This window comes from Nannocystis sp. (genome assembly GCF_016714285.1).
GTDB lineage: Bacteria > Myxococcota_A > Polyangia > Nannocystales > Nannocystaceae > Nannocystis.
The window spans coordinates 1-57496 of record NZ_JADJNN010000012.1; the positions used below are offsets into that span (position 1 = coordinate 1).

46 protein-coding genes (1 of these 46 cut by a window edge) are annotated in these 57496 nt (G+C 72.5%); 28 read left to right on the forward strand and 18 right to left on the reverse strand.

Going from position 1 to position 57496, the window contains the following annotated elements:
* From IPJ59_RS20945 to IPJ59_RS20960, 4 genes are all read left to right on the forward strand, one after another.
* Nucleotides 1-283: iron-sulfur cluster co-chaperone HscB C-terminal domain-containing protein (locus tag IPJ59_RS20945; protein WP_293273041.1), on the forward strand; the 283-nt coding region annotated here is incomplete at its 5' end.
* Nucleotides 280-2256: a Fe-S protein assembly chaperone HscA gene (hscA, locus tag IPJ59_RS20950; protein WP_293273042.1), complete on the forward strand. Its 1977-nt coding sequence runs from the start codon at nt 280-282 to the stop codon at nt 2254-2256. The genes IPJ59_RS20945 and hscA, both read left to right, overlap by 4 nt.
* A 2-nt stretch (nt 2257-2258) precedes the next feature.
* Complete coding sequence (locus IPJ59_RS20955) at nt 2259-2597, forward strand: 2Fe-2S iron-sulfur cluster-binding family protein (RefSeq protein ID WP_293250984.1); 339 nt, start codon at nt 2259-2261, stop codon at nt 2595-2597.
* 83 nt (nt 2598-2680) lie between these two features.
* Complete coding sequence (locus IPJ59_RS20960; protein WP_293250987.1) at nt 2681-3877, forward strand: M24 family metallopeptidase; 1197 nt, start codon at nt 2681-2683, stop codon at nt 3875-3877.
* Between the two features lie 4 nt (nt 3878-3881).
* Here IPJ59_RS20960 and IPJ59_RS20965 read toward each other — a convergent pair whose 3' ends face one another.
* Together IPJ59_RS20965 and IPJ59_RS20970 are read right to left on the reverse strand one after the other, a co-directional pair.
* A complete protein-coding gene (locus tag IPJ59_RS20965) occupies nt 3882-4661 on the reverse strand; it encodes a Uma2 family endonuclease (protein ID WP_293250990.1) in 780 nt (259 codons plus the stop codon).
* Between the two features lie 53 nt (nt 4662-4714).
* Complete coding sequence (locus IPJ59_RS20970; RefSeq protein WP_293250993.1) at nt 4715-5506, reverse strand: enoyl-CoA hydratase/isomerase family protein; 792 nt, start codon at nt 5504-5506, stop codon at nt 4715-4717.
* A gap of 29 nt (nt 5507-5535) precedes the next feature.
* On the opposite strand from IPJ59_RS20970, the gene IPJ59_RS20975 reads away from it, so the two are divergent.
* Entirely contained in the window at nt 5536-5994 is a 459-nt protein-coding gene (locus IPJ59_RS20975) for an acyl-CoA thioesterase (RefSeq protein ID WP_293273043.1), read from the forward strand.
* Between the two features lie 53 nt (nt 5995-6047).
* On the opposite strand, the gene IPJ59_RS20980 is transcribed toward IPJ59_RS20975, so the two are convergent.
* Complete coding sequence (locus IPJ59_RS20980; RefSeq protein WP_293250999.1) at nt 6048-6356, reverse strand: hypothetical protein; 309 nt, start codon at nt 6354-6356, stop codon at nt 6048-6050.
* Nucleotides 6357-6725: 369 nt separating this feature from the next.
* Between IPJ59_RS20980 and IPJ59_RS20985 the strand changes: the two genes are divergently transcribed.
* Together IPJ59_RS20985 and IPJ59_RS20990 are read left to right on the forward strand one after the other, a co-directional pair.
* The gene (locus tag IPJ59_RS20985; RefSeq protein WP_293273044.1) at nt 6726-10661 is read left to right on the forward strand and encodes a serine/threonine-protein kinase; all 3936 of its coding nucleotides are present in this window, start codon (nt 6726-6728) and stop codon (nt 10659-10661) included.
* A 37-nt stretch (nt 10662-10698) separates the two neighbouring features.
* On the forward strand, nt 10699-11928 hold the full coding sequence (locus IPJ59_RS20990) for an SGNH/GDSL hydrolase family protein (RefSeq protein ID WP_293251006.1): 1230 nt from the start codon (nt 10699-10701) through the stop codon (nt 11926-11928).
* A 97-nt stretch (nt 11929-12025) separates the two neighbouring features.
* On the opposite strand, the gene IPJ59_RS20995 is transcribed toward IPJ59_RS20990, so the two are convergent.
* On the reverse strand, nt 12026-12688 hold the full coding sequence (locus IPJ59_RS20995; protein WP_293251009.1) for a hypothetical protein: 663 nt from the start codon (nt 12686-12688) through the stop codon (nt 12026-12028).
* 100 nt (nt 12689-12788) lie between these two features.
* Nucleotides 12789-14300 (reverse strand): serine/threonine-protein kinase, encoded by a 1512-nt coding sequence (locus IPJ59_RS21000; protein WP_293251012.1) that lies wholly within the window; start codon nt 14298-14300, stop codon nt 12789-12791.
* Between the two features lie 270 nt (nt 14301-14570).
* Between IPJ59_RS21000 and IPJ59_RS21005 the strand changes: the two genes are divergently transcribed.
* From IPJ59_RS21005 to IPJ59_RS21025, 5 genes are all read left to right on the forward strand, one after another.
* Nucleotides 14571-15974, forward strand: coding sequence for a CHAT domain-containing protein (locus IPJ59_RS21005; RefSeq protein ID WP_293273045.1), 1404 nt, complete (start codon nt 14571-14573; stop codon nt 15972-15974).
* A gap of 174 nt (nt 15975-16148) precedes the next feature.
* Complete coding sequence (locus IPJ59_RS21010) at nt 16149-17669, forward strand: YfaP family protein (RefSeq protein WP_293273046.1); 1521 nt, start codon at nt 16149-16151, stop codon at nt 17667-17669.
* Complete coding sequence (locus IPJ59_RS21015; protein ID WP_293251021.1) at nt 17666-19057, forward strand: adenylosuccinate synthetase; 1392 nt, start codon at nt 17666-17668, stop codon at nt 19055-19057. The genes IPJ59_RS21010 and IPJ59_RS21015 overlap by 4 nt, the downstream gene beginning before the upstream one ends.
* 105 nt (nt 19058-19162) lie before the next feature.
* Complete coding sequence (locus IPJ59_RS21020) at nt 19163-20641, forward strand: hypothetical protein (protein ID WP_293273047.1); 1479 nt, start codon at nt 19163-19165, stop codon at nt 20639-20641.
* Nucleotides 20642-20721: 80 nt separating this feature from the next.
* The gene (locus IPJ59_RS21025) at nt 20722-21525 is read left to right on the forward strand and encodes a PPK2 family polyphosphate kinase (RefSeq protein ID WP_293273048.1); all 804 of its coding nucleotides are present in this window, start codon (nt 20722-20724) and stop codon (nt 21523-21525) included.
* Nucleotides 21526-21531: 6 nt separating this feature from the next.
* Here the strand turns inward: IPJ59_RS21025 and IPJ59_RS21030 are convergent, their stop codons facing one another.
* A complete protein-coding gene (locus IPJ59_RS21030; protein WP_293251029.1) occupies nt 21532-22905 on the reverse strand; it encodes a CapA family protein in 1374 nt (457 codons plus the stop codon).
* Between the two features lie 121 nt (nt 22906-23026).
* On the opposite strand from IPJ59_RS21030, the gene IPJ59_RS21035 reads away from it, so the two are divergent.
* The 4 genes from IPJ59_RS21035 to IPJ59_RS21050 all read left to right on the forward strand — a co-directional run bounded on the left by IPJ59_RS21035 (nt 23027) and on the right by IPJ59_RS21050 (nt 27104).
* Nucleotides 23027-24565, forward strand: coding sequence for an NlpC/P60 family protein (locus IPJ59_RS21035; RefSeq protein WP_293273049.1), 1539 nt, complete (start codon nt 23027-23029; stop codon nt 24563-24565).
* 25 nt (nt 24566-24590) lie between these two features.
* Nucleotides 24591-25313, forward strand: coding sequence for a metallopeptidase family protein (locus IPJ59_RS21040; protein WP_293273050.1), 723 nt, complete (start codon nt 24591-24593; stop codon nt 25311-25313).
* Between the two features lie 81 nt (nt 25314-25394).
* The gene (locus tag IPJ59_RS21045; RefSeq protein ID WP_293251038.1) at nt 25395-26033 is read left to right on the forward strand and encodes a hypothetical protein; all 639 of its coding nucleotides are present in this window, start codon (nt 25395-25397) and stop codon (nt 26031-26033) included.
* A gap of 180 nt (nt 26034-26213) precedes the next feature.
* Nucleotides 26214-27104, forward strand: coding sequence for a hypothetical protein (locus IPJ59_RS21050; protein ID WP_293251041.1), 891 nt, complete (start codon nt 26214-26216; stop codon nt 27102-27104).
* Between the two features lie 83 nt (nt 27105-27187).
* Here IPJ59_RS21050 and IPJ59_RS21055 read toward each other — a convergent pair whose 3' ends face one another.
* Nucleotides 27188-29452, reverse strand: a complete 2265-nt coding sequence (locus IPJ59_RS21055) for a vWA domain-containing protein (RefSeq protein WP_293273051.1) — start codon at nt 29450-29452, stop codon at nt 27188-27190.
* A 503-nt stretch (nt 29453-29955) separates the two neighbouring features.
* Between IPJ59_RS21055 and IPJ59_RS21060 the strand changes: the two genes are divergently transcribed.
* From IPJ59_RS21060 to IPJ59_RS21100, 9 genes are all read left to right on the forward strand, one after another.
* On the forward strand, nt 29956-31146 hold the full coding sequence (locus IPJ59_RS21060; RefSeq protein WP_293251047.1) for an AsmA family protein: 1191 nt from the start codon (nt 29956-29958) through the stop codon (nt 31144-31146).
* A 32-nt stretch (nt 31147-31178) separates the two neighbouring features.
* Nucleotides 31179-31982, forward strand: a complete 804-nt coding sequence (locus IPJ59_RS21065) for a hypothetical protein (protein ID WP_293273052.1) — start codon at nt 31179-31181, stop codon at nt 31980-31982.
* A gap of 94 nt (nt 31983-32076) precedes the next feature.
* Nucleotides 32077-33843 (forward strand): serine/threonine-protein kinase, encoded by a 1767-nt coding sequence (locus tag IPJ59_RS21070; protein ID WP_293251053.1) that lies wholly within the window; start codon nt 32077-32079, stop codon nt 33841-33843.
* A 246-nt stretch (nt 33844-34089) separates the two neighbouring features.
* Nucleotides 34090-36210, forward strand: a complete 2121-nt coding sequence (locus tag IPJ59_RS21075) for a TolB family protein (protein WP_293273053.1) — start codon at nt 34090-34092, stop codon at nt 36208-36210.
* Between the two features lie 187 nt (nt 36211-36397).
* Nucleotides 36398-37462: a potassium channel family protein gene (locus tag IPJ59_RS21080; protein WP_293273054.1), complete on the forward strand. Its 1065-nt coding sequence runs from the start codon at nt 36398-36400 to the stop codon at nt 37460-37462.
* A 17-nt stretch (nt 37463-37479) separates the two neighbouring features.
* Nucleotides 37480-38130, forward strand: a complete 651-nt coding sequence (locus IPJ59_RS21085) for an NAD(P)-dependent oxidoreductase (RefSeq protein WP_293273055.1) — start codon at nt 37480-37482, stop codon at nt 38128-38130.
* A 244-nt stretch (nt 38131-38374) separates the two neighbouring features.
* Entirely contained in the window at nt 38375-40060 is a 1686-nt protein-coding gene (locus IPJ59_RS21090; protein ID WP_293273056.1) for a DUF1592 domain-containing protein, read from the forward strand.
* Nucleotides 40057-41430, forward strand: a complete 1374-nt coding sequence (locus IPJ59_RS21095; protein ID WP_293273057.1) for a DUF1552 domain-containing protein — start codon at nt 40057-40059, stop codon at nt 41428-41430. Before IPJ59_RS21090 ends, IPJ59_RS21095 begins: the two co-directional genes overlap by 4 nt.
* A 9-nt stretch (nt 41431-41439) precedes the next feature.
* Nucleotides 41440-42357, forward strand: coding sequence for a hypothetical protein (locus IPJ59_RS21100; RefSeq protein WP_293273058.1), 918 nt, complete (start codon nt 41440-41442; stop codon nt 42355-42357).
* A 27-nt stretch (nt 42358-42384) separates the two neighbouring features.
* Here the strand turns inward: IPJ59_RS21100 and IPJ59_RS21105 are convergent, their stop codons facing one another.
* From IPJ59_RS21105 to IPJ59_RS21150, 10 genes are all read right to left on the reverse strand, one after another.
* The gene (locus IPJ59_RS21105) at nt 42385-42666 is read right to left on the reverse strand and encodes a hypothetical protein (RefSeq protein ID WP_293273059.1); all 282 of its coding nucleotides are present in this window, start codon (nt 42664-42666) and stop codon (nt 42385-42387) included.
* Between the two features lie 5 nt (nt 42667-42671).
* A complete protein-coding gene (locus tag IPJ59_RS21110; protein ID WP_293273060.1) occupies nt 42672-43313 on the reverse strand; it encodes an HNH endonuclease in 642 nt (213 codons plus the stop codon).
* Nucleotides 43310-44416: an AAA family ATPase gene (locus IPJ59_RS21115; protein ID WP_293273061.1), complete on the reverse strand. Its 1107-nt coding sequence runs from the start codon at nt 44414-44416 to the stop codon at nt 43310-43312. Before IPJ59_RS21115 ends, IPJ59_RS21110 begins: the two co-directional genes overlap by 4 nt.
* Nucleotides 44417-44461: 45 nt before the next feature.
* Nucleotides 44462-45340 carry a TonB family protein gene (locus IPJ59_RS21120; RefSeq protein ID WP_293273062.1) on the reverse strand — a complete coding sequence of 293 codons (879 nt, stop codon included), beginning with the start codon at nt 45338-45340 and terminating at the stop codon, nt 44462-44464.
* Nucleotides 45337-45795 carry an ExbD/TolR family protein gene (locus IPJ59_RS21125; RefSeq protein WP_293251087.1) on the reverse strand — a complete coding sequence of 153 codons (459 nt, stop codon included), beginning with the start codon at nt 45793-45795 and terminating at the stop codon, nt 45337-45339. The genes IPJ59_RS21120 and IPJ59_RS21125 overlap by 4 nt, the downstream gene beginning before the upstream one ends.
* Nucleotides 45788-46483, reverse strand: a complete 696-nt coding sequence (locus tag IPJ59_RS21130; protein ID WP_293251090.1) for a MotA/TolQ/ExbB proton channel family protein — start codon at nt 46481-46483, stop codon at nt 45788-45790. The genes IPJ59_RS21125 and IPJ59_RS21130 overlap by 8 nt, the downstream gene beginning before the upstream one ends.
* A 77-nt stretch (nt 46484-46560) precedes the next feature.
* Complete coding sequence (locus IPJ59_RS21135; RefSeq protein ID WP_293251093.1) at nt 46561-47463, reverse strand: hypothetical protein; 903 nt, start codon at nt 47461-47463, stop codon at nt 46561-46563.
* A gap of 14 nt (nt 47464-47477) precedes the next feature.
* On the reverse strand, nt 47478-48140 hold the full coding sequence (locus tag IPJ59_RS21140) for a hypothetical protein (RefSeq protein WP_293273063.1): 663 nt from the start codon (nt 48138-48140) through the stop codon (nt 47478-47480).
* A gap of 125 nt (nt 48141-48265) precedes the next feature.
* On the reverse strand, nt 48266-51007 hold the full coding sequence (locus IPJ59_RS21145) for a TonB-dependent receptor domain-containing protein (RefSeq protein WP_293273064.1): 2742 nt from the start codon (nt 51005-51007) through the stop codon (nt 48266-48268).
* Between the two features lie 248 nt (nt 51008-51255).
* Nucleotides 51256-52809 (reverse strand): gamma-glutamyltransferase family protein, encoded by a 1554-nt coding sequence (locus IPJ59_RS21150; protein ID WP_293273065.1) that lies wholly within the window; start codon nt 52807-52809, stop codon nt 51256-51258.
* Nucleotides 52810-52974: 165 nt separating this feature from the next.
* Here IPJ59_RS21150 and mtnP point away from each other — a divergent pair, with 165 nt between their 5' ends.
* Both mtnP and IPJ59_RS21160 read left to right on the forward strand, forming a co-directional pair.
* The gene (mtnP, locus tag IPJ59_RS21155; RefSeq protein WP_293273066.1) at nt 52975-53892 is read left to right on the forward strand and encodes an S-methyl-5'-thioadenosine phosphorylase; all 918 of its coding nucleotides are present in this window, start codon (nt 52975-52977) and stop codon (nt 53890-53892) included.
* A 27-nt stretch (nt 53893-53919) separates the two neighbouring features.
* Entirely contained in the window at nt 53920-54864 is a 945-nt protein-coding gene (locus tag IPJ59_RS21160) for a PfkB family carbohydrate kinase (RefSeq protein ID WP_293273067.1), read from the forward strand.
* A 15-nt stretch (nt 54865-54879) separates the two neighbouring features.
* Here IPJ59_RS21160 and IPJ59_RS21165 read toward each other — a convergent pair whose 3' ends face one another.
* Nucleotides 54880-55821, reverse strand: a complete 942-nt coding sequence (locus IPJ59_RS21165) for a hypothetical protein (protein ID WP_293273068.1) — start codon at nt 55819-55821, stop codon at nt 54880-54882.
* A 100-nt stretch (nt 55822-55921) separates the two neighbouring features.
* On the opposite strand from IPJ59_RS21165, the gene IPJ59_RS21170 reads away from it, so the two are divergent.
* Nucleotides 55922-57496 carry the 5' portion of a sulfatase family protein gene (locus IPJ59_RS21170; protein WP_293273069.1) on the forward strand. 240 nt of this gene lie beyond the right edge of the window, so 1575 of the gene's 1815 nt are visible here — the first part of the coding sequence; it begins with the start codon at nt 55922-55924; the stop codon falls past the right edge of the window.

Genomic DNA, 57496 nt, shown 5'->3' on the forward strand with positions numbered 1-57496 from the left:
TGGTCACCTCGGCGGCATCGACCTCGACAGCAACGACCCCCAGCTCGCACCGCCGACCCCGAGCCAGACCTTCCTGATCCAGATGATCGAGCTGCGCGAGCGCCTCTCGGAGGAGGGCAGCGCTGAGGTCCGCGACGAGATCGAGGCCCGTGCCGACCAGGCCTTCGACGAGGCCGTCGCCGCGATCGCCCGCAACGACATGGCCACCGCCGCCCGCGAGCTGGTCGCCCGTCGCTACTACCAGCGCTTCCTTGACGAGGTCGACGCCGCCGAGGCCCGATGAGCAAGACCAGCATCGAGGGCGCCGACGCCCTGTTCCAGATCGCCGAGCCCACCGCCCCGCAAGCCAGCCAGCGCGCCCCAGGCCGCGGGATCGGCATCGACCTCGGCACCACCCACAGCCTGGTGGCGATCGCCCCGCACGGCGCCGCCCCGCGGGTCCTCCGCGACGCCGAGGGGCGCGGCCTGCTGCCCTCGATCGTCAGCTACATCGACGAGCGCCCGCAGGTCGGCGACCCCGCCGCGGCGCGCCAGCACGAGCGACCCGATCGCGTCATCAGCTCGGTCAAGCGCTTCATGGGCCGCGGCCTCGCCGAGGTCCAATTCCCGCACCCCTACCAGCTCGGCGACGCCACCGGGGTCCTGCGCGTCGCCGTCGGCGACGGTCGCGAGGTCTCCCCCGTCGAGGTCTCCGCGGAGATCTTGCGGGTGCTCAAGCTCCGCGCCGAGGCCGAGCTCGGCGGCCCCGTCGACGGCGCCGTCATCACCGTCCCCGCCTACTTCGACGACGCCCAGCGCCAGGCCACCCGCGACGCCGGCCGCATCGCCGGCCTCAAGGTCTACCGCCTGCTCGCCGAGCCCACCGCCGCCGCCCTCGCGTACGGCCTCGACCGCAACGAGCGCGGCCTGTTCGCCATCTACGACCTCGGCGGCGGCACCTTCGACATCAGCGTGCTGCACCTGCACAGCGGCGTGTTCCAGGTGCTCGCAACCGGAGGCGACAGCGCCCTCGGCGGCGACGACTTCGACCGCGCCCTCGCGGCCGTGCTGCTCGCCCGCGCCGCCGTCTCCACCCCGACCCCGGCCCAGCACGACGCCGCCCGCCTGGCCGCCCGCGCGCTCAAGGAGCGCCTCAGTAGCGTCGAGGAGGACCGCGTGTCGGTCCCCACGATCGGCCTGCACGACGTCAGCATCACCCGCCGCGAGTTCGAGGCCGTGATCGAGCCGCTCGCCCAGCGGACCATCCGCGCCTGCCGTCAGGCGCTCAAGGAGGCTGGCGTGGCCGTGGCTGAGCTCAGCGGCGTGGTCCTGGTCGGCGGCTCGACCCGCGTGCCGCGGATCCGCCAGATGGTCGAGCAGGCGTTCGGCCGCGCCCCGCTCAGCGACATCGACCCCGACGAGGTCGTCGCCCACGGCGCCGCGATCCAGGCCGACATCCTCTCGGGCAGCGAGCGCCCCGGGGTGACCCTGCTCGACGTCGTCCCGCTCAGCCTCGGCCTCGAGACGATGGGCGGCATCGTCGAGAAGATCATCCCGCGCAACGCCACCATCCCGATCTCCGCCCGCCAGGTGTTCACCAACTACTCCGAGCAGCAGACCGGCATGGTCATCCACGTGCTGCAGGGCGAGCGCGAGCTGGCCCGCGACAACCGCAGCCTCGCCCGCTTCGAGCTGCGCGGCATCCCCCGCCTCCCGCCCTCGATGGCCCGCGTCGAGGTCACCTTCCAGCTCGACGCCGACGCCCTCCTCACCGTCACCGCCCGCGAGCTCATGACCGGCGTCAAGCAGTCGGTCGAGGTCAAGCCCACCCACGGCCTGTCCGTCGAGGAGGTCGACCGCCTCGTCCTCGAGAGCTTCGACCACGCCGGCGACGACTACAGCGCCCGCAGCGTCGCCGAGGCCCGCGTCGAGCTCGGCCGGGTCATCCTCGCCGTCCGCGGCCCGCTCGCCGAGGTCGGCCACATCGAGGCCCTGCTGCCCCCGGACGACCGCATGGCGATCGAGGCGGCGCTGCGCGAGGCCGACGACGCCATGGCCGACAGCGACAGCGACGCCGACGCCCTCAGCCGCGCCCGCGTCCGCTTGGAGCACACCAGCGAGCCCTTCGCCGCGCGCCGCATGCAGCGGGCCCTGAGCGCTGGCATGGCCGGCAAGAGCCTCGCCGAGATCGAGGCGGCCCTCGCCGCCGACGACCTCGACGTCCGCCGCGGCGGCCACGGGCCCGCCCTCGTCCCGCCTGCAGCCGACGGAGCCTAAAGATGCCGAAGATCACCTTCATCGGGCCCGACGGGACCCAGATCGTCGACGCCGCCCCCGGCGTGACCCTGCTCGAGCTCGCCGAGGAGCACCACGTCAAGATGGGCTCGGCCTGCGGAGGCGTGTGCGCCTGCTCGTCGTGCCACTGCTGGATCCGCAAGGGCCTGGAGACCCTCCCCGAGATGAGCGACGCCGAGAGCGACCGCCTCGACATGGGCTTCGACGTCCGCGCCTACAGCCGCCTCGGCTGCCAGGTCGAGGTCGCCGACGCCGACCTCACGGTCGAGCTCACGCAGGAGTCGATCACGACGTGGCACAACGAGCACCCGGGCAAGGCCTGAGCCGCCGCGCCGCCCTGGCCGGCCTCGCGGGCGCCGCCAGCGGTGCCAGCGTTGGGGGGCTCGCCTGCCGTGTCCCGAGGGACATGTCCAAACAGACCGGTACCTCGGGACAGGCGCCGGACTTCGCGGGCCTCGCCGGCTTCTGCGACGGCGTCCCCGCGATCACCGACGCCGAGCGCGGCCAGCGGTGCGCCCGGGCCCAGGACGCCCTGCGCGCGGCCGGCCAGCACGCCCTCGTCGCCGAGGCCGGCGCCACCCTCGAGTACTTCACGGGCGTGCCCTGGCACCGCAGCGAGCGCCCGCTGCTGCTGGTCCTCCCCGCCGCCGGCCCGCCCGCGCTGGTCGGCCCGTCGTTCGAGGCCCACACCCTGCGCGAACGCAGCGGCGAGCTGCGCCTGGTCCTGTGGGCCGAGCACGCGAGCCCCTACACCCGCGTCGCCGAGCTGCTCGCCGAGGCCGGCCCTGCGCCGAGCCTCGCGCTCGAGCCGACCACGCGGATGTTCATACTCGAGGGCCTGCGCCGCGACGTCCCCGGGGCCACCCTGGTCGACGGCGGCCCGATCGTCCGCGCCTGTCGCAGCGTCAAGAGCCCCGCCGAGCTCGCCCTCCTGCGCCGCGCCAACGAGGCCACCAAGGCCGCCCTGCGCCAGGTCGCGGCGCTCGTGCGCGCCGACATGCTCGAGGCCGAACTGACCGAGCTGGTCCTCGCGGCGCAGCTCGCCGCCGGCCTCGAGCAGCCGTGGGCCCTGGTGCTGTTCGGCAGCAACGCCGCCTTCCCGCACGGCACCCGCGGGGCCCGTCGCCTCGCCCGCGGCGAGCTCGTGCTCGTCGACTGCGGGGCCGCGCTCCACGGCTATCACTCCGATGTCACCCGCACCTGGCCCTTCGGACAGGTCTCACCCGAGGCCCGGCACGCCTGGCAGGCGGTGCTGCGGGCCCAGACGGCGGGCATCGCCGAGCTGCGCCCGGGCCAGCCCTGCGGGGTCGCCGACGCGGCCGCGCGCGCCGTCATCACCGCCGCCGGCTTCGGCCCCGACGACCGCTTCTTCACCCACCGCCTTGGCCACGGCATCGGCCTCGAGACCCACGAGGACCCCTATCTCGTGCGCGACAGCCAGGTGCTGCTCGTCCCCGGCATGACCATGTCGAGCGAGCCCGGCATCTACGTCCCGGGCAAGTTCGGCGTGCGCATCGAGGACATCGTCGCCGTCACCGCGACTGGCGCGGCCGAGGTGTTCGGCCCGCGCTCGGTCAGCCTCGACGATCCCTTCGGCGCCTGAAGCCTCAGTCGAGCGCAGCCTCGGCGCTGCCGGCCGTGACCGCCTGCACCAGCCAGCGCTGCAGCCGGGCCGGCTCGCGGCAGTCCGCGATCCGCGTCCGCAGCAACGGGCTGAGCGTCAGACCGCGGGCCTGCAGCACCCCGAGCAGCGCGACGATCTGGCCCTTGAGCTGGCCCGCGAACTCGCCCTCGGCGCGGACCTCGTCGAGGCTCTCGTAGCCGTGCGTGTTCAGCAGGTTGCGCAGCGTGGCGGCGTCGGCCGCCCGGGCGTCGACCAGCGCGCGCACCGGCACCGGATTCTTGAGGATGCCCGGCGCCGTGAGCACGCCCTCGAGCTCGACCACACGGACCAACTCGCCCGGCGCGTGAACCTCGACGCGCACCCGCCCGGTCAGGCGCACGACCCAGAACAGGCGCGTGCCCGCGGCCAGCATCTCGGCGATCTTGCGCTGCAGCTCGCCCTCGTCCTGGCCGGTGTCCGCGTACTCGACCGCGAGCGGCGGGGCCTCGCGCATCCAGCCCGGCGTGGTGCCGACGCCGACCGAGATGTCTGGCGCGCGCAGGTTGCGGTCGCCGTTGAAGCTGAAGCCCGCGTCGACCCCCGCGGCCCCGGCGACCGCCGGGTCGGTGGCCAGCACGCGCCCGCCCTCGAGGTTGGCCCGCGCGTGCCGTTCACCGGCGGTCATGCAGTGGATCGCGTGCCCGTCGCTGAGCTCGTAGGGGTCGCCGTCCCGGATCTGGTCGGCACGGAAGGGTCCGGGCGCCGTGAAGGGGTGGCCGCTCATGCCGCCCAGGCTACCACGGACCCCAGGACCCCGGCACCCGCCCCGGCACGCCCTCAGCGCCCGGTGAAGCTCGGCGGGCGCCGCTCGACGTAGGCCGCGATGCCCTCCTTCGCATCGTCGCCGGTGAACAGTCGCTGCTGCAGCTCGCGCTCGAGGGCCAGGCCGTCCTGCAGGCTGAGGTCGGCGCCGGTCTGGCACGCGCGCTTGATCAGTCCGACCGCGCGACTCGCCGTCCGCGGCGGCACGAACTGCGCCGCGTACTCGCGGGCGCGGGCGAGGAAGGCCGCGCCGCTGTCCGCGTCCCACACCTGGTTCACGAGGCCCAGCGCGAGCGCGCGGTCGAAGTCGAAGGTCTCGCCGGTCGCCATCAGCTCGATCGCGCGGGCCTTGCCGAGCACTCGCACCAGTCGTTGCGTGCCGCCGGTGCCGGGCAGCACCCCGAGCTTCACCTCCGGCAGCCCGCACTTGCCCGCGCCGCGGCGGGCGACCCGGAGGTCCGCGGCCAGGGCGATCTCGAGGCCGCCGCCGACGCAGTGACCATTGAGCGCCGCGATCACCAGCTTGGGCGTCTGCTCGAGGCGGCTGATCGTCTCGTTGGCGTGGAGACAGAAGTTGTACTTGAACTCCGGATCGGCGCCTTGCAGCATCGCGATGTCAGCGCCCGCGCAGAAGAATTTCTCGCCGGCGCCGGTCAGCAGCAGCACGTGCACCGCCGGGTCGAAGCGGGCCCGCAGGATCGCCGTGTCGAGCGCCTGCATCAGCTCGTAGGAGTAGCAGTTGGCGGGCGGCACGTTCAGCGTGAGCTGCGCGACGCCGGCCTCGGCGTGGTAGTCGACGTGAGACATGGCGGCAGCATACACTCGCGCCTCCACGCATGCGCGGCGTCCACATCCACCGAGTCGATGTCCGCTTCGGCGACTGTGATCCCGCCGGTATCGTGTACTTCCCTCGCTTCTTTCATCTGTTCCACGAGGCGATGGAGACCTGGTTCTCGGCCGGCCTCGGGCTGTCCTACGCGCAGCTGATCCTCGGCCGCAAGCTCGGCTTCCCGGCGGTGCACACCGAGGCCGACTTCAACGCGCCCTGCGCCCTCGGCGAGGCGATCGCCGTCGAGCTGCGGGTGGCCCGGCTCGGCCGCAGCTCGATCGGCCTCGAGTATGTGGTCCGCGGCGTCGACGGCGTCCTGCGCCTCACCGGCGCCAGCACCTGCGTCGTGATGGACCTCGACCCCGCCTCGCCCAGCTTCCGCCGCGCCGTCGCCATGCCCGACGAGCTGCGCGCCCGCATCGAGCACTTCATGGCCGGCGAGTCAGCTGTCCCCGAGGACAGCTGAGCCGCGGCGCGGCGCGAGACCCCTCGGCCACGGCGAGCGCTGGCCCGCCCCGCTCACGACACGTCGCCGATCGGCGCGTCCTTCGGCGGTCCGATCGTGGTCGGGCCGCCGGTGTCGCTGGTGCTGCCGGTGCTGTCGGTGCTCGAATCGTCGCCTTCATCGTCGCCAGCCGGCGGCGCGAGGGTGCTGGCGACGCTCGCCGTCCCCGGCTGCGATGTCGCCTCGGTGTCGTCGCCGGTGTCCTCCGTGCCGCCGCTCGACTCGGTGGCGCCCGCGCTGGTGCCCGGGCCCTCCTCCTCGCAGGCGAGGGTGGTGGTGCAGGCGATGGCGGTGAGGAGGAGGCGGGCGAGCAGGTGTGGCATGGTGGGTCTCCGGTGGGCGAGGGGACGCGCCGCGGACGCGGCCGGACTGGCCAGCGCCGCGAGGCGCGGGTTGCTGCGGCGCGGCGCTCCGCCGCGATCGCAAGCTGACCTCTCGGACAGGCGGGCAGCGCTGGCAGCCACGCGCCGAGGATCGACGCCCAGTCAGACCCGTGGTCTCGATGCCACAGTTTCAGGTCCGCGGCGCCCGGCGCCCGACGAGCAGCGAACGGGCGGCATGGCGCTCGCTCGCCCGGCGAACGAGGGGTCGGCGCGGCGAGCCCGTGTACAAGCAAGGGCGCTTGCGCGCGATCGGGCTCGCCGCGGCTGCTGCGTGGGTGTGCAGGCGATCGGGTATGGTTGACGCTGCCCATGACGGACACGCACGCTGATCGCAGCCCCAAGAGCCGGGTCGACACCACCTTCGCCGGCGAGTTCAAGCTGCTCAAGTACCTCGGCCGTGGCGACGTCGCCGACCGCTACGAGGCCGAGCTCATCGACCCGCCAGCGCTGGTGACGGTGAAGATCGTCTACCCCGAGCTGGCCGCCGACCGCAGCCAGGTCGAGGCGCTGCTGCGCGAGGCCCGGGCCGCCGCCGCGGTCGTGCACGACAACGTCGCCCAGGTCCTCGACGCCGACATCAGCCCCGACGGCGAGCCCTACATCGTCGGCGAGCACGTCCTCGGCGAGGACCTCGGCGTCATCCTGCGCCGCACCGGTCGCCTGCCGTGGCCCCGCGTCCGCCGCCTCGCCCAGCAGCTGGTCGCCGGCCTGCGCGCGGCCCACGAGGCCGGCGTGCTGCACCGCGTCATCAAGCCGAGCAACGTGATCGTGCTGTCCGACGACACCGTGAAGATCGTCGACTTCGGGCTCATGCGCGTCGAGGACGTGACCGCCGACCGCGAGCCCGGCACCGTCGTCCTCGGCGACGCCGTCCACTTCATCGCCCCCGAGCAGGCGCTCGGCGAGCAGGTCGACGCGCGCACCGACGTCTACTCGGTCGGCGTGCTCATGTACACGCTGCTCACCGGTCGCGTGCCCTTCTTCGGCCGCCCGACCCAGGTGGCGATGCAGCACAAGTTCGCCACCGCCGCCGCGCCCGGCAGCGTCGCCCCCGAGGCCGGCATCCCCGCGGTCGTCGAGGCGCTGGTCCTGAAGGCGATGGCCAAGCGCCGCGAGCACCGCTTCGCCGACATGGCCAGCCTCGAGCGGGCGCTCGCCGAGGTCGGCGAGGACGGCCAGCGCGGCGCAGGGGCCAGCGACAACTCGCGCGTGCAGCCGACCACCGACAGCGCGATGTTCTACTCGCTGGAGTCGCTGCAGGCGATGCTGGCCGCCACCCAGGACCCGCGCGAGCAGCTCGGCATCTACGAGAAGATGAGCCGCGCCCTCGTCACCCTCGCCGGCGGCCAGGCCAGCGCCGAGGCCGAGGCCTGGCGCGCGTGGATCGCCCAGGGCCGCGACTACGCCTACTACCAGCTCGCCGAGGCCCACCTCGCCGGCGAGCGCTGGACCGACCTCGTCCACGTCTACCGCGAGCACGCCGACAGCACCGCCGATCGCAACCTCAAGATCGGCCTGCTCAACGCCATGGGCTATGTCTACGACAAGTCGCTCGCCGACATCCGCAACGCGATCGCCGCCTACCGCGAGATGATCGAGCTCGAGCCGAACGTCCCCGACGCCGTGCTCGCGCTGGCCCGCCTCTACGAGCGCGCGAGCGCCTGGGAGCCGGCCGCGACCACGCTCGACCACTTCCTCTCGCTGTCGCACGACCCGGTCGCCCGCTGCGACGCCCTCACCCGCGCGGCCCAGCTGCTCCACCAGCGCCTCGGCGTGTCCGAGCGCGCCGAGGTCTACCTCCACAGCGCGCTCGCGCTGCAGCCCGGGCACGCGCCTGCGCTGGTGCTGCTCGCCGAGATCTACCGCGGCCGCAAGGACCACGCCCGCCTGGCCCAGACCCTCGAGGCGCTGCTCGTCAGCGGCGCCAGCCACTACGAGCGCATCGAGTTCGGCAGCGAGGCCGGGTTCATCTACTACCGCCAGACCGGCGAGGTCGACAAGGCCACCGAGGTGTTCGCCCGGGTGATGGAGCTCGACCCGGAGAACGTGCGCGTCGGCACCGTGCTCTCCAAGGTCTACTACGACGCCGGCAACTACGTCGCCGCCGCGCCGATCTTCGAGATGCTGGTGCGCAAGGCCGTCGGCGCCCCGATCTCGGTGAAGGCCCACGTCGAGCTGTGCCTGCGGGCCGCCCGCGTCGAGCGCCTGCTCGGCCAGGGCCCGCGCGCGCTCAAGCTGTTTCGCCGCGCCCTCGAGCTGGATCCCGGCAACTGGACCGCGCTGCTCGGCCAGGCCGACCTGCTCTTCGAGGCCGAGAAGTGGCCCGAGGCCCTCTCCGCCTACCAGAACCTGCTCGGCATCAGCGCCAAGGAGCGCACCGACAAGGTCGCCTCGATCATCAACTTCCGCCTCGCCGAGATCAAGAAGCGGCAGAACCAGGCGCCGCAGGCCGCCCCCTTCCTGCGCCGCGCGCTCGAGCTCGACCCCGGCAACTGGCCCGCGCTGCAGGCCACCCTCGACGGCCAGATGAGCGAGGGCGACTACCAGGGCGCGCTCAACACTCGCAAGGCGATGATCAACGCCGCGACCAGCGACGACGTCAAGTTCGACCTCTTCGTCGAGAGCGGCAAGCTGTTCCGCGAGCGCCTGCGCGACCCGCAGAAGGCCGTCATCGCCTACCAGCGGGCGCTCGAGCTGCGCCCCCGCGAGCCCGCCGTGCTGCACCGCCTGCTCGACCTCTACACCGAGCGCAAGCAGTGGCGCGAGGCGGTCAACATCGTCGACCAGGTCGTCGAGGTGGAGATCGACCCGACCCGCCGCGCCCGTTATCACTACACCGCCGCGGTGCTGCTGCGCGACGAGCTCGGCGCCGTCGACACCGCGCTCGAGCGCTTCGATCGCGTGCTGGCCGACGACCCCAGCGTGCTCAAGGCCTTCCAGGCGATCGACACGATCATGACCCAGCGCAAGGACTGGAAGGCGCTCGAGCGGGCCTACCGCAAGATGATCAACCGCCTCCCGGCCGACGCCGAGCCGGCGCTGCGCATGATGCTGTGGACCAACCTGGCCGAGATCTACCGCTCGCGCCTCAACGACTTCCGCGCCGCCGCCAAGGCCTACGAGGTCGCCGCCACCGCCGACCCCGGCAACATGGACCGCCACCTCCTGCTCGCCGAGCTCTACGAGATGCTGGCCCGCAACGACCCGCGCGAGTTCACCGAGAACCTCATCGGCACCCACTTCACGCTGCTGCGCCTCGAGCCCTCGCGCTACGCCAGCTACCACCGCCTCTTCGACATCTACCTGGCGCGCCGCGAGCTCGACAAGGCGTTCTGCGTCGCCCGCAGCCTGGTCTTCCTCAAGCAGGCCAACCAGCAGGAGACCGCGCTCTACAGCCGCTACCCGCAGCCCGAGTTCCGCAAGATCAAGCAGCGCCTGTCCGAGGACGTCCTGCGCAAGCACGTGTTCCATCCCGACGAGGACCCCAACATCAGCGCCCTCATCGGCCTGGTCGCGCCGGTGCTGTCGGCCTGGCGCGTCAAGCAGCTGCCGTACCCGCTGCGCCCGAACGACCGCGTCGACCCCGACGACGACCCCTCGCTGGTCGGCCAGATGCTGCTCTACGTCGTCGGCGTGCTCGGCCTCGGCCAGCCCGACCTCTACTTCCGCCCCGACGAGCCCGGCGACCTCAACGTGCTCAATGTGCAACGCGAGGGCCGGGTGCGCCCGACCCTCATCGCCCTCGCCAACTCGATCCGCGAGAAGACCGAGAACAACCTCGTCTTCAACGTCGGTCGCCACGCCCTCGACCTCTACCCGCCGCACTACGGCTTCATGGTGATCGACCGCTCGCCGGAGAACCTCAAGGACGTCATCTACGCCTGCATGCTGGTGTCGGGCACCAAGCCGCTCGAGCCATCGCCCGGGGTGGCCGCCTGCGCCCGCGAGCTGCGCCAGCACCTCACGCCGCAGATCACCGAGCAGATCGCCGGCATCCTGCGCCGCCTCGTCCAGGCCGAGGCCGTCGACGTCAAGGGCTGGGCCCGCGCCGCCGAGCTCGCCGGCTACCGCGTCGGCTTCATCCTCTGCAACGACCTCGCCACCGCCGCCCACGCCATCTCGCAGGAGCAGCGCGTGCTCGGCTCCTTCCTCTCGCCCAAGGACGCCCTGCGTGAGCTCGTGGTCTACAGCGTCAGCGAGGACTACTTCGCGGCCCGCCGCGCCCTCGGTCTGAACGTCGCCTGAACCTGGTCCGCGGTCGCCTGGCCCGGTAGAGTGCGGCATGCGTCGCGCACTCATCCTTGTCTGTACATTGTCGTGCTTCCACGGCACGGGGGAGGGCGCGCCGTCGACGGGCGAGGGCACGAGCGAGACAGGCGGCGGCTCGACGACGACCGGCACATCCGCGGGGAGCAGTGGCGGTGTGTCCGATGCGAGCGGCGTCGCCACGGCGACGCCGACCACCAGCGGCGGTGAGAGCAGCGGCGACACCACGGTGGGCGTCGGGGAGAGCAGCGGCAGCACCACCGGGGGCGAAGATCCGCCGCCCGAACCCCCGGCGATCCACTACGTCGGCCGCCACGACGCCAGCGATCCGGGGCACGTGCGCATGGGCTGGTCCGGCGTCGGCGCGGTGTTCCGCTTCAACGGCACCGGCGCCAGCGTGCGCCTCGACGACAAGGGCCGCTACTTCACCGTGGTCGTCGACGGCGCGGTCCAGGCGACGCTGGCGACCTCACCCGGCGAACAGAGCTATCCGCTGGCCCAGGGCCTGCCGGCGGGCGAGCACACGATCGAGCTGTACCGCCGCACCGAGGGCTCCTTCGGCCCGACGGTGCTGCTCGGCGTCGACCTCGAGGGCGAGCTGCTGGCGCCGCCGCCGGTGCAGCGCCGCATCGAGATCATCGGCGACTCGATCACCTGCGGCTACGGCGACGAGGGCGTGTCACCGTGCAACTTCAGCGCCGAGACCGAGAACCACTACCTCACCTACGGGGCCGTGGCTGCGCGCGCTCTCGGGGCCGAGCTCAGCACGGTCGCGTGGTCGGGCAAGGGCGTGGTCAACAATTTCGGCGACGACGTGTTCGAACCGCTGCCCACGATCTACGATCGCCTGCTCGCGAGCGACGCGGCCCCCTGGGACTTCTCCTGGCAACCCGACGCGGTGGTGATCAACCTCGGCACCAACGACTTCAGCACCGGCAACGACCCGCCCGAGGCCGTGTTCGTGCCGGCGTACGTCGGCTTCCTCGAGCACCTGCGCTCGGTCTACCCGGACGCGTTCATCCTGGCGATCGCGCCGACTCTCTTCGGCGCCGAGGCGCAGATGGTCGCGGGTTATCTGCAGAGCGCGGTCGACCAGCGTCACGCGGCCGGCGACGCGGCGGTGGCCTTCGCTGACGTCAACGTCGAGTGGATCGGCTCGGGCTGCGACGGCCACCCGACGGTCGCGACCCACGCAGCGATGGGCGCCAAGCTGGCCGCGACGCTGCAGGCCCAACTGGGCTGGTAACTGGGCTGGTAACTGGGCTGGTAACTGGGCTGGTAGCTGGGCTGGTAGCTGGGCTGGTAGCTGGGCTGGTAGCTGGGCTGGTCGGCTGGCTGGTGACTCAGGGCGCGGCGGCGAGGCCAGGCGCGGCGCCGCTGCCCGCGGGCACGGCCTGCACACCACCGGCGGACGCGGGGGCGGGCGTCTGTCCGGCGACAGTGGTCGGCACGGCCGGCACGGCGGTCTCGGGCGTCGGCACGGCCGGTGCGGCCGGGGCGATCGCCGCGATCGGCGGCGCGCCGGGCAAGGGCAGGGCCGCCAGCGGGCGCGCGAAGGTCGAGGCGCCGCCGTCGAGGGCGCCGTTGTAGAAGCCGAGGAAGCTCCACTCGGGGTCGAAGATCATGGTCGCGACCACGAACTCGCCGCTGTTCGGGCGGGCGCGGATCTCGAACGCGTGGCCCTGCGTGGTCTCGCGGGCGGCGACCGTCAGCGGGTCGGGGTTGCTGTCGTGGTCGATGTCGAGGTGGCTGAACTGGCCGGGCTTCTTGTTGAGCGCGTCCTGCAGCGCCTCGGGGGTCTTGAGGCGGTTGAACATCACCAGCATCGACACCGGCTCGACCGCGAGGTCACTCGCCAGCGGACGGTCGGGCCCGGTCGGCGCCGGCTCACCGACCATCGAGGCGTGCACGAAGTTCTCCTCCTTGCCCGAGGGATCCATCGGCTTGCCGCACGCGGCGAGGATGACGAGGGACAGGGCGGCTGCGGGGAGGATGCGGTTGGACATGACGATCACCTGTCTGCTGCGGGGGCCCCGAGGATAGCGGAGACGCGGGGTCTCGTGAGACCGAAGCACGGGTCGGGATTTCAGGCCGGGCCCCGCTGTCTCAGGGTCCGGCGCGGGCCTCGAAGCGGGCGGTGATGCGCGCCAGGTCCTCGCGCATGCAGCCGAAGCAGTCCTCGCGGAAGCCGAGGAAGCCGCCCCGGCAGGCGTCACGCGGGGACTCGGCGAGGATCCGCAGGGCATACAGGGCCCGCAGGTCGTCGGCGGCCTCGATGCGCAGCAGGATCGATCGCCGGGTCTCGCAGCTCGTCACCTTCTCGATCCAGGCGAGGTTGCGCAGGTACTCCGGGATCGCCGGCTTGTCGGCCTCGGGCGCGTCGGCGATCTCCGTGCCGGCCCGCTGCCGCTCGCGGCGCTCGCCGCTGAGCAGCAGCACCTGCGCGGCCTCGACGTAGGCCGGCGGGACCTCGGCGAGCAGCTGCTGACGCGCTGGCAGACCGGCGCTGGCGGCAGGTCGCGTGGCGCTCGTCGTCGGCGTCGGCGGCGGGAGTTCGGGGTCCGGAGCAGCGTCGCCGCCGAGGGCCAGCGCGAGGACCAGCACGAGCCCGAGCCCGGCGCCCGCGAGGGCGAGCAGGCGCCGATGGTCGCGGGCTGGACGCGGCGGCGGCGGCAACGGGAGGATCGTCGGCGCCGACGCGGACTCGCGGACGAGGCGGCGCAGGGTGTCGCGCACGCCGGCAGCGGAGCCCGGTCGATCGCCCGGGCTGCGCGCGAGCAGCTGGTCGACGAGCGCGACGAAGTCATCCCCCAGGCCCGCGACCGCGTCGCGCAGGCTCGGCGCCGGGCGGCCGATCTGGGCCATGAACAGCTCGGTGAGGGTCTCGGCTTGCCACAGCCGCCGGCCGCTGCTCGCCTCCCACAGGATCACACCGAGGGCGTAGAGATCGACGCGGTGATCGACTACGCCGCCGACCGCCTGCTCGGGCGCCATGTAACCCGGCGTGCCGATCACGGCCCCGGCGCGGGTGATCGGCTGGTTGGCGTCGACCACCGCGCCCGACTCGTCGGACACCCGGGCGATGCCGAAGTCGAGGACACGCGCGTGCAAGGGGCCATCATCGCGGCGCTCGAGCAGCACGTTGTCAGGCTTGAGGTCGCGGTGGACGATGCCGGCCGCGTGCGCCGCGGCGAGGGCGTCGGCGATCTGGGCCCCGAGCTCGAGCAGCTCCGGCGCGGCGAAGGGCCCGCGCTGCAAGCGTTTGCCGAGGCTCTCGCCGCGGACCAGCTGGATGACGAGGTAGGCGCCGCCCTCGGGCAGGTGGCCGAAGTCGATCGCGCTGGCGACGTGCGGGTGGTCGATCTGCGCCGTCGCCGTGGCCTCGCGGGCGAAGCGGGCCTCGGCCTCGCTGTTGGCCGCGAACTCGGCGCGGATCGTCTTGAACGCGACCTGTTTGCGCAGCTTGAGGTGCTCCGCGACAAACACCGCCCCCATGCCGCCCTCGCCGAGCACCTCGACGATGCGGTAGCGGTCGTCGATCACCCGGCCGATCCACGGCGAAAGATCGACGGGCGGGCGGGGCAGCTCCGTCGCGGTGCTCCGCAGCGTCGTCTTCACGGGTCGCGGAGTATATCTCGAGGCGCATTCTACGTCTCGCTCGGGCTGCTGGCGGCCGCCTTGGCCTGCTCGCGGCGATGGACCTGGTGCGGACGACCACCTCTTGCAGGGCCACGCGATATGGCACCTGTGCTCAGCGCTCCGCCTGCTCGCGGCCTTCGTGCACCACCGACAATTCGACGCCGCGCTCTCCGGGCGTAGCCGTCGGACCTGGGGCGTGCGATGCTCCTCGCGGCGCCATGGCGTCACCTGTCCCGGAGGACATCTCCCATGCACGAGCCCGAGCGCGCGGCCGCGGCCTACGAGGCCGGCGACCGCCTGTGGAAGCAAGGTCAGCCCGAGGCCGCGCTGGCCAGCCTGCTGCAGGCGGTCGCGCTGAATCCGGCGCACCCGAACGCCAAGAACTTCGCCGGCTGGCTGCTGACCACCCGCCACCGCAACGAGCCGAGCGCGATGGCCCAGGGCATCGTCCTGCTCGCCGAGGCCCACACGCTCGCGCCCGCGGAAGATCGTCCGCTCTACAACCTCGTCGAGGCGCTGGTCGTCGCGGGTCAGCGCGCCCAGGCGCTCGCGGTGGTCGACGCCGCGATCGCGGCCCGTCCGCACGCGGCCGAGCCCCACAACCTCCGCGGCTGGCTGCTCGGCCTCGCCGACGGCGCCGACGACCCGAAGGGCGCCCGCGACGAGTTCGCGGCGGCGATCGGCCTCCAGACCTGGTACGGCGACGCCCACTTCAACCTCGGTCGGCTGTCCCTTCAGACAGGTGACTTCGCCCGCGCTGAGATCGCGTTCGCGGCCGCGATCACCTCGCGCCGCTGCTGGCGCGCGGCCGAGGCCCACCTCCGCCTCGGCGAGCTGCTGGCGCGGCGCGGCCAGCTCCGCCGCGCCCTCGGCCACCTGCGCCGCAGCGCCGAGCTCGACACCGCCGGCGCGCTCTCGGTTGTGCTGGCCCCGACCGTGCAGGCCGTCGGCCAGGCGCTGCTGGCCTCCGGCCGCTACTTCCTGCACGCGCTCGACGAGGCCCGCCGCAGCGCCGCGATCGAGGCCGGCACGCCGACGCCGCGGCCCTCGTCGCGGCGATCGCTGACCAAGCGGGCCCGCGAGCTGCTGCCGAGCTTCGGAGATCCCGCGTTCACATCGGTGCACGCGGCGATCGAGCAGGTACTCGCCTGCGCCGAGGCGGGCGAGCTCTTGCCGCGCCACGCCGACCAGTCGCCGACCCTCACCCTCGAGCTCGCGGCCGCGAGCCCGGCCACACCCCAGCCGCTGCAAGGCCCCCTGTACGCGCTGGCCGAGCGCTGGAACTCGCTGCAGCGCAGCCTCTACGACGAGCTGATCGAGCGCGAGGAGTCCGACCCCGAGCCGCCTGGCAGCGTCCGCGCACGCGTCGCCGAGCACGCCGCGGCGCGCCGCTGGGACGCCGCGCTCGCCGAGCTCACGGCGTTCCAGGACACGGACGACCACGAGCTGCTGTGGCGCGCCGATCAGGCCGAGACCCTCGCCGACCGGGCCCGTCGCGACGGCGACGCGCCGGCCGCTCGTTCGCTGTATCGCCTCGCGCTCCGCGACTTCGAGTGCTACGCGTCCGGTGCGACCTCCGGCGGCGAGGGCATGTCGCGCATGCTCGACGTCCACCGCCTGCGCGAGCGCCTCGGCCTCGTCGACGATCGCTGATCCTCAAGAATTGCGCCGCCGCCGGCCGCGCCAAGGCGCTGCGCGAGCGCGTCGTCGACGATCGCTGATCCGCAGGGCGAAGCCGCGCGAAGGCGCGAGGGCGTGCATTGAGCCGGCCGCGAAACCCCGCTACCGTCGCCGCCCTGGCCCCACGTGGGCCGAACGGAGGCAAGCATGGGCGGCGGAAATTACGACGGCGAGGTCGCACGCGAGGAGCGCTCGACCAACAGGGACGTGTTCACCTATCAGGGCTACGTCGGCGCTCCATCGCCGACGGCGCAGCGCAGCGTGCACCCGGAGCTCAACCCCTTCGGCAAGACCCGCGAGTGCATGAACATGACCCCGATCGTCGTGGCGATGGACGTCACCCGCTCGCGCGGCGACGACTCGCGGGTCATCTACGCCAAGCTGCCGATGTTCATCGGCCAGATCGAGCTGCGAAACTATGTCCCGGGCCCCGGGATCAGCTTCGCGGCGATCGGCGACGCGACCTCCGGTGATCGTGCGCCGCTGCAGGTCGGCCAGTTCGAGGCCGACAACCGCCTCGACGCCGTGCTCAGCAAGATCTGGCTCGAGGAGGGCGGCGGCGGCTCGGGCCAGGAGTCCTACGAGCTCGCGGCCTACTACTACGCGCGCCACACCAAGCTCGCGGCCCATGAGCGCGGCGACAAGGGCTTCTTCTTCTTCCTCGGCGACGAGGGCTTCTACCCGCAGGTCGACCTCGCCCAGGTCCAGCGCATCCTCGGCCACGCGGCCCCGGAGGCCCAGCCTGTGTACGAGGACCACGGCCAGCCCTTCCCGGGCGCGACCCACATCGACTCGGCCCGCGTGTTCGCCGAGCTGCAGGAGAAGTTCCACACCTTCCTCATCTTCCCGCAGAAGTCGATGTCCGAGCGCAAGCGGGACATCGACGCCGAGATCAAGCAGCGGGTCGAGGCCGCAGGCGGGCGCTACGAGGGCGTCGACATCCGGGCCTCGCTGGTGTGGAACAACCGCAACGATCTCGACCTCCACGTCATCGCCCCCTCGGGCGAGCACATCTACTACGGCCACAAGCGGTCGGCCTGCGCCGGCTGGCTCGACGTCGACATGAACGTGCGCGGCGAGACCACCAAGCCCGTTGAGAACGTGCAGTGGATCCGCGGCAGCGCGCCGGCCGGCCGCTACCGCGTGTTCCTCCACAACTACCGCTTCCACGAGACCCCCGGCCCGACCGAGTACCGCGTCGAGGTCGAGATCAACGGCCAGACGCAACACTTCGAGGGCACGATCGCCGCCAAGGGTGAGACCGGTCAGGCCAGCGAGATCACGATCCTCGAGTTCGACTACAACCCGGCCGAGCGCGTCCCCGAGGACCCGCGCGCCCTGGCCACCGGCCCCTACGCCAACTACGCCGACGACGTGATCCTGCGCCAGTGGCAGACCGTCCTGCCGGCCGCGCACATCCTCAAGATCGAGGACCCGAAGGCGATCGTCGACGTCATGCTCGGCGTGCTGGCGATCGTCGGCGGCGGCTCCGACCTCGACACCTTCCTCACCGACATGCAGGGCCGCGAGCAGCTCGACCTGCGCCGCGACCAGGCCCTCCAGACCCTCGGCGCCCTCGCCAGCGCGACCCGCATGGGCCAGGCCCAGGTCCACGGCGATGTGCCCACCGGCGCCGCCAGGCCCCGCTCGCGCCTCACCCGGCTGTGAGCGACCCCTGCGCCCTCGCCTGGTCGCGGCCCCTCCCGTGGGGCCAGCGACCGATCATCGTGACCGGCCTCGGCCACGGTGACGAGGGCAAGGGCGCCACCGTCGACGCCCTGGTCCGCCGCCTCGGCCTCGAGCTCGTCGTCCGCCACAACGGCGGTCCGCAGGCGGCCCACCACGTCGTCCGCGACGACGGCCAGGTCCACTGCTTCGCCCAGTTCGGCGCCGGCACCCTCGTGCCCGGCGTCCGCACCCACCTCAGCCGCTTCATGCTCGTCGAGCCGCTCGCGCTGGCGAGGGAAGCCGCGGCGCTCGAGCGCATCGGCGTCGCCGCCCCGTTGGGGCGCCTCAGCGCCGACCGCGAGTGCGCCGTGGTCACCCCGTTCCACCGCCTGTTCGGCCGCCTGCAGGAGCTGTCCCGCGGGACAGCTCGCCACGGCAGCTGCGGACTCGGGGTCGGCCCGGCCTGGATCGACGCCCACAACCCGCGCCTGCCGACGCTGCGCCTCGGCGAGCTGCACGGCCCCGCGGCGGCGCTGCGCGGCAAGCTGCGCCTGATCCAGCTGATCAAGCTCGACCAGGCGGAGCAGCTCGAGCCGCGGTCCGGCACCGCCGAACTGCTCGCCGAGCTCGCGCGCCCCGATCTCGTCGACGCCTGGATCGCCGCGGCCAAGCCGGTGCTCGCCGGGCTCGCGCAAGACGACGGCGAGTCGCTACGAGCTGTCCTTCGGGACAGGCCACAGCGGGTGATCTTCGAGGGCGCCCAGGGCGTGCTGCTCGACGCGGAGCACGGCTTCTGGCCCCACGTCACGCCGTCCCGCACCGGCCCGGGCCAGGCCGAGCTGCTGCTCGCCGAGGCCGGCGCCCCGCCGCCCCTGCGCCTTGGGGTGCTCCGCGCCTACGCGACCCGCCACGGCCCGGGACCCTTTGTCAGCGAGTCCGCCGAACTGACAGCGCGTCTGCCAGAGCGACACAACCTGGAGGGCCCGTGGCAAGGACCGATGCGCGTCGGCCACTTCGACCTCGTCGCCGCTCGCCACGCGATCGATCTCTGCGCCCCGATCGGCGACGCGATCGAGGCCCTGGTTTTTACATGTCTTGATCGCCTCGCAGGTCTCGGGCCGCTCGCGGTCTGTACCGGCTACCGCGCGCCAGACGGCGCCCTGTGTCAGCGCCTCGCAGCGCCGCCGCCCGGGCGTGCGGCCCAGAGCGAGCGCAGCGGCGAGTTGCAGCGATGCAGCCCGCAGCTGCACGAGCGGCCCGCGCTCGCCGCCTCGGGTCCCTCGCCCCCGGCCGCCTCACACGCGCGCTGGCTCGCCGACGCCCTCGAGCGCCCGATCGCCGGACTCGCCTTCGGCGCGGCCGCGGCGGACCGCGTGTGGGCCCCGTAGCTCGCTCGGTACGATCGTTGATAGAAGTCGCGTGCATCGGTCCGCGTGCGTGCAACAATCGGCGACGTGAACAGCCCGAGTGGGTCGGGCGTCCTGACACCGTCTATGCGCAGCCATCGACCACGTCTCCTGTCCCTCGCGGCCCTCGTCATCGCCGGCCTGCTGAGCAACGCCGGATGCAGCTACTACACGGTCTACTCGCAGCCGCGCGGGACCCTGCACACCGCGGGTGTGGCGACCACCACCGGCAATTGTTGTCAGACCCAGTGCACCACCTGCGGCGTGCTGGCCAACGGCCTGGTCGGCTACGAGACCTATGAGGGCCAGACCCTCGAGCTCGTGCAGTACGTCCACGTCTTCCAGCCCGCGATCGACACCTATCCGATCGTCCTGTGGGGCGGTCGTAGCTACTACAACATCGAGGGCAGCCTCGTGTACTACAGCGTCGACTACGGCTCCTGGGTCTACTACTGGACCCCGCCGGCCGCGCTGATCTACGTGTGGAACGACCGCTACCCCGCGCGCCAGTACGTCTGGGGCGACGGCTGCTACGGCACTAGCTGGTACTGGGGCGGCGTGCGGGACGACGGCTTCCATCGCTACGCCACCAACGGCTATCGCCCCTGGTACCCGCCGGTGCCTCCAGGCGGCCGCCCGCAGATCCCGGGCCACCAGAGCCAGCCCAACCCCGGACGTCCCGGCGGCGACCCCGGCCGCCCGAGCATCCCCGGTGTGCCAGGCCAGCCCGGCGATCCCGGTCGCCCCGGCAACCCCGGGCGGCCCGAGCCGCTGCCGCGCCCCGGCGATCCCCCGCACCGCATCGGCCGCCCGGATGTGCCTCCCGGCCCGGGCCCCGATCGCCCGCTGCCGATGCCGCGTCCGCGGCCCGACCGCCCGGACGGCAGCGACAACCCCGATCGCCCGCCGCCGCGTCCGCGGCCCGACCGCCCGGACGGCAGCGACGACCCCGATCGCCCGCTGCCCCTACCGCGTCCGCGGCCCGATCGCCCGGATGGCAGCGACAACCCCGATCGCCCGCTGCCACTCCCGCGTCCACGGCCCGATCGTCCGGATGGCAGCGACAACCCCGATCGTCCGCGGCCACAGCCGCGGCCGCAGCCCGACCGTCCGGATGGCAGCGACAACCCCGATCGTCCGCGGCCACAGCCGCGGCCGCAGCCCGATCGCCCCGACGGCAGCGACAACCCCGATCGTCCGCGGCCACAGCCGCGGCCGCAGCCCGATCGCCCCGACGGCAGCGAGCGGCCGCAGCCGCGGCCACAGCCCGATCGCCCGGACGGCGGCGATCGGCCGCGGCCGCAGCCGCAGCCGCGGCCACAGCCGCGGCCCGACGGCAGCGATCGCCCAGCGATGCCACAACCGCGCCCCGAACCACGCCCACAGCCGCGGCCCGAGTCGCGACCCGATCGCCCGCAGCCACATCAACCCGAGTCGCGGCCGAGCCGGCCCGAGCCGCGCCCACAGCCCTCGCAGCCGCACTCGCGGCCGAGCCGGCCTGAGCCGCGCCCGCAGCCGTCGAAGCCGAGCAAGCCCGCGACGCCCACCCGTCACGGTCGTCGCTGATCACCGGGCGCAGCGCCGAGGGCCGATCGTCGCCGACGATCGGCCTTCTCTCGTCGCCTGCGATCGGCGATGAAGGTTGCATGGACATCGACGATTACCGGCTCGACGGCGACGACAAGGTGAAGCTCGAGCGCTGGCGCAGCGGCGACGACGGCGGCCTCGTCCGGACCGAGGCCGAGGCCGCGATGCCTGGCCTGCTCGCCCGCATGCTCGACCTGCAGGAGCGTCTCTACGCCGGTCGCACGCGCAGCCTGCTGATCGTGCTGCAGGGCCGCGACGCCGCCGGCAAGGACGGAACGATCAAGCACGTCATGGGCGGCTTCAACCCGCTGGGTACGCGGGTGTACCCGTTCAAGGCGCCCAACGAGGTCGAGCGGGCGCACGACTTCCTGTGGCGGATCCATCAGCGCGTTCCCGAGGCCGGGCATGTCACGATCTTCAACCGCTCGCACTACGAGGACATCCTGGTCCCGGGCGTGCGCGGCTGGCTCGACGAGGGCGCGCTGGCTCGCCGGCACGAGCACATCCGCAACTTCGAGGGGCTGGTGGTCGACGCTGGCGTCGCGCTCATCAAGTGCTTCCTCCACGTCGGCAAGGACGAGCAGCGCGATCGCCTGCAGGCCCGCCTCGACGACCCCGAGAAGCGCTGGAAGTTCGACCCGAACGACCTCACCGCCCGCGCCGAGTGGGAGCTCTACACCGCCGCCTACGAGGGCATCTTTCGCCACACGGCCACCGCACAGGCGCCCTGGTACATCATCCCCGCCGACCGCAAGTGGTTTCGCAACTACCTGGTCGCGCAGATCGTCGTGCAGACCCTCGAGGGCATGAAGCTGCGTTACCCCGACCCACCCCCGGGCCTCGAGCACCACCACATCGAGTAGCTGTCCTCAAGGACAGGCGGGCCGGGTCGCCAGCGGCGCATCGGGGGCCAGCACCGCGGCCTCGCCGAACATCGCCACCGTCAGTGCCCGGCTGTCAGCCGGCCCGCCGACGCGGTCGACCGCCTCGACGAAGAACTGCAGCCCCGTCTGGCGCACGTGCAGCGGCACGTAGCGGACCCCGTGCACCCGCGCCTTCTGTCCGGGCGGTCGCGTGAGACCGAGGTACAGCAGCAGCGACGAGCGCCGCGGCAGCTCGGGCTGGTGGCTGGCGAAGTTGCCGAGCGAGTAGATCACGAGCGTGTCGCGCCCCGCGGCCCCCGGCAGCACCTCCCACGGCTGCAGCACGTGCGGATGGCTGCCGATCACCGCCGTCGCGCCGGCCGCGGCCAGCCGCGCCGCGAGCTCCCGTTGGGCCCGCGCCGGCTCCGGCTTGTACTCCTTCCCCCAGTGCGGCGTCACGATCACCGCGTCGATCGACGGCTCGGCGATCAGCGCCCGCACCTGCTGCTCGAGCGCCCCCTCCGGCTCGTAGCAGCGCAGCACCTGGCCCTCGGGGTCCGGGATCTGGTTGGTGTGCTCGGCGCAGGCCAGCCACGCCACCGTGATCCCGCGCGCCCGCGTGAGCGCGTGCCACGGCCCCTGCGTGCCACGGGCGCGCGTGCCCGTGTGCGCCAGCTTCACGCGATCCAGCGCTGCGATCGTCGCATCGACGCCGGCCGGCTCGCGGTCGAGGGCGTGGTTGTTGGCCGTCGACACGACATCGAAGCCGCTGGCGACGAGGTCGTCGAGCAGCGACGGGTGGTAGTTGAAGCGCGGGTACGACGAGTACACCCGGCGGTCGAACACACGGCCCGGGTCGCGGACCGCTTGACCCTTGCGATCGAGCCCGGCCGCGGTCGTGCCCTCGAGGTTGGCGTAGCTGAGGTCGGCCTGCGCCAGCAGATCGCGGACCCCACCCCACACCGCGAAGAAATTGTCCGGCGCAGCATAGGCCTGGATCTGCAGCTCTTCGTGCAGCAGCAGGTCGCCGACCGCGGCGATCGTGATCGTGTCGCCCGCGACGCAGGCGTCGCGCAGGCGCGGCGTCCGATCGTCCGGTGGCGGCGCCACGGGCAGGGCAGGGGCGGGCAGCTCGGCGACCTGCTCCCGCGTCGCCGCGATCGCCGTCGTCTCCGGCCCAGACACCGGCTCCGCCGCGATCACCGTCGACTCTGACACCGACACCGCCGCGATCACCGTCGCCTCTGGCACCGCGGTGCTGTTCGGCGGCCGCGAATCGACGCTCCCGCTGCACCCCGCCGCGATCGCCAGCGCCAGCCACCCGCGACGCAGCTGCGGGCCCCGTGCTCCGCTCACCCCGCCGCGCGGCCTGGCCTGCATCCGCCCTGGATACCACCGCCGCGGCGCCGCTGTCGAAGGGGGCGTCGCCGCGCCGCCTCGCCGCCTCGCGATGGGCATGGATTTCGCGGTCCAGGCGTTGCCGCCGTACACTGCCTCGAACGTGCCCCGCCGCGACCCCAGCGAACGCCGTCTGCGCCCCATCCTGACCGCCCTGGTCGCGCTCGTCGTCGCCTGCAGCGAGCCGCCGCCCCCCGAGCGCGTGGCTCCTCCCGAGCCCGCCGCCACGCCCGTGCCGACGCCGCCGGTCGCCGACGACTGCCCCGCCACCGGCGTCGCCACCACGCCGCTGCCGAGGACGCTGCCCGAGCACGAGACCCTCGCCTATTGGCTCGCGCGCACGCAGGAGGTCGCCGACCTCGACCGCCCCGTGCTCGACCTCGCCGCCGTGCAGGCGTTGAACGCCGCCACCGAGACCAGCCCCGCCCTCGGCTTCGGCGGCCGCGTCGACCTGCTCGCGCCGATCGACGTCGCCGCCCTCGCCAGCGGCCTCCAGGCCCGCCTCGGCTACCTGCGCGAGCGCTTCGCCACCGGCAAGTACGTCCGCCTCGACGGCGCCCCGCTGCCCGCCGAGCTGCAGGCCCGCTACGGCGGCGAGATCATGCCCGAGGCCCTCGCCAGGGACATGCGCGGGCCCCTGTCCGCAAGCACAGGTACCAAGGAACAGGTCCCAAAGGACAGTCAGGATCTCCCCGAGCTGCGCGTCGCCCTTGACCTGATCCCGATCTACTGCGGCCCGCAGACCGAGCCCTACTACACGCCGAGCCGCGACCCCGAGTTCGACCGCAACCTGTGCAGCATGGCCCGCGCCCAGGAGCTCGTGCAGATCCTCCGCCCGTGGGACGGCGACCTCGTGCTCGCGCGCACCAGCTACGTCGTCGGCTGGATCGACCTCCGCGCCGCCGCCCTCTCGCCGCCGCTCTCGCTCGCCGAGGCCCGCAGCTTCCTGCGCGGCCCCTACCGGCGCGTCGGCGCCGCGATCGATCTCCCGCTGGAGGCCGGCGGGACCCAGCCACTGCCCTTCGCCGCGCTCGTGCCCGTCGCCCCCGGCGCGCCCGGTCGGGTGCTGGTGGCCACCGCCGCCGGGGTCAGCAGCGCCCGCGCCGACGACCTACGCTTCGCCGACAGCCCGCGTCCGCTGACCCGCCGCGCCGTGCTCGAGGAGGCCTTCGCCTACCTCGGCGAGCGCTACGGCTGGGGCGACCGCAACGGCGGTCGCGACTGCTCGCGCTACCTCATGGACCTGTTCGCCGGCCTCGGCGTGCTGCTCCCGCGGCACACCAGCGACCAGGCGATCGCGGGCTCCTACACCGTCGAGGTCGCCCCCGGCCTGCCCGAGGCCGATCGCCTGCATCTGCTCGACACCCACCACCGCCGCGGCGTGCTGCTGCTGCACTTCCCGGGGCACATCATGCTGTACCTCGGTCGCAACGCCGAGGGCACGCCGATGGTGATCCACTCCTTCGCCGAGTATCTGATCCCCTGCGAGGGCCGCCGCGACGGCGCCCCTGCAGGCGAGCGCGAGACCCTGCTCAAGGTCGACGGTGTCCACGTCAGCGACCTCGAACTCGGGCGTGGGACCTCGCGCACGGCCTTCATCCAGCGCATCACGAAAATCACCGTGCTCGGCCCCAACCGCTGAGGCGCCGCGTTAGAGTGCGGCTCCTATGCGCGGCCCCTCCACCAACGCCGACCCGACCCTCGACGCGCTCCTCGACGAAGTCTATGGCGCCGCCGAGGACGACCCCGACGCCGCCCTGACGATGCTCGTCGACGCGGAGGCGAGCTGGCCCGACCACCCCGAGCTGTTGTTCGCGCGCGGCGAGCTCGAGTGGACGCTGCACGGACCCGAGGCCGCCGAGTCGCACTACCGCCGCGCGGTCGAGCTCGCGCCCGAATTCGCCGACGCCCGCTACGCCCTCGGCGAGGTCCTCGGTCTGCTCGGCGAGGAGCAGGCGATGATCGCCGAGAACCTCGCGGTCCGCCGCCTCGACATCCAGGCCGACCTCGGCGACGGCGTCGGCACCCGCGAGGACCAGCGCTTCATCGCCCAGGTCGCCGAGGACGTGCTCGCCGCGATCCCCGAGGAGTTTCGCGTCCGCCTGCAAAATGTTCCGGTCGTGCTCGAGGCCCGCCCCGGCGAGCCGCTGGTGCTCGAGGGCTTCGACCCGCGCGCGCTCGGCCTCTTCGAGGGCCAGGGCGACCTCGGCCAGCACAGCAACGCCACCCACGACGCGCCGACGCGGATCGTCCTCTTCTACGCCAACCTCCTCGCCAGCTTCCCCGACGAGGACGCCCTCCGCGAGGAGATCGAGGTGACGATCCTGCACGAGATCGGCCACTTCTTCGGCCTCGACGAGGACGACATGGAGCGGCTCGGCCTCGAGTGAGTCGCCCCGCGATCAAGCCGCCGCGAACGTCGGGCAGAAAAGATTGACCCGCCGCGCGACATGGTTCTTAGTGGCCCTCGCATGCTCCCACGCCGCCTCACCCTCGTATTCGTCCTCGTGCCCACACTCGCTGGGCTCACTGGGCTCGCTGGGCTCGCTGCGCCAGGCTGTGGTGGCGACGGCGGCTCAAGTGAGAGCGCCGACTCGAGCGGATCGAGCGCCGCGAGCGATCCCACGGGTGGCCCGACCGCGCTCGACTGCAAGAGCTACTGCGCCACCATGACCAACAACTGCACCGCAGGCAACGCCCAGTACGCCAGCATCCAGCAGTGCCAGAGCACCTGCGCCGCCTTCGAGCTCGGCAGCGAGTCCGACCGCGACGGCAACACCCTCGGCTGCCGCGTCTACCACGCCGACGTCGCCGCGGGCGACCCCGACATGCACTGCACCCACGCCGGCCCCGGCGGCGCCGGTCAGTGCGGCAGCAATTGCGAGGGGTTCTGCACGATCGCCGCCCTGGCCTGCCCGGGGAGCTTCGCCGACGACGCCGCGTGCATGACCGCCTGCGCCGGGTTCAACGACAGCGAGCCCTACGACGCCGGCGACAAGGCCGGCGACTCGCTGGCCTGCCGCCTCTATCACCTCACGGTCGCCACCGAGGAGCCGGCCATGCACTGCCCGCACATCCTCCCCGACTCGCTGCCCTGCGGCGGCGCCTGAGCCCCGCTGGCGCGAAAGCATGGCGTCTTGACAAGAAGCGCCGCGGCTTCGATCGTGATCGTCGGGTCAGCGCGTCGATCCTGAAGACGCGCTCCCGCGGTTCGCCCGCGAGCTCATACGGGCCTCCTGGACTGCGCGGTGGCCCGCCGCGCGCGCCACGGTCGGCGCGGTCACCACGCCATGACCCGCCGCCTCGCCACGCTCCTCGTCCTGCCGCTCGCCGGCTGCTTCGTCGATCCCGGTCGCCACGGCAGCGACGGCGCCAGCGCGAGCGGACCCGGGAGCAGCGGCGCTGACGACACCAGCGGGCCGGTCCTCACCAGCACCGGCGAGCTCGAGACCAGCACCGGCATCACCCCCATCTCGACCTCCGGCGTCGATCCCACGAGCTCGGCGAGCGACCCGTCGGCGAGTGACCCATCGGCGAGCGACCCGTCGGCGAGCGACCCGACCATGACCGCGACCACGCTCCCGCCCGCGCACTGCGGTGACGGCGTCGTCGACCCCGGCGAGGGCTGCGACGACGGCAACAACCTCGACGCCGACGCCTGCCTCGCCAATTGCCAGCCAGCCAGCTGCAGCGACGGCGTCCAGAGCCAGAGCGAGAGCGACGTCGACTGCGGCGGCCCCTGCTCGTCGTGCGGCAGCTGCCACCTGTGCGGCGGCGACGGCGACTGCGAGGGCGGCCTCGTCTGCGACGGGGCCCGCTGCGTCGCCGCCGCCAAGCTGAGCGTCGACTGGGTCACGCACTGCGGCGTCGACAGCAGCAATTGGTACGTCGGTCCAGCGCTGCCAGCCGGGCCCTACCGCGTCCTCGCGCTGGGCGGCGGCGGGACCAACTTCGTCCAGGGCTCCAACTACGCGTGGCAGGTCGCCTGCGAGGGCATCGACCTCACCGCCCTGGACTCCGGCTACGGCCACGCCTCGCCCGACGAGGCCTTCAACGCGCTGCCGGTCAAGCAGATCGTCCGCGACTACGCGGGCGGTCCCCTGCGCTGCGGCATCATCGACGACCCCTGCGACGACAACGCCGGGAGCGTCGAATTCACCTTCACCCTCGACTGCCCGTAATTGCGAGAAGGCCAGGTCCCGGGTGGGGCCTGGCCTTTGGAGCCTGGCCTTTGGGGCCTGGCCTTTGGGTCATGTCCTTCGGGTCAGCCGCGGGCGCCCGGCCAGGCCGCGGGCGCGGCGACCGGGTCGCGGCGCACGGGGTTGCGCGGCCGCTCGTAGCGCGAGCAGAACTTGTCCCACAGGCCGAGCACGCGGTTGGCCTCGGGGTCGCTGAGGCCCTGGGCCAGCGCGCTCAGCTCGCCGCGCCCGGTGTCGCAGGCCTGCCAGCCCTCGGGGTCGTCCCACGAGCCCTCGACCATGCCGCGACCGGAGGGCTGCGGGCGCTGGGCGAGCAGCGCCAGGCGGTCGGCCCAGCCGATCAACAGGCGCCCCTTGCGGACGTTGAACGCGTCCTCCTGCAGCACCTCCGCGAGCGTGAAGGCCTGCTCCTCGACCATCTGCGTGCCGGTCTCCGGGTCCTCGTACTCGATCGTCAGCATGATCTGGTCCTGCGGGCGCAGCTTGCCGCCGCGGGCCATCAGGTCGGAGAGGAACAGCTGCGAGGTGTTGGCGAAGTAGTGGATCGCCTGCACGTCCTCCTTCACCACCGAGCTCTCCTCGCCGTAGAACACGTTCATCCGCAGCGAGGGCGGCAGGTGCAGCTGGAAGTGCACGTCCATCGCCGTGGTCTCGAGCAGCGAGATGAAACGCGCGCCGAACACCGCGTCGACCTCCGCCTCCGAGCCGAGGAACACGTAGGCCCCCTTGCCGCGCTCGGTCAGCTTGTCGAGCAGCGCGTCGTTGAACTCGCGGCCGACGCCGACGCCCGACAGGCGGATCTTCCGCGAATCGTAGTACTTCGAGATCATCGACATCGTCCGCGGGTCGGTGTCGCCGGTGTTGGCCAGCGCGTCTGTCACCAGGACCACCCGGTTGTTGTAGGTCGGCTGGTACGACGAGTCGGCCAGCGCGTAGCCCTTGCTGAGCCCGAGGTGCACGTCGGTCGAGCCGCGCGGCTTCATCTTGTCGATCGCCTTCTGCAAGATCTCCGGCTTGTCGCGCCCGACGACGAAGTTCTCGATCGGGGTGCACTCCTCGTGGTCAAACAGCACCACGTTGACCAGGTCCCCGGTCTTGAGCTGCGAGGTCATCTTGGTCATGCCGCGCTTCAGGTAGTCCATGCGACCCTCGTCCGACATCGAGCCCGAGCGGTCGACCACGAAGGTGAGGTTGGCGTTGCGCCGCGCCTGCAGATCGACCGGCCGGCCCTTGATCGCCAGCGCCAGGTTGTAGATGCCCGCCTGGTTCGGATCCGGGGCGATGTCCGCCAGCACCGAGAAGTCGTCCTGCGGGGCCACCGGGGCGGTCTGGAACGAGAAGTAGTTGAGCAGCTCGTGCGGCCGGATGTGCTCGACCGGGAGCGGCAAGAACTTCTCGATAGCGAAGATCACCCGCTGCGCCGACGACAGGCTCATCGTGTCGTCGTTGCTGAGGTAGATCGCTTGACCCCAGTCCTTGTACTGCTCGCGCGGGTCGTCGAGCTGGACCGGCTTCATCTCCTCGTCCGCGGCGATGTCCATCGGCGCCGAGGCCGAGGCCGGCTCCTGCGCCGCCTCGCCGGCGGACGGGCGGTTACTCGCCTCCCTCGCTTCCTTCTTGGCCAGACGATCGGCCTTGCGCTCGGCGCTGCGCTCCGACAGCGAGGTCTTGTCCGCCGGCCGCGGGGGCGCCGGGGACGTGGCAACCGGCGCGCTCATCGGCGAAGACATCCCCGCCGACACCTCGGCGGCGGGCGCTGGCCCCGACGCGCGGCCCTTGCCCGCGCTGTCGCCGTCGCTGGCGTCCTTCCTCGGCGGCGGCGCCGGCTTGTTCGGCGCTGGCGCCCGGGTCGCGGGGTCCGGAGCGCTGGCGCCGTAGCCCTGACTGGACCCGCCGAGCACGCCGCCGCTGCTGCCGGTCGGCTGGATCGCCGTCGACCCGCCGGCCGAGCCGTACTGAACCTTCTTGTACTTCCCCTGGTAGCCCGTCGGCGGCTTCGGCTTCGGCGTCGGCTGGCGCGGCCCGCTGGCGATCGGCTGCGGGTGCTCGCCGCCGTAGCAGCGGTCGATGTGGTTGACGAGCTTGGGCAGCGCGTTCAGGTTCGGCGCGGGCGGATCGACGCGCGTGTGCGCCGGGTGCGGCCGCGGTGAGAACAGGTGCGGCGGCGCCTCGTAGGCGCCCTGGCCCTGGACCAGCAGGGCCCCGTTGCCGCCGCCCTGGCCCGGATCGACGGTGCCGCCGATCGGCGTGACGGTCGAGCCGGTGCGGCAACCGACGAAGCACAGGGGCAGCGACAGCAGGATCCACTTCGCAATAGACGGGGCGTTCATCGTTGTCTCCTCGAGCCTTCTTTGCAGCAGGGACCGAGCATGGCACAGATCGTCGGCCGTCTCGGCCGCGATCGCCGGGGTCCCCGGGCGCCCCTGGAACGACGCCCCGAGCCCCGACCTTTCGCCCACCCGAGAAATTTGTCCACGGCCCGCGGAGACCGCCATAAACGGTGTTCTGATGGCCCCGGCGCTCGCCGGTGCCCGCCGCTCGCGCGCCACCACCTGCGCGCGCCCGCTCGCCTGGCTGTCAGGACATGCTCTCGCGGACACCCACTCGCGCTCGCACGCCCGCAAAGCACTCGCACAGCACCTGTACTGAAGCCGGTGATGGCATGTCCCAAAGGACATGTCCATCGGGACATGCAGCAGCGCATCGGCACGGTGACCGACGAGGTCGATCAGGGCCCAGTACTGCGCGCATGTCAAGCCGTGGGGCCCGGCGGTCCGGCGGACCTGGCCCGCGGACTTGGCCCGCGCCGGGCGTGGGTGCGACAATCACGGCGGTGGACTCGCTGCTCCTCGTCGTCGCCGAACTGGTGGCGGTGCCGCGTCTCGTCGCGGCCGTGCTGTTGCTCGCGATCGGCGGCGGCACGCTGCTCGTGCTCGGGCAGTGGACCTTCGGGCGGCGCCTGCGGGCCCGCCTGCAGCGCTGGTGGCGGCGTCTGCTGTGGGCCACCGTCGGCGGCCTCGGTGCGCTCCTGCTCGGGCTCCTGCTGATCGACCTCCTGCTGTTCGCGCCGGCCCTGCGCATCGCCCTCGACCAGGTCGAGCTGCGATCGGGCGTCGACGTCAGCTTCCAGCGAGCGCGCGGCAGCCTGTTCACCGGACGCCTCGAGCTCGAGGACGTGAGCGTGCGCCGCAGCGGCCGCGGCCTCGACTTCTCGCTCACGGTCCGCGAGCTCGTCGTCGACGTCGACATGCTCGGCCTCCTCCGCGACGAGCTGCCGATCGCCGAGCTGCGGGTGGCCGGGGTGCGCGGCTCGCTGGTACGGCGGGAGGAGGGCGCCCCGGGTCCGGCGCGGCGCTTTGCGATCGCCAGCCTCGACCTCCGCGACGTCCAGCTCGACTTCGAGGACACGATCACCGCGCCGTTCCGCAATCTCCCGCTCGAGTTCGAGGTGCTGCAGATAAGCCCCCTGCGCAGCGACTACGCCATGCTCGACGTGGTGTGCGGCAGCGAGGCCCGCGGCAGCGCCCGCGGCCACCGCTTCAGCGCCGGCGGCCACGCCTGGCAGGCCCGCGGGATCCCGGTCGGCCCCGCCGCGCACAAGCTCGGCGCCGCCGGGCGCTGGATCCGGGGTGGTGACCTCGACGTGACCCTGCGCTGCGCCGGCGACCGCGACGCCGCCGAGCTCTCCCTCGCCGTCGACCTCCGCCTGCACAACTTCAAGATCGCCCCGCCCGGCGACAGCGATCGCAGCCTGCCCGTCAGCCGAATCACCGATGCCCTCACCCGCCTGGGCCCCGAGATCCAGTTTCACTTCAGCTTCTCGCTCCCGCGCGAGCGCTTTCACGGCGCCAGCAACGTCGGCAGCCTCGGCCTGTGGGAGGGCGCGATCCAGGCCTGGAACCTCGAGCTCGGGACTCGCCTCGGCCTCGGCGGCGACGACCTGCGCATGCTCGGCGTCGGCTCGCGCGTGCTGGACCGATTGCGACAGGACGGTCGACCCGCGCCCGATCGGCGGCGTGATTGACCCGTCGTCGCGCATTTGCAAGGATCGGCCGCATGCTTGGCCTACGTATCAGCCGCCTCGTCCACGCCACGCTCGCGGGCGGCGGCCTCGCCCTCACCACCGGCTGTCCCAGCGGCGGGCAGGACACCGACACCGACACGGACACCGATAGCACCGGCACCGACGGCGACAGCGACGATCCCACCACGACCGTCACGCCGACCACCGACCCGCCGCCGCCACCTCCTCCGCCGGTCGACGTCACGCCGCCGCAGCTGATCGCCGTCGAGTTCATCGACCCGCAGATCCTCCGCCTCACCTTCACCGAGGCGATCGCCCCGGTCGACGACGTGAACCCCAAGCGCTTCCGCCTCAGCGTCGGTCGCTACCAGAAGAACGATTACTACGACGACTATCGGCGCACGATCTATAGCGACCCGGAGCAGTACAACCACCAGCAGTACTGCAAGGAGGTCTGCTACGACTACGGTTACTGCTACTACCAGTGTTACTACGGGCCCACGCTCGAGCTCGATCCCCTCGACGTCCTCGCCGACGCCTACAACCCGGCCCAGGTCGTGCTGCTGCTCACCCAGCCGGCCACCACCAATCTGTGCAACTTGATCAACGCGATCAGCGGCGACCCGGAGCGCCCCGCCGGCCTCCTGCTGCACTACGCGGACGGCGGCGCCGCCCAGATCACGGACCTCGTCGGCATCCCGCTCGCCAGCTTCGGCGCCAGCTGGGTGAAGGAGGGCAACAACCCCTTCATGTACGTCGACGACCTCAAGTTCCCCGAGCTCAACCCCTTCCTGCCGATCCCCTGCCCGTTCGAGATGCCCGTGCCTCCGCCCTGAGCTCGGCCGCCCGCGCAGCTTGCGCGAGCGCGCGCCGACAGGCTGACCTTTCGGACAGGTTGTGGCCCGGCCCCGCCGGGTATACTCCGCCGCCATGCCACCGCGCCGCGAGGTCCCATGGGACGCCACGGTCGCCGAACACCTCGGCGTGGCCGAGGTGCGCGCGCCGGGAGCCGGCGGCACCAGCCAGCACCTCGGCGGCATCGGGCAGGTCATCGACGGCCGCTACCGCATCATCGAGCTGCTCGGCGAGGGTGGTATGGGCGCCGTCTACGTCGCCGAGCACCTCAAGCTGCGCAAGCAGGTCGCGATCAAGGTCATCCGCGCCGAGTTCGCGAGCAACGCCCAGGCCAGCGCCCGCTTCGACCGCGAGGCCCTGGCCACCGCCCAGATCGATCACCCCCACGTCGCCAGCGCGATCGACTCCGGCAAGCTCCCCGACGGCAGCGCCTACCTCGTCATCCAGCTGGTCCGCGGCGTCAGCCTGGCCCGCCACCTCGACACCCACGGCAAGCTCGACTGGGCCGCCGCCGCCGAGCTCGGCTCGCAGATCGCCGACGCCCTCGCGGCCGCGCACGCCGTCGGCATCGTCCACCGCGACCTCAAGCCCGACAACATCCTGATCGAGACCCGCGACGACGGCCGCCTCCACGCCCGCGTCGTCGACTTCGGCATCGCCCGCGTCGTCGAGGACGCCGCGCCCACGACGGGCAAGGGCCTGCCGCTCACCCGCATGGGCTCGATCCTCGGCACGCCCGGCTACATGCCGCCCGAGCAGGCCGTCGGCGACACCGTCGACGCCCGCGGCGATCTCTACGCGCTCGGCGTGATCCTGTGGGAGTGCTGCGTCGGTCGCCGGCTGTGGCAGGGCGACAGCGTCACCGAGCTGGTCGCCTGCCAGCTCGGCTCGACCCCGGCGACGCTCCAGCAGGAGCTCGGCAGCCAGGTCCCGGAGGCCTTCAACGGCCTGGTCGCGGAGCTGCTGAGTCCGGCCCCGAGCAAGCGTCCCGGCGTCGCCGGCCAGGTCCGCGACGCCCTGCGTCGCCTCGCCCTGACCCACACGGCGCCGACCCCCCGCGGCACGATCGAGGCCCTGCCGCCCGCGCTGCGCCCGACCGCCTCGCGCTGGACGGACGCGGCCGCGCTGCTGCGGCGACGCGGCGTGCTCGCGGCGATCGCCGTCGCTGTCGCGCTGCTCGTGACCTGTGTCCTCCTCAACGGGTCCCGCGCTCCCACGCAAACCGTGGCGACCCCGACCGGCGCGCCCGCCACGTCGCCCCAGCTCACGCCGTCGGCCACGCCATCGGCCGCGCCACCGGCCGCTTTGGCCACGCCACCCGCCACGCCACCGGCCGCCACGCCACCCGCCACGCCACCCGCCACGCCACCGGCCGCCACGCCACCGGCCGCCACGCCACCCGCAGCGCCGCCCGGCCCGATCGCTTCGCCGCCGCCGACGCTCACGCCGCCACCGCCCGCCGCGTCCGAGCTCAGCGTGCCCGCGGCGCTGACGGCCGACCTCACGGCGCTGCTCACCAGCGACGACAAGCGCGCCCGCAAGCGAGCCGCCGACCACGTCCTCGCCTTCAGCCCGAAGGAGTCCGTGCCGGTCCACCTGCGCAACCTCGCCTGGCTGGAGAAGGCCGGCAGCTGCGCCAACAAGCGCGAGGTGATCGAGCAGATGGAGGCCGCCGGTGACGTGCGGGTGCTGCCGGCCCTGCGCCGACTGTCTGCGACGCGCCGCCGCGGCTGCGGCTTCTTCAGCTCGCAGGACTGCCTCGCCTGCCTGCGCGAGACCCTCGCCCGCGCGATCGGCCGCCTCGACACGGCGACCGCGCCGGCCCTCGAGCCATCGCTCTGAGCTGCACCCAAGGACATGTTCCAAGGGGCATGTCCCAAGGACCATGCCTCGCGCGCAGGCGCGCCCACGGCCGCAGCGGAGCACGCGCCCGCGCGCTGGCACAATCGCCGCACCGCGGGCCATTGCGCGCCGGGCCTACCTCCACGCCTGTGACAGCACACGCTCCCCCCGCAGATCCCTGCTAGCGAGGCGGCCGCGACTCGGTTCTACTGGGGGCCGTTCCTGCGAACGAGTGCGAGGTTGGTCATGACAACGAGAATCTATCTGCTCCTCACGGGTGCGTGTGTGCTCGCCACGGCGTGCAGCGACGACGGTCGCGCCGAATCCAACAGCAACACCGATGGCGGCAGCGGCAGCGTCAGCGCCAGCGGCGCGACCGATGCCGACACCGAACCGGTGCCGACCACCAGTCCGACGACCGACCCGAGCGGCGGCACGCCGGGCACCGCGAGCCAGACCAGCGAGGCGACCGAGGCCACCACCGTCGACCCGAGCGCGGGCACGGTGATGACCAGCGCCGACACGACCACCGGCGACGACCCGATCGTCGAGGTCGTGATCGATCCGCTCGACGCGATCGTCACCGTGATCGACGGCCAGATCCCCGCGCCGCTGCAGTACACCGCCAAGGGCATCACCCAGAACAACGTCGAGATCCCGCTCGACGGCACCTGGACCTACGACCGCCTCGACCTCGCCAGCCTCGGCGGCCAGTCCGGCTCCTTCACCGCGACGGGCTTCGCTGGCGGCAAGGGCACCGTCAGCTTCGACCCCGCCGGCGACCTCCTCCCGGTCCAGACCTCCGCCACCGTCAAGCTGCAGTACACCAGCGAGCCCGACCCCGTCGACCCCGGCATCAAGGACGGCTTCGGCATGGCCGTCGAGCCCGACCCGGCGATGGTCCTGCTCTACCCCTACGACAAGACCGTGTTCCCTCGCGGCCTCACCGGCCCGACCGTGCAGTGGAACGGCGGCGCCGCCGACGACCTCTACTACATCCACGTCTACAGCGACTTCTTCGAGTTCAAGGGCTACACCAAGGTCCCGCCGCCCTCGCGCTACAACTTCCCGAAGCTGCCCGCGGACGTGTGGCTCAAGCTCACCGCCTCGACCGAGGGCCCGGTGACCTTCGACATCCAGCGCTTCGACGGCAACAAGGCCTACCTCGCCAAGACCCAGACCTGGACGATCGCCCCCGCCAACCTCACCGGCGCCGTCTACTACTGGGAGGTCAACAACGGCAACGTCGTCCGCCTCAAGATCGGCGACCCCGCCCCGCAGCAGTTCATCAACAAGCCGCCGGGCGTCGCCTGCGTCGCCTGTCACAGCGTCTCGAAGGACGGCTCGCGCATCGCCGCCGCCTTCCACGGCGGCTACAGCCCGTGGAACGTGATCGAGGCCGCGACCGGCAACGTGCTCTACTTCCCGAACATCGCCTCCGGTTTCCAGGCCATCTCGCCCAACGGCTCGCACGTGCTGTGGGGCCAGTCCGACGAGACCGGCTCGCTCAAGCTGACGACCTTCGACAACGCCGCCGTGCTCACCACCCTGACCACCCCGGGTGGCAAGCCGGTCCACCCGGCCTGGGCCGGCGATCCCAGCCGCGTCGCCTTCGCGCGCAAGACCGACGGCAACTGGCTCGACTTCAACAACAGCGAGCTGTGGACCGCCAACGTCGATCTCATGACCAACAGCTTCTCGAACGTGAAGCAGATCGTCGACAAGGCCCCGCCGCTCGGCACCACCACCTTCCCGACCTTCGCCCCCGACTCCGAGTGGATCGCGTTCAGCCGCCTCAACCAGGCCCGCACCCGCGGCGCCGTCACCGAGGTCTGGCTCACCAACTTCGACGGCAGCGCCCAGATGCGCCTCGACAAGGCCAACGGCCTCGGCATCATCGAGCCCGGCCAGGACCAGACCACCTACGAGCCCACCTTCCTCCCGGTCTCCGTCGGCGGCTACTTCTGGCTCATCATCGGCAGCGAGCGCAAGTACGGCAACACCCTCACCGACACCAACCCCGGCAGCCGTCGCAAGCAGCTGTGGGTCTCGGCGATCGACGCCAACATCCAGCCCGGCCAGGACCCGAGCCACCCGCCGTTCTGGCTGCCCGGTCAGGAGCTCAACAACTCCAACATGCGCGGCGAGTGGGCGCTCGCCCCGTGCAAGCAGATCGGCGAGGGCTGCAACGCCGGCTTCGACTGCTGCGGCGGCTTCTGCTACCCGCCCGCCGAGGGCGAGGAGCCGACCTGCAACGACATGCCCGACAGCTGCTCGCACATGGGCGACGCCTGTGAGGTCGACGCGGCCTGCTGCGAGGGCGAGGGCAGCTGCATCGGCGGCTTCTGCTCGATCATGCCCGGCTGATCGACGCAGCCCACACGCATTGAACGTGACCCTCGGGCCAGCAGCGGCCGGTCCGGGGGTCACGGCGTTCGGGCGCTTGGCAAGCGGCGCCGCGTCCACGCCAGCGTTGGTGGCCGCCACGTTGGCCACGGTCATTGCGTTCGGGCGCTTGGCAAGCGGCGCCGGCCCGCGGTAGCGTGCGCGCACGATGGCCGTCCAGGTGCGCCGGGTGCATACGCCGCTGCGGGCCCGGCTGCGCTTCGGGGCCTACGCCGCGCGCCTCCTGGTCGGCCGCTTGCTGGTGCTGACGACCCTGCTGGTGGTCGGCGGCGCGACCCTGCTGTGGCGCGGCGATCCGGCGGTGGTCGAGCACCTCGACTTCGTCGGCGCCTGCTTCCTGGTCTACACCCAGCTGTTCTTCGAGCACCTCACCGACCTGCCGGGCGACTGGGTGCTGCGGATCATGTACTTCACGGTGCCGGTCGCCGGCGCCTTCATCATCGCCGAGGGCCTGCTGAAGGTCGGCACCTCGCTGATGGACTTCAACAACCACCGGCAGGCCTGGGTGCGCATCATGGCGGAGATCTACCGCGACCACATCGTCCTGATCGGCCTCGGCCACGTCGGCTTCCGCGTCCTCGGCGAGCTGCTCGGCCGCGGCCGCCAGGTCATCGCCGTCGAGGCTCTCGACCACGGCCAATTCGTCGAGGAGGCCCGCGCCCGCGGCGTGCCGCTCGTCATCGGCGACGCCCGCCGCGAGAGCCTGCTGCGCGACCTCGGCATCGAGCACGCCGCCTGCGTGATCGCCTGCACCGACAACGACCTCGTCAACCTCGAGATCGCCCTCGACGTGCGCACCATCAACCCGAAGGTCCGCCTCGTCATGCGCTTCTTCGACCAGAACATGGCCCAGAAGCTCGGCAAGGCGTTCCACGTCGACTCGACCTTCTCCACCTCGGCCCTCGCCGCGCCGCTGTTCGCCGCCGCCGCCCTCGACGAGCAGGTCCTCGGCGCCTACCGCCTCGGCGACACCGTGATGGCCAGCGTGCAGATCGACCTCCACCCCGGCAGCCCGTTGATCGCCAAGCCGCTGCGCGAGGCCGAGGAGCTGCTCGACGCCGCGATCGTCGGCATCCGCCGCGAGAAGCAGGCGGCCACCCACAAGTTCTCGCGCAGCGAGTCCCTGCGCCAGGGCGACGCGCTCATCTGCCACGTCGCCGTCGAGGAGATCGCCGGCGTGAAGCGCCGCGCAGCGCCCACCGCGACCACCTGATCGCTTATCTTCACGCCATGCGACTGATCGTCTTCGGCGCGTCCGGCCAGTGCGGCCGCATCCTCGTCGAGCTCGCCGCGGCCGCGGGCCATGAGGTCAGCGCGCAGGTCCGCGACGGCGCCGACTACACGCCGCCAGCCGGCGTCCGGGTGCTGCGCGGCGACCCGCTCGACGCCGCCTTCGTGGCCGCCGCGATCGTCGGCCACGATCACGTCGCCAGCGGCCTCGGCCTGCGCCGCAGCAACCCGGCGAACCCGTGGTCGCGGCTGGTCTCCCCGCCGGACTTCTGCTCGCGCAGCGCCGCCCACATCGTCGCTGGCATGCGGGCCGCCGGGGTCACGCGGGTCACGGCGATCAGCGCGGCCGGGGTGGGGGACAGCGCCGCCCGCATGAATTGGCTGATGCGCTTCTTCGTGGCGACCAGCAACGTGGGCGTCGGCTACCGCGACCTCGCCGTGATGGAGCGGGTCTACGCCGCGAGCGGCCTCGACTGGCAGACGCCGCGCCCGACTCGCCTGACGGACGGCCCCGCCAGCGGCGCGGTGATCGAGACCGACGCCTTCCCGATCTCCGCCGCCATCGCCCGCGCCGACGTGGCCGCGTACATGCTTGCGCAGCTGCAGGCCCCGACCTTCGCCCGCCGCACGCCGACGATCACCCGCGGGTGAGCTCGGCCCCAAGGCCACGAACTGGCCGACAACCACACGGTGATCGCCGACGATCACCGCGGGTGACCCCGGCCCCATTGCCGCCATCACGTTCATGGGTCGCGTGGACCCCTCGCCCGTCCTTGCCGCTACAAAGTCGCCAGGTCGCCAGGACCCCTCCACCCGGGCGACGTTTCGTGCGATAGCTGCAGGCGTGCGGGTCCCCCACGGTCCACCTTCCACGCTCGGCCCCGTCGCCGTTTGCTTGGCCCTCGTCGCCGCGTGCTACTCGGGCAGCCCGGCGGGCGACAGCGGCGACGAGCTCACCGCCGCGTCCGCGTCCAGCTCGGGCGACCCGCCGACCACCTCGGTCGGCGAATCCTCCGGAGGCTCCGCGGGCGACGACACCGGCGATCCCGTCAAGCCCTTCATGCCCGGGCCCCCGGTGCTCCCGCGCCTGACGCAGCGGCAGTACCTCAACAGCATCGAGGCGCTGCTCGGCCCCGGCCTGCCGGTCCCGCTGCTCGAGCCCGACACCAACCCCTACCTGTTCTTCAACATCGGCGCCGCCAGCACGACCCTCTCCGAGCCCGGCGTGCAGCAGTACGAGGAGGCCGCCGACCTGTTCACCGGCATCGTGTTCGCCGACGCGCCGCGGCGCGAGGCCCTGGTCGGCTGCCTGCCGGCCGCGCCGGGCGACGCCTGCGTGGCTGACTTCATCGCCCGCTTCGGTCGCCGCGCCTATCGTCGCCCGCTGTCCGTCGACGAGCAGGCGCGCTGGCTCGGCATGGCCAGCGAGCTGTCCGACGGCGACGCCTGGCAGGGCCTGCGCCACGCGGTCGCCGGCATGCTGCAGTCGCCGCACTTCCTCTACCGCGTCGAGCTCGGCGAGCCCGACCCGATCGATCCGACCCGCTTGCGCTACACCAGCCACGAGATGGCGAGTCGCCTGTCGTTCCTGCTGTGGAACAGCACCCCGGACGACGCGCTGCTCGACGCCGCCGACGCCGGCGACCTGCTCTCCGAGGTCGGTCTGCTCGCCGAGACCGATCGCCTGCTCGCCGACCCGCGCTCGCGCACCGCGATCCGCGACTTCTTCGCCCAGTTCCTCGACCTCGGCCGCCTCGACGGCATCACCCGCGACCCGACCCGCTACCCGCAGTTCTCGCCGACGATGATCGAGTCGATGCGCACCGAGGTCCGCCTGCTCGTCGAGGACCTCGTCTATCGCCAGCAGGGCGACATCCGCAGCATGTTCAGCACCCGCAACACCTTCGTGAACAGCGAGCTGGCTGCGCTCTACGGCGTCACCGCGGAGGGTGCCACGCCGGTCACCTTCGTCCCGGTCGAGCTGCCCGCGGACGGCCCGCGCGCGGGCCTATTGACGCTCGGCGCCTTCCTGACGATGAACGCCCACGAGACCGAGAACGCGCCGACCTCGCGCGGCAAGTACGTGCGCACGCGCGTGCTGTGTCAGGACGTGCCGCCGCCGCCGCCCGACGTCGACCTCAAGCTCGACCCCGAGGAGGCCGAGGGCAAGACCCTGCGCGAGCGCCTGGAGCAGCACCGCGCCGACCCGAGCTGCGCCGGCTGCCACTCCTTCGTCGACCCGCCCGGCTTCCTGTTCGAGCACTTCAACCCGATCGGCGCCTGGCAGGACCTCGACAACGGCTACCCGATCGACAGCTCCGGCGACCTCGACGGCAAGCCCCTGGCCGACGCGCGCGGCCTCGCCGACCTGCTCGCCGACGACAAGCGCGTCGGCCGTTGCATCGTCACCCAGCTGTACCGCCACGCGATCGGCCGCCGCGACGTCGCCTCCGAGTGGCCCGCCCTCGACGAGGTCGCCGACGACTTCGGCGCGGCCGGCCACCGCTTCACCGAGCTGCTGCAGATCCTCGTGATCAGCGACCTGTTTCGCACCGTCGCCGAGGAGGAGATCGACCCATGACCCCGCGCAAGCCCCTCGCACGACGCACCTTCCTCCGCGGCGCCCTCGCTGGCGGCGCGCTCGTCTCGCTCGGCGTGCCGCTGCTCGACGCGATGCTGCCGACCCGCCCGGCCCGCGCCGACGCGCCCAAGGTCCTGCCGATCTTCGGCATCTTCTACTGGGCCAACGGCATGCCCTGGCACGCCGGCCACGGCGAGACCCAGGGCCAGGGCGGCTACCCTGATCTCTGGACCCCCGCCGCCACCGGCCCCGCGTACGCCCCGAGCCCGCTGCTCACCCCGCTCGCCGCGCATCAGGTCAGCGTCGTCACCGGCCTCGAGCCCAAGACCGTGATCCCCGACGTGCCGGGGGGCCAGGGCGACGGCCACATGCGCGGCTGGCACGTGGCCATGACCGGCGCCCCGATGCGCTCCGAGGGCTTCGACCAGCCCTCGCACACCATGACCGTGCTGCAGCCGACCCTCGATCAGGTGGTCGCCACCAACGAGCAGTTCTACGGCAAGACCCCGCCGCGCTTCCGCTCGCTGCAGGTCGGCGTCAGCGAGGCCCGCTTCCACGACTTCGGCCACTGGAACGCCATCTCGTACACCGGCCCCGACGCGCCGATCGCCCCGGTCATGAGCACCGCGCAGCTCCACGGCCTGCTGTTCAACGTCCCCGGCGACCTCGTGAGCCTGGGTCGGCGCGCTCGCCTGCTCGACGCCGTGCTCGACGACGCCGAGAGCCTGCGCGTGCGCCTCGGCGCGACGGACCGCCAGCGCCTCGAGGCCCACCTCGACTCGCTCAGCGAGATCCAGCGGCGCCTGCAGCTGACCTCGGGCACCTGCGACATGGTCCCGCCGGTGCCCGAGGAGTCGGGCGACCTCCTGGTCAAGACCGAGATCATGGGCCAGATCCTCGCGGTCGCGCTGCAGTGCGACCTGACCCGCGTGTTCTCCTTCATGCTCACCTCGCCGGCGACCACCCATGTGTTCGCCAACCTCGGGGTCGCCAACGACATGCACAAGACCTGTCACGACGGCGCGTGGGAGCAGGTGCGGGCGATCACCGATTATCAGATGCAGGCCTTCGCCCGCCTCCTCGACAAGCTCGCGGTCAAGGACGCGATGGACATGAGCCTGCTGGACCGCGCGCTCGTGTTCGGCACCTCGGAGTACGGCGAGGGCTACCAGCACAGCGACCGCGAGATGGCCGTCATCTTCGCCGGTAAGGCGGGTGGCAAGCTGATCCCCAACGTGCATGTGCGTGAGCCCGAGGGCAACTTCAGCAAGGCTCACGTGACCATGCTGCGGGCGATCGGCATCGACACCCCGAGCTTCGGCTTCAACGGCGGCGAGACCAGCGACCAGTTCTCGGAGCTGCTCGCGTAGGCCCGAACGATGACAGTCGCGCCCTCCCACGGCATCGCGGCGTTCGCCCTGATCGTGTGCGCCTGCTCCGGCGACGGCAACGGCGACGGCGACGATCCCAGCACGAGCGGATCGAGCAGCAGCTCGACCGGCGCAGTGACCACCAGCGACGGTTCCAGCAGCGGCGAGGCGAGCAGCGGCGACGCGAGCAGCAGCAGCGGTATCCCCGAGCTGCCGCCGCCGGAGTGCGGCCCGCTCAGCGTGTGCGGTCAGCTCTGCGTCGACCTCAGCGTCGACCCCGGCAATTGTGGCAAGTGCGGGGTGAGCTGCGTGATCCCCCACGCGAGCCCGGCGTGCAGCGGCAACGCCTGCGCGATCGCCAGCTGCGACCCCGGCTGGACCGACTGCGACGGCGACCCGCAGAACGGCTGCGAGCTGCTCGGCCCCGGCGAGAACTGCACGCCGGTGTGCAAGCAGGGCCAGCCCGAGGCCTGCAACCTGCTCGACGACAACTGCGACGGCCAGTGCGACGAGGGAGCCGTGCCCGGCTGCCGCCAACCGGTCCATCGCGCCAGCAGCCCGACCCTCGGCCACTTCTACACGCTCGACCAGGCCGAGGCCGCATCCGGCGACTTCAAGCCCGAGTTCCTCAACTACTTCTACATGCACGTCGCCGCGGCGCCGGGCCTGGTGCCGCTGTACCGCTGCCTCAAGGGCGACAACCGCCGCTTCTACACCACGAGCGACACCTGCGAGGGTGCAGGCCCGGTCGAGGGCACGCTCGGCTATCTCGGCACCGAGGCCTTCTGCGGGGCAGTGCCGCTGTACCGGCTCTACGGGAAGGCCGACCATTTCTACACGACCAGCGTCGAGGAGCGCGACAACGCGGTGGCGATGTACGGCTATCTGTTCGAGTCGCAGGTCGGCTTCGTGTGGCCAGGACCGTGAGCAGGTCGCGCGGGCCGGATCGAGCGATCAGCGCAGACACTCGTGGCTGATCTGCTCGCTCGAACCGGCCCGCGCGACGCACTCGCGGGCCCCGGCCGGCAAGCGCACGCCCTCGCAGCGCGTCATCTCGGCGGCGTAGCGCTGGGCGAAGGCCTCCTGCTTGCGCCGCGTGAGCGCGGGGTCGCGATAACCCTGCTCGGCGAGCTCGAGCGCGACGATGCGATCGAGGATCTCCCGGCAATCGGCGGCCGTGGCCGGCTCGCCGCGGCACGCGGCGAACAGGAGCAGTGGGGCGAGGAGGCGGCGCATGGCGGTCAATCGAAGAGGTGATCGAGGCCCGCGCCGAGCCGGCCGCGGACCAGCGCAGTGAACGGGGCGCGGCGCGAGAAGTCGAGGCGCAGCGGCTCCTCCCACGCGGCACGGACCGGCCCGCGCGTCGCGCTGCCATGGGCGCGAAACTCGAGCACTCGTTCGAGGATCTCGTCGATCCGCTGGTTGATCGCCGCGCGGAGCTCGGCCGCCTTCACCGACTTACCGTTGTGCAGATAATGGAGCTCCCGGGCGGTGGCCACGGCGAGCGCGTCTGTGGCGTCGATGGCCGCGAACCGTGGGGCTTCGGAGTTGTCGCGAGCGTCGGCCTGGGTGGTCTGAGCGAGCCGCGCCTCGACATCGTCGCAGGTCGGATCGAGGAGGCCTTCTGGCGGAAACGCCGGCCGCCGCTCGTTGCAGTCGCGGCAGCTCGGGAACAGATTGGTCCATGCGTATGTGAGATCGGGGAATCGGGCCTTGGGCCGGCGATGGTCCACCGAATGTTCACGCACCGAGAGCCGAATCTCGCAGAGGTAGCACTTGCCCAGGAAGTCGCGCAGGAGCGTGTCAACGACGTCTGGCGCGTTGTACTTCGTGCCCGCCGCGAGGCTCTGCGGCGCCTCGGTCGAGCGACGCGCGTTGATCATGACGCACCTGCGAGGGCCCGCACCGGGCTGGGGTTTTGGATCTTCCACACCTCGAGCGCCAGGGTCCTGGAGCGCTCGCTGAGCGTGTCGCTCAGGGTTGTCATTTCCTGCTCCTCCGCGGCGCTCCGCGCCCGCCCGGCCAGCTCGCGCAGGCGCTGGAGCTTCGCGGTCGAGTCGAGGTCCATGTCGGCGGTGATACCGAAGTGGTGCGTCATCAGGGTGCCGTAGCGGACCCCCTGGAGGTCGGCACTGTCGGTGGCCTCGCGCTTGCCGAGATCGTACACGACGGCGTCGGGGATGCTGGCGATCACCGCGGGCGAGTGGGTCGCGACGATGAATTGAAAGGTGGGAAAGATATCGGTGAGGAAGGGCAGGATGAGCTCCTGCAGGCGAATGTGCAGGTGGGTCTCGATCTCGTCGATGAGGACAATGCCAGCGAGCTGCTCCCGCTTGAACTCCTCGCGGTGGGCCTGCGACTGAAGGAGCAGCTCGAAGAAGATGCTGAGCGCCGCCGAATGGCCCTGGGCGAGCTGCGCGAAGGAGACCTCGCGACCGTCGCTGTAGCGCAGGCTCACCGTGAAGTTCTTGCGATCGAAGTGCAGGGCCAGCGCCGGATCCTCGAACAAATGCGCCAGGTGTCCCTGCAGCTCCGCGAACCAAGCCTCGATCGCCGCGACCGCGGCCTGATCGCCGTCGTCGCGCGCCAACGACTGTTCGACCTTGCGATTGACGAGATACTGCACCGTCTGCTGAGTGGCAGTGATCCGGCCGCGGAGAATGTTCATCCAGTCGATCTTGGAGGGACCCGAAACCTCCTCGATCCGCAGCAGTCGCTGGGCCTGAAAGAACGCCACGATCTGCCCGCGGCCACCGTCATGCGGCTGCTCGTCGAGGCCGACATGACACGGCGCACTCGGCTGCGCCGGCATGGTGAGCTTGGGGAGGGCAGCATGAATCAGCTCGAGCGCGCTGCTCTTGCCCGAGCCGTTCGGGCCCGTCAGGATCAGGTGGCGAAACTTCGTCCCGTCGCGTGGCGATAGATCGACATCCAGCCGCTCGATGCCGCGGAATTTGGCGATCGTGATCCTGCGAATGTAGCTCATCGCGTGGCCAGGATAGCGCTTCTCGGTGACGGGGTGAACGGCGCCTCAGCGGTAGAAGTGCAGCCGGATCGGCGGTGAGACGGCGCGGATCGGGCGGCCGTCGGGGTCCTTCGCCGGGGTGAAGCGCGTGCGGCGAGCGCAGCGGATCGCGGCGGCGGCGAAGCCGTCGCCCGGGTCCTGCACGACCGTGCTGGACTCGACGCTGCCGTCGGCGCGCACGGTGACGCGGATCGTCGCGGTCTGCTCGTCGATCGGGAGCTCGCTCGCCTCGTCGGGCCAGGGACAGTTCCACTCGTCGGTCGGCAGCGACACCGGGGCGGCTCGGCTCGGCTTGTTCGGCGTCGGTGGCGGTGTCGGTGACTCGGCGGGCGGCGGGGCGCCGACCTGCTTCGTGGGCGTCGTGCCGGTGCCGCCGGGGCTGGTGGCTCCGCCGGCGTAGGCGCTGCCCTGGCCCTCGACGAAGACCTCGCCGGTGAGGTCGAGCGGGGCGCCAGGGGCCGACACGATCTTGCCGGCGCGGGCCGGGGCGGCGCCGACTTTGAGCCGCACGCGCGGCGCGGGCTCGCTGGGCGGCGGCGTCGCGGAGGGCGTGGTGTCGGGCGCCAGGGCCGGTGGAGCGGCGACGGGTGATGGCTCCGGGGGCTTCGGCGGGGCGAGCTCGACGATCTCGACGCGCGTGAGCTCGTCGTGGATCCGCGAGGCCAGGTCGGCGCTCCAGGCCTCGAGGCTCGGCTGCATGCCGACGATCCACACGCCGAGGGCCAGGTGCGCGAGCCCGGCGATCAGCGCGGCCGGCAGGCGTCGACGCGGCGCGGCGCGGCCGGGGCCGAACACCAGGTCGACGATGCGCGGGCTGTCCGCGGGGACAGGTGCACCTGGCGCGGAGGACAGGTCCGCGGGGACAGGTGCCTCGCGCTCGCTCACGGGGAGCCTCCGGCAGGCGGCGACGAGATCGCCGGGCCCAGGCGCGGGGTCGTCGGCTCCTCGGCGCCGAAGGCGACGCGGGTGAGGCCGGCCTGCTTGAGCGCGTCGAGGGTCTGGAGGACGCGGCGGTGGGGCACGCCGCCGTCGGCGTGGATGACGGCGCGCAGCTCGGGGTCGCGGGCGCGGGCCTCGGCGGCGAGGCGGGTGAGCTCGGCGGGGGTGGGCGCGGGCTCGCCGTCGACGAGGGTGACGCCGCGCTCGGGCACCACCACGGAGAACACGACCTGGACCTGCTCGACCTGGCTGGCCTCGGGGAGGTCCATCGGCACCGCGGGGGTGACGATGATCTTGGCGGTGACGATGAAGATGATCAGCAGCACCAGCATGATGTCGACCATCGGCGTGACGTTGATGCCGACGATCAGGCCGTCGCCCTGGGGCTGCTGGCTAGCCACGCGGCCCTCCCGGGGCGTTCTTCGTGGCTGTCTCCGAGGACAGGTAGGCGAGGACCAGGCTGGACAGCACCTCGGAGCTGGCGCACAGGCCGGCGATGCGGCGCTGGAAGTAGTTGTAGGCGGCGACCGCGGGGAGGGCGACCAGCAGGCCGACGGCGGTGGCGACCAGGGCCTCGGCGATGCTCGACATGACCGCCTGCGAGGCGACCTGCGAGGCCGCGCCGGTGCCAGCGCCGTGGCCCGGGCTGGCGTGGCCGAGCTCCTCGAACGCGGCGACCACGCCGATCACGGTGCCGAGCAGGCCGACGAAGGGGGCGTTGTTGCCGACGGTGCCGAGGAAGGCGAGGCCGCGCTCGAGGCGGCCGCGCTCGAGCGCGAGGGCGCTGTGCATCGCGTGCTCGACCGCCGCGGGGCCGCGCGGGGCGAGGCGCAGGCCGGCGGCGGCGACGTCGGCGGCGAGGCTGTCGGCGGCGCGCAGCTCGGTGATCGCGGTGGCGTGGTCGCCGCGGGCGAGGTGGGCGTCGAGGCGGATCGCCAGGGCCTGGAGGTCGCCGCCGCGGCGGCGCAGGACCAGCGCGCGCTCGATCGTCAGGCCGACGCTGACCAGCGAGAGCAGGCCGAGCAGGCCGAGGACCCAGCCGGCGCCGAGGCGGAGGAGCAGCTGTTGCAGGGCGTCGACGACGTGCATGGCGCTACAGGGTCAGCCTTTCTTACGGGTCTCGCTGCGCTCGACGGTGTTGCAGGGCGTCGACGACGTGCATGGCGCTACAGGGGGTCGCGGGTGGGGCACTCGCCCTCGCCCTGGAAGTCGCCCAGCGTGCGCGCCTGGGCCTCAACGTAGTCGTGGGCGGTGACGATCGGGATGATCGCGCCGGAGAGGTTGTAGCCGAGCTCGGCGGGGAAGGCGACGGCGGCGGGGACCTGCTTGAGCTCGGCCAGCGTGGTCTCGCCGTCGCGATCGAGGTCGGCGTCGGCGATCCACTGCGCGCGGCGCTGCGTGATCTCGGCACCCTGCGTGAGGGTGGTGAAGAACCAGTGGTCGCCGTGCACGGTCGGCTTGACCTGGGCCGTGCCGCCCGAGGGCACCGCGAAGCCGAGGCCGCCGCTCGGCGGGGCGCAGTCGGAGAAGCGGGTACCGGCGGCCAGGCCCCAGCGGAAGCGGATCGTCGGCGCGGGCGTGCAGGTGACGGGCTCGCCGTGATCGCAGGATTCGCCGTCCGGCTTGCTGATCTCGCCCTCGAAGTAGACCGAGTAGCCGGCCTTCACCATGAGGTCGTGGTCAGCGGCAGCGGTGCCCTCGGCGGCCTTCGTGTCGGCGTCGGCGTCGGGCAGCGAGTAGGCGACCTCGTCCCAGCGCACCGCCGCGACCTCGCTGAACTCGGCGAGCACGAGGCCGCCTGCCTGCAGGTGGAGGAGGTCGACGACGCGGGCGCCGGGGACCGTGAGGATGTCGTTGCCGTTGTCGCTGCGCTCGGCCGTGAAGTCGCCGACGACCACCAGGAACTTGTCGTAGCGGACGCTCCAGCCGTCGACGACCTGCTCCTCGCCGCTGCCGGCCTGCAGGCCCTCGGGGATGGTGTCCTCGGCCTCGATGAAGACCTGCACGCTGCCGATGCTGGTCTCGCAGGCGGCGAGGAGGATGAGCAGGGTGGCGATGGTGCTGCGCATGGGGCTTGTGGCTTTCAGTCGTGGGTCCAGCGGAAGCTGGGCGGCTGGGTGGTCATGGCGAAGGCGATCGCGGCGTGGGCGGGGTCGCCAGGGTTGATGCTATGCACGAGGCCGGACGCGGCGAGGGCGTCGAAGTCGACGCCAGTCAGCCATGCGCGGGGGTCGAGGCGCAGCTCGAGCCGGCTGCCCTCGTCCTGGAATTCGCTGTGGGCCCGCACACCGACCAGGGCCGGGCTGCCGCGCAGCGGCGGGACGACGTCGACGAGCGCGTCGAAGCTCAGCGACGCTCCGTCGCGCACGGCGGTGCCGGTGAGCCGGGCGGAGTGGCCGAGGGTGGCGAGGGCCTCGGGTCGCGACTGGGTGGTGAACCAGGAGATGCCGTAGTCGAGCATGGCCGAGCGCGGCTCGCCGGGGCGGGCGTGGAGCTCACCGATCTCCGCGACCGGGGCCAGCGCGTCGACGACGGCGACCTCGGTGAATTCGCCGAGGGCCACGTCGCACAGGTCGGGCGAGGCGGCCGCGGTGGCGCACAGGTAGATCGGGCCGATAGCGACCTCGGCGCGGGTCAGCGTGACCTGCCAGTCGCCGACCGGGAAGGGCCCGGCGCCGGCGCCCACGGCCGCGAGCGGGTAGCTGAAGGGCTCGCCGCCGCTGCTGCCGCAGGCGAGCAGCAGCACGGCCGCGAGCAGGCATCTGCGCTTGCTGTCTCTCGGGCCAGGCTGCGATCGTTCGCGCAATTTGAACCTGCCGCGATCGCTGTCTCTCAGGCCAGGTTGGGATCGTTCGCGCATATCGGACCTGCTCAAAAGGACAGGGTGAGGGTACCGAGGACGCTGAGCGGCGGACCGGCGGCGAAGTGGCGCGCGGGCAGGCGCGAGGGCACGGGGGTGGTGCCCCAGTCGGACACGAAGGAGTAGACGCTGGCCGCGTAGCGGCGCGCGAGCAGGTTGTAGGCCTCGACGCCGAGCTCGATCCACGACCAACGCAGCGACGCGGAGGCGTCGAGCAGGTACAGGGGATCGGAGCTTTGGCCGTAGGGGAGCGGGCGCGCGGACAGGTAGTTGAAGCCGCCGCCGAGGCGCATGGCGAGCGGGTGAGCGCCGAGCTGCACGAGGTCCTTGCTGACGCCGAGGTCGAGGCGCACGACCACCGGCGGCACGTAGGGCAGCAGCTGGCCCGCGACGTAGGCGGGGTTCGGGTCCTCGACCGTGGCCGGCGGCGGGGCGGTGAGGATCGCGTGCACGTAGGTGACCGAGGTGGAGACTTGCAGCCACGGCCACGGGCGGGTCTGCAGGGCGGCGACCACGCCGCTGCGACGGGTCGGGCCGATCTTCTCGAGGCGGCCCTCCTCGGGGTCGAAGGCGAGGTCCTGGGCGAGGAAGGTGCCGTAGCCGGCGGCCGTGAGCTCGACGGGTCGGCGCCAGCGCGGGGCCAGGCGCACGCCGCCCTCGACGCTGTGCACCTTGGTGAAGGGGGCCCGCTCGCCCTCCTCGAGCTGACGCGCCTGCGGTGAGCGGTAGCCCTGGCCGTAGGCGACGAAGGTCTTGAGCCACGGCAGCGGCGTGACCTCGAGGGCGACGCGCGGGCCCGCGGCGACGCCGGTGGCGGTGCGGCGGTAGCCGACCAGGTGCGAGGCGACCTGGTAGGGGGCGATGAAGTTGCCGAGGTGATCGTCGATGTCGTAGTGCAGGACGTCGGCGCGGGCGCCCCCGCGCAGCTGCACGTACTTGCCGAATCGCAGCTCGAGGTCGGCGAAGAGGCCGACGTCGGTGGCGAGGATCTCGGCGTCGACGCGGTGGTCCCAGGTCTCGTTGCTGGGCGCCTGCAGCAGGTTCTGGGCCTGGCGGACGCGGTGGATGCGGGCGCTGCTGCCGAGCTCGAGGGTGGCCGCGAACCACCGCGCGGGCCGCCACCAGCCTGTCCGATGGGACAGGCGAAAGCCGCCGCCGAGGTCGCGGTTCTGCTGCTCGATCAGGTCGCCGCGGCCGACCCAGGCGGGCATGACCATGCTGCGCTGCAGGTAGCCGGTGAAGTTCTCGCGGCTGTGGAAATCGACCAGCGCCGCGTGGGCGGCGAACAGGGTGCGGCCGCCGGTCTCGCTGCGGTGCGTGAGCTCGAGCCCGAGTTGGCCGCGCGCGGCCGAGGCCGACTGGGCGCCGGCGCCGGGGTCGGGGTAGCGGTCGTAGAAGCCGACGCGGCCGGCCTCGACGTCGTCGTTGCGCAGCACGCCGGCCATGCCGGCGCGGGCGGCGTGGGCGGCGACCATCAGCTTGCCCGCCAGGCCGCCGGGGCCGGTGAAGGCGAACTGGCCGAGGCCGGTGCCGGACAGGGCGCCGCGGTTCATGCCGAAGCCGCTGCTGCGGCGGATCGCGGCGGCGGCGAAGGTCTCCTCGGACTGGCCGCGCGGGGCCCACATGGCGAGCTGGCGAAAGGTCCCGAAGGAGCCGCCGGTCGAGCGCAGGAGGAAGCCGCGCTGGGCCACGCCGAGGTCGAAGTCGATGCTCCCGGCGACCGCGAAGTCGCCCTGGTGCGGGTCGTACACGCCCTCGGTGACGCGGATCGATCGCACCACTTCGGGCAGGATGAAGTTGAGGTCGGCGTAGCCCTGGCCGTGCAGGTGCGAGATCTGGTTGATCGGTGCGCCGCCGACGGTGAACTCGATGTCCTGGCCGTGGGCCGCGTTGAAGCCGCGGAGGTAGATCTCGTGCGCGACCGCGTCGCCCTCGGGCCGCGAGACGTACACGCCGGGCGCCCGCGTGAGCATGTCGCCGCTGCTCTGCTTCGGCGCGGCGTTCAGGACCTCGGGGCCGAGCACGAAGTCGCTGGCGGCCCGCGGCGGCGGCGGGCGCCGGCCGTGGGTGGAGACCTCGATCACGCCCTCGTCGCCCGGGGACGGGGCCGAGCCGGCTGAAGGGACAGGTTGCGTGGAGCTGTCTGAAGGGACAGGTGCGACGGGGGCCGGCGCGCTGGCCGTGGGGACAGGTGCGGATGTGCTGGCTGAAGGGACAGGTTGCGTGGGGCTGTCTGAAGGGGCAGGTGCGACGGGGGCCGGCGAGCTGGCCGCGGGGACAGGTGCGGATGGGCTGGCTGAAGGGACAGGTCGGGTGGGAGCTGGCGAGCTGGCCGCGGGGACAGGTGACGCGGGGATGTCTGAAGGGACAGGTGCGGGAGGAGCCGGCTCGGCGAGCGGCGGCGGGAACACGAAGGGGACGCGGATCCGGGCCGCGACGGGGGCGCCGCCCTGGGTCGCGGGGGTGAAGCGCCACTGGCGGACCGCGGCGATCGCCGCGGCGTCGAAGGCCGGGCCGGCGCTGCTGGCCACCGTCACCTCGCCGACGCCGCCGTCGACGCCGACGGTGACCAGCAGCTCGACGCGCTGCGGGCTGCTGCTGGCCGCGGCGAGCGGGTAGGCGGCCTCCACTTGCTGCACCGGGCGCGGCGCCTGCACGGCCGGGGCCGCGGCGGCGCTGCGGGCCGTGAGGGCGGCGAGGAGCAGGGCGGCGCCGCAGCGGACGCGGCGCGCCGGTGTCAGGGCCGGGGGCATGGGCGATCCTCGTCGTAGGCGGAAAGCCCGGGGGCGTCAAGCGCAGCAGCGTCGCTGTTGCCACGAGATGTTTGTTGCAGTCTTATTGCAAGAGACAGCGAGATTGATTGCAGCCGCATTGCAAGAGCACTCGCGGGCGGGCGTCGATCGCGGCGCACGAGCGGCGGCGCGTGGCTTCACTGGGCCGCTCGTGGGCCGGCGCGGGGGTCATCGGCGCGGCGCTGCTGCAATCCGCGACGTGCGTTCGCTCAGCGCGGCGTGACGTCGAGGGAGATGCCGTCGCGGCGGGGGTCGCCGGCGCCCGCGAGGCGGCCGTCCGGGGCGCGCGTCACGGTGTGGCAGCCGCCGAAGTACATGTTGCGGCCCTCCCACGCGATGACGCGCTCGAACAGGGCTGCGAGCCCGGCCGGCGCGGCGTCGGGGAAGCCGCCCTCGAGGTTGAGCTGGCCGGCGTCGGCGTGCATGCGCGGGGCGGCGACGGCCTCGGCGATCGGCATGGCGAAGTCGACGAGGTTGCTGATCACCTGGAGGATGGCGCTGCGGATCCGCTTCGAGCCGCCGCTGCCGGTGACGGCGAACCAGCCGTCGTCGCGGGCGATCGCGGTGGGGGCCATCATCGAGGAGAGCCGGACGTCCTGCGGCCAGGCGTGCGGGCCGGCGGGGTTCACGTCGTCCTCGCCGAGCATGTTGTTGAGCATCACGCCGGTGCCGGGGATCAGCGAGCCGCAGCCCTCGCCGTTGGACAGGGTGACCGCGGCGGCGTTGCCCTCGCGGTCGATCACGCTGATGTGGGTGGTGCCGCGGTGGGCCGTGCGGGCCGCGGCGAGCTCGCGCAGGAGCGACGCGCCGTGCTCACCGAGCACCGCCTCGCTGAGCAGGGCGTCGAGGTTGCTGTGGGCGGCGCGGGCGTCGACGGTGCGGGCGAGCACGCGGGCGAGCAGGGCCAGGTGCTCGCCTGACCCGAAGGACAGGTCGTGCATGGGCACGCGGGCGAGCAGGCCGAGGCCGAAGGCGATCAACGTGCCGCCGGCGGAGGGCGGCGGGTTGGTGATGAGGGTGGCGTCGCGGTAGCGCAGGGTCAGCGGCTCGCGGACGCGGACGCGGTAGCTGGCGAGGTCATCGCGGGTGATGTGGCCGCCGCGGGCGCGGCACTGCTCGACGATCGCGGCCGCGACCTCGCCCTCGTAGAACAGGCGCTCGCCGTCGCGGCCGAGCTGCTCGAACAGGTCGCCGAGCTCGGGGTTTCGCATGTGGTCGCCGCAGTTGCGCGAGCCGCCGTCGGGGTTGCCGAACAGCGCGCGGGCGTCGGGCTCGCCGAGGTAGATCGGCGCGACCAGGGTCATGAGATAGGCCTGGAAGGGCGTGACGGCGACGCCCTCGTGGGCCGCGCGGACGGCCGGCGCGAGGACCTGCGGCATCGCCAGGCGCCCGAGCGCGGCGTGCACGGCGAACAGGCCGCGCACGAGCCCGGGGGTGGCGGCGGTGCCGATGCCGATCTGAAACTCCTGCTGGGTGGTGCCCCAGTCGGTGACGATCGGGTGGGCGCTGGACTCGGCCTCGGGTCGACGCACGCGCGGGGTGTGGACGAAGAAGTCGAACACGCGGGCGGGCCCGTCCGCCGGGCGCGCGAGCAGGAAACCACCGCCGCCGGGCGAGGCGAGCACCGACTCGGCGACGCAGGCGGCGGCGACGGCCGCGAGCGCGGCGTCGAAGGCGTTGCCGCCGGCGCGCAGGACACAGGCGGCGGCCTCGGCGGTGACGGGGTGGCCGGCGGCGACGCAGCCGTGGATGTCAGGGGTCATGACGAGCACTCTCCTGGAGGCTTTGGCGCGAGCCGACATTGCCTGCCTTGCTGCGCGTCCTGATGGTCATCCAAGCTGCGCCACGGCTCGCGGCTTATACCGCGGTGGCGGCGGGGTAGCCAGGGCTTGGCGGGTCTGCGGGCGGTCGCTATCCTCGCGGCCGCAATGACGGAGCGACACACCCATCCTGCGTCGCCGGAGGCTCGCGCTGAGCTCGTGCTCGGCGTGGTCGGCGGCTCGGGGCTGTACGAGATCGACGGGCTGCAGGCGGCGCGGCAGGTGGAGGTGGAGACGCCCTTTGGTCGGCCGTCGGACGCGTACACGCTGGGCGAGCTGGCGCGCGAGGGGGCGCCGCCGCTGCGCGCGGTGTTCCTGCCGCGGCACGGTCGCGGGCACGTGCTCACGCCGTCGGAGATCAACTACCGGGCCAACATCCACGGGTTCAAGCAGCTCGGCGTGACCCACCTGCTGAGCGTGTCGGCGGTCGGATCGTTGCGTGAGCACATCGCCCCGGGGCACGTGGTGGCGCCCGATCAGTTCATTGATCGCAGCACGCAGCGGATCGCCACCTTCTTCGGGAACGGTGTGGTAGCACACGTGCAGATGGGTGACCCGGTGGACGCGCAGCTGCGTGCGCGGGTGGTCGCGGCGGCCCGGGCCGAGGGGGCCACGGTGCACGACGGTGGGACCTGCGTCGTGATGGAGGGGCCGGCCTTCAGCACGCGCGCCGAGTCGGAGCTGTATCGCAGCTGGGGCGCCAGCGTGATCGGCATGACGGCGCTGCCGGAGGCGAAGCTGGCCCGCGAGGCGGAGATCGCCTACGCGATGCTGGCGCTCAGCACCGATTACGACTGCTGGCATGTCAGTGAGGCGGAGGTATCGGTGGCCGACGTGATCGCGGTGCTGCACCGCAACGTCGCGCTGTCGCGGCGGATCATCCGGGCCCTCGCGCTGGCGCTGCCGGCCCGCTGCGCCGAGCTGCCGTATCCGCGGGCGCTCGCGCATGCCATCATCACCGCGCCCGAACGGGTGCCCGCGGCCACGCGGGCCCGCCTCGACCTGATCCTCGGTCATTACCTCTGAACCGCCTAGCCCCCCAGCCTCGCTCGCATGCACAGCTCCAATCCCCACCTGCTCGTCGTCGGTAGCGTCGCCATCGACTGGATCATCACCCCCCACGCCGAGCGCGAGGAGAGCGTCGGCGGGTCCGCGACCTTCTTCGCGATGGCGGCCTCGTACCTGTCGCGCGTGCGCCTGGTCGGGGTGGTCGGCGGGGACTTCCCGCAGGCGGCGATCGGCGATCTGCGCGATCGCGGGGTCGACCTCACCGGCCTCGAGGTGATCGCCGACGGCAAGACCTTCCGCTGGAAGGGCCGCTATCACGACAACATGAACGATCGCACGACGCTGGCGACCGACCTCAACGTGTTCGAGAGCTTCACGCCGAAGCTGCCGCCGGAGTTTCGCGGCAGCGACTTCCTGTTCCTGGCCAACATCCAGCCGAAGCTGCAGGAGCAGGTGTTCACGCAGATGCAGCGGCCGCGCCTGGTCGGGCTCGACACCATGAACCTGTGGATCTCGATCGCCAACGAGGAGCTGCGCTCGGTGCTGCGTCACGTCGACGTGCTGACGCTCAACGACGAGGAGGCGCGCCAGCTGAGCGGCGAGCACAACCTGGTCAAGGCGGCGCGCGGGGTCCAGCGGCTCGGGCCGAAGAACCTGGTGATCAAGCGCGGCGAGAGCGGGGCGCTGCTGTTCGACCATGAGGGGCACGTGTTCGCCGCGCCGGCGCTGCCGCTCGAGGAGGTCATCGATCCGACGGGCGCGGGCGACAGCTTCGCGGGCGGCTTCATGGGCTACCTGGCGCGCCCGGGCGTCGAGCCCACGGGGGCCAGCCTGCGCACGGCGATGATCTACGGGTCGGTGATGGCGAGCTTCTGCGTCGAGGGCTTCTCCTACGACCGCCTGCGCCAGCTCGACACCGCGAGCATCCAGCACCGCTTCGAGGCGTTCTCGTCGCTGACGAACTTCGCGCGGGCCAACCTGTTGGATTGAGGGCTCGCTCGGGGCTCAGTACTCGTAGCCGAGCTGGTAGTTGACGCAGCTCGCGGGGGGGGGGTCGGCGGGGAGATCGGGGTCGCGGCGGACCTCGATCCACACGCTCGCGTCCTCGTCGAGGCCCTTGCAGTCGAGGTAGGGCTGGAAGCTGCCGAAGCCGCAGCAGCCCTGCTGGCCGAGCGGGGCGTTGTCGGCGACGCTGTCGCCCGGGCACACGACCTTGGTGCCGGCGTTCTTGCACTGGAAATAGACGCAGACCTGGAGGTCGTCGGGGTCGCCGACGACGGCGGGCGCGACCTTGCCGAGCACGCTGTCGATCGCGTCGAAGGTGAACCAGTCGACGTCGCCGGGGCTGCCGAGGGCCTCGCACAGGTAGGTGATGTCGTCGGCGTCGCTCTGCTGCGGCAGGGCGAAGGCCTTGCTCTGGGTCTCGTTTGGTTCGGCGAGGCTCGTGTCCTCGCAGGTCTCGCGCTCGGCGCAGGGTTGGCAGCTGAGGTCGGCGTGGCAGTAGCCGCCGTCGCAGGGGCTGCCCGGGTCCTGCGGGGTGTTCTCGGGCGCGGCGTCGGGGCTGCAGGCGTCGACGGTGCAGCTGTTGCCGTCGTCGGGGAGGTCATTGAGGTCGTCGACCGGGGTGGCGCCGCTGTTGCCGTCGCAGACATAGCTGTGGCAGTCGCCGGGGATGTCGTCGTCGGGCTGGCCGGCGGCGCGGCGGGTGTACACGCAGGCGTCGTCGATGCACTGCACGCGCTCGCACAGCGCGGCCGCGGGGCAGTCGTCGACGCCGACGCAGTGCGTCGGTTCGCCGGTGGTCGGCACGAAGGTGGCGGCGGTCCCGAAGGTGGCGGCCTCGCTGTCGCCCTCGCTGGCGCCCGCGGAGGCGCCGTCCAGCAGGCCGCAGGCGGGCAGCAGCAGGAGGGCGAGTGTGGGGACGAGGCGAGGCAGGGTGGCGAGCATCCGCGGGGATTATCGCCAGATCGGGCGCGGATGCTAAGGTGCCGCGGCGGTGCTGCGCGCGGGTCACAGGGGCGAGGCGCATGGCGCGGACGATCCGGATGTGCGCGGGCGCCGGAGCTCGCTGCGGCGCGCGCTGGCGCTGGTGGGCGTCGGGGTCGCGGCGAAGCTGGTGCTCGTCCTGCTGCGCGCGGCCGATGGGGAGGCGGCCGGGCTGCTCGGTCCCTGGGCGCCGCCGACCCTGCTGTACCAGGAGCTGTGGCCGGTGATCGGGCTCTACGGGCTCGATCGCGCGCTGCTGTCTCTCGGGACCTGGCTCAAGCGACCTGTCCTTGCGGACAGGCTGTGTTGGGGCCTGTACGCGCTGCTGGCGGTGTACACGGCGATCAACGTGCCGATCGCCCGGCAATTCTCGACGCCGCTGACCTACGCCTTCATCGAGGCGGCCGGGGGGGCGCTGCGCGACTCGATCGCGGCGTACGCGACGGCGAGCAACGTGGCGGCGCTGCTCGGGCTGCTGGCGCTGGTGCTGGTGGCTCCGCGGATCGTGCGGGCGCCGCGACGGCCCGTGGCGGCGGTCGTGGTCGGGGTGCTGGTGCTGGTGTTGGGGCCGATCGGGGCGCGGCGCAGCGAGACTCTCGGGCTGCATCGCGGGGCGGTGGCGACGTTGCTCCGGACCTCCTGGGCGCGCCTGGGGCCGCGTTCGGCGGCGCCCCGGGACGGCGCGGCGGCGGCCATCGAGCTGCCGCCCGAGGGGCCGGGGCTCGAGCTCTCGCACCTGTCAGGTGCGGCCCGCGGCTACCACGTGATCTGGGTGATCCTCGAGTCGACCGGGGCGCGGCACCTGCCAGCCTACGGCGCGGCGATCGACGCGATGCCGCGGCTCGGCGAGCTGGCGCGCACGGGCCTGGTGTTCGAGCGCATGTACACGAGCTATCCGGAGAGCATCAAGAGCCTGCTGCCGATCCTGTGTGGGGCCGCTCCGGCGCCGTACAGCGCGGCGAGTGACTACGCGGCCGGGCTTGCGCCTTGCGCCGCGCTGCCGGCGACGCTGGCGGCGGCGGGCTATCGCACCGGGCTGTTTCACTCGGGGCGCTTCATGTATCTCGGGATGCAGGCGATGGTGGAGGGGCGGGGCTTCGACGTGCTGGCCGACGCGGCGGAGATCGGCGGACCGTATGCGGCGAGCTTCGGCACCGACGACCGCTCGACCGCGCGGCGGGTGCTTGGGTTCATCGACGAGCGCGGCGAGCGGCCGGTGTTCGCGCTGTACATGCCGATCGCGGGGCACCACCCGTACCGCTCGCCGGGCGCGGGGACGCGGCCGTTCCCGGCGCACACGGAGGCGGAGCACCATCGCAATGACCTGCACGTCGGCGACGAGGCGCTCGGCGAATTGATCGACGGGGTGCGCGCGCGCGGGCTGATGGATCGGACGCTGTGGATCGTGATGGGCGACCACGGCGAGGCGTTCCACGAGCACCCGGGGAACTTCGCCCACTCGCTGTTCGTGTACGAGGAGAACGTGCACATCCCGGTGATCATCGTGGTGCCGGGGGCGCTGCGGCAGGCGTTGCGGGTGCCGCAGGTCGGCGGGACGATCGACCTGGCGCCGACGCTGCAGGACCTGCTCGGCCTGCCGCAGACCGGCGTCGGGCGATCGCTGCTGCGCGGCGAG

What these genes read in the sequence shown, in the direction of transcription:
- hscA (WP_293273042.1), top strand. Translation starts at nt 280, where the DNA reads ATGAGCAAGACCAGCATCGAGGGCGCCGACGCCCTGTTCCAGATCGCC.
- IPJ59_RS20955 (WP_293250984.1), top strand. Translation starts at nt 2,259, where the DNA reads ATGCCGAAGATCACCTTCATCGGGCCCGACGGGACCCAGATCGTCGAC.
- IPJ59_RS20960 (WP_293250987.1), top strand. Translation starts at nt 2,681, where the DNA reads ATGTCCAAACAGACCGGTACCTCGGGACAGGCGCCGGACTTCGCGGGC.
- IPJ59_RS20965 (WP_293250990.1), bottom strand. Translation starts at nt 4,661, where the DNA reads ATGAGCGGCCACCCCTTCACGGCGCCCGGACCCTTCCGTGCCGACCAG.
- IPJ59_RS20970 (WP_293250993.1), bottom strand. Translation starts at nt 5,506, where the DNA reads ATGTCTCACGTCGACTACCACGCCGAGGCCGGCGTCGCGCAGCTCACG.
- IPJ59_RS20975 (WP_293273043.1), top strand. Translation starts at nt 5,536, where the DNA reads ATGCGCGGCGTCCACATCCACCGAGTCGATGTCCGCTTCGGCGACTGT.
- IPJ59_RS20980 (WP_293250999.1), bottom strand. Translation starts at nt 6,356, where the DNA reads ATGCCACACCTGCTCGCCCGCCTCCTCCTCACCGCCATCGCCTGCACC.
- IPJ59_RS20985 (WP_293273044.1), top strand. Translation starts at nt 6,726, where the DNA reads ATGACGGACACGCACGCTGATCGCAGCCCCAAGAGCCGGGTCGACACC.
- IPJ59_RS20990 (WP_293251006.1), top strand. Translation starts at nt 10,699, where the DNA reads ATGCGTCGCGCACTCATCCTTGTCTGTACATTGTCGTGCTTCCACGGC.
- IPJ59_RS20995 (WP_293251009.1), bottom strand. Translation starts at nt 12,688, where the DNA reads ATGTCCAACCGCATCCTCCCCGCAGCCGCCCTGTCCCTCGTCATCCTC.
- IPJ59_RS21005 (WP_293273045.1), top strand. Translation starts at nt 14,571, where the DNA reads ATGCACGAGCCCGAGCGCGCGGCCGCGGCCTACGAGGCCGGCGACCGC.
- IPJ59_RS21010 (WP_293273046.1), top strand. Translation starts at nt 16,149, where the DNA reads ATGGGCGGCGGAAATTACGACGGCGAGGTCGCACGCGAGGAGCGCTCG.
- IPJ59_RS21020 (WP_293273047.1), top strand. Translation starts at nt 19,163, where the DNA reads ATGCGCAGCCATCGACCACGTCTCCTGTCCCTCGCGGCCCTCGTCATC.
- IPJ59_RS21025 (WP_293273048.1), top strand. Translation starts at nt 20,722, where the DNA reads ATGGACATCGACGATTACCGGCTCGACGGCGACGACAAGGTGAAGCTC.
- IPJ59_RS21030 (WP_293251029.1), bottom strand. Translation starts at nt 22,905, where the DNA reads ATGCAGGCCAGGCCGCGCGGCGGGGTGAGCGGAGCACGGGGCCCGCAG.
- IPJ59_RS21040 (WP_293273050.1), top strand. Translation starts at nt 24,591, where the DNA reads ATGCGCGGCCCCTCCACCAACGCCGACCCGACCCTCGACGCGCTCCTC.
- IPJ59_RS21045 (WP_293251038.1), top strand. Translation starts at nt 25,395, where the DNA reads ATGCTCCCACGCCGCCTCACCCTCGTATTCGTCCTCGTGCCCACACTC.
- IPJ59_RS21050 (WP_293251041.1), top strand. Translation starts at nt 26,214, where the DNA reads ATGACCCGCCGCCTCGCCACGCTCCTCGTCCTGCCGCTCGCCGGCTGC.
- IPJ59_RS21055 (WP_293273051.1), bottom strand. Translation starts at nt 29,452, where the DNA reads ATGAACGCCCCGTCTATTGCGAAGTGGATCCTGCTGTCGCTGCCCCTG.
- IPJ59_RS21065 (WP_293273052.1), top strand. Translation starts at nt 31,179, where the DNA reads ATGCTTGGCCTACGTATCAGCCGCCTCGTCCACGCCACGCTCGCGGGC.
- IPJ59_RS21070 (WP_293251053.1), top strand. Translation starts at nt 32,077, where the DNA reads ATGCCACCGCGCCGCGAGGTCCCATGGGACGCCACGGTCGCCGAACAC.
- IPJ59_RS21075 (WP_293273053.1), top strand. Translation starts at nt 34,090, where the DNA reads ATGACAACGAGAATCTATCTGCTCCTCACGGGTGCGTGTGTGCTCGCC.
- IPJ59_RS21080 (WP_293273054.1), top strand. Translation starts at nt 36,398, where the DNA reads ATGGCCGTCCAGGTGCGCCGGGTGCATACGCCGCTGCGGGCCCGGCTG.
- IPJ59_RS21085 (WP_293273055.1), top strand. Translation starts at nt 37,480, where the DNA reads ATGCGACTGATCGTCTTCGGCGCGTCCGGCCAGTGCGGCCGCATCCTC.
- IPJ59_RS21095 (WP_293273057.1), top strand. Translation starts at nt 40,057, where the DNA reads ATGACCCCGCGCAAGCCCCTCGCACGACGCACCTTCCTCCGCGGCGCC.
- IPJ59_RS21100 (WP_293273058.1), top strand. Translation starts at nt 41,440, where the DNA reads ATGACAGTCGCGCCCTCCCACGGCATCGCGGCGTTCGCCCTGATCGTG.
- IPJ59_RS21105 (WP_293273059.1), bottom strand. Translation starts at nt 42,666, where the DNA reads ATGCGCCGCCTCCTCGCCCCACTGCTCCTGTTCGCCGCGTGCCGCGGC.
- IPJ59_RS21110 (WP_293273060.1), bottom strand. Translation starts at nt 43,313, where the DNA reads ATGATCAACGCGCGTCGCTCGACCGAGGCGCCGCAGAGCCTCGCGGCG.
- IPJ59_RS21115 (WP_293273061.1), bottom strand. Translation starts at nt 44,416, where the DNA reads ATGAGCTACATTCGCAGGATCACGATCGCCAAATTCCGCGGCATCGAG.
- IPJ59_RS21130 (WP_293251090.1), bottom strand. Translation starts at nt 46,483, where the DNA reads ATGCACGTCGTCGACGCCCTGCAACAGCTGCTCCTCCGCCTCGGCGCC.
- IPJ59_RS21135 (WP_293251093.1), bottom strand. Translation starts at nt 47,463, where the DNA reads ATGCGCAGCACCATCGCCACCCTGCTCATCCTCCTCGCCGCCTGCGAG.
- IPJ59_RS21145 (WP_293273064.1), bottom strand. Translation starts at nt 51,007, where the DNA reads ATGCCCCCGGCCCTGACACCGGCGCGCCGCGTCCGCTGCGGCGCCGCC.
- IPJ59_RS21150 (WP_293273065.1), bottom strand. Translation starts at nt 52,809, where the DNA reads ATGACCCCTGACATCCACGGCTGCGTCGCCGCCGGCCACCCCGTCACC.
- mtnP (WP_293273066.1), top strand. Translation starts at nt 52,975, where the DNA reads ATGACGGAGCGACACACCCATCCTGCGTCGCCGGAGGCTCGCGCTGAG.
- IPJ59_RS21160 (WP_293273067.1), top strand. Translation starts at nt 53,920, where the DNA reads ATGCACAGCTCCAATCCCCACCTGCTCGTCGTCGGTAGCGTCGCCATC.
- IPJ59_RS21165 (WP_293273068.1), bottom strand. Translation starts at nt 55,821, where the DNA reads ATGCTCGCCACCCTGCCTCGCCTCGTCCCCACACTCGCCCTCCTGCTG.